Source organism: Stenotrophomonas sp. STEN038 (assembly GCF_056759895.1).
Map to the genome: position 1 here is coordinate 1 of NZ_JBRRDW010000010.1, position 55,892 is coordinate 55,892.

Annotated in this window: 58 protein-coding genes and 5 tRNA genes (1 of these 63 running past the window's edge); 5 read left to right on the plus strand and 58 right to left on the minus strand. The window is 62.1% G+C overall.

Annotated features, from left to right (window positions below; translation table 11 throughout):
* Positions 1-88 precede the first annotated feature (88 nt).
* From ACVOLS_RS05835 to ACVOLS_RS06075, 49 genes are all read right to left on the minus strand, one after another.
* Entirely contained in the window at positions 89-532 is a 444-nt protein-coding gene (locus tag ACVOLS_RS05835) for an REP-associated tyrosine transposase (RefSeq protein WP_481544861.1), read from the minus strand.
* A gap of 237 nt (positions 533-769) precedes the next feature.
* On the minus strand, positions 770-2,137 hold the full coding sequence (locus ACVOLS_RS05840) for a class II 3-deoxy-7-phosphoheptulonate synthase (protein WP_481544862.1): 1,368 nt from the start codon (positions 2,135-2,137) through the stop codon (positions 770-772).
* A 28-nt stretch (positions 2,138-2,165) separates the two neighbouring features.
* Complete coding sequence (locus ACVOLS_RS05845) at positions 2,166-2,681, minus strand: disulfide bond formation protein B (protein WP_481509904.1); 516 nt, start codon at positions 2,679-2,681, stop codon at positions 2,166-2,168.
* Between the two features lie 145 nt (positions 2,682-2,826).
* Entirely contained in the window at positions 2,827-3,213 is a 387-nt protein-coding gene (gene rplQ / locus ACVOLS_RS05850) for a 50S ribosomal protein L17 (protein WP_282270242.1), read from the minus strand.
* A 194-nt stretch (positions 3,214-3,407) separates the two neighbouring features.
* Positions 3,408-4,406, minus strand: a complete 999-nt coding sequence (locus tag ACVOLS_RS05855) for a DNA-directed RNA polymerase subunit alpha (RefSeq protein WP_062169013.1) — start codon at positions 4,404-4,406, stop codon at positions 3,408-3,410.
* A 54-nt stretch (positions 4,407-4,460) separates the two neighbouring features.
* Entirely contained in the window at positions 4,461-5,090 is a 630-nt protein-coding gene (gene rpsD / locus ACVOLS_RS05860) for a 30S ribosomal protein S4 (RefSeq protein WP_057629607.1), read from the minus strand.
* 14 nt (positions 5,091-5,104) lie between these two features.
* Positions 5,105-5,497 carry a 30S ribosomal protein S11 gene (gene rpsK / locus ACVOLS_RS05865; RefSeq protein WP_057629606.1) on the minus strand — a complete coding sequence of 131 codons (393 nt, stop codon included), beginning with the start codon at positions 5,495-5,497 and terminating at the stop codon, positions 5,105-5,107.
* 12 nt (positions 5,498-5,509) lie between these two features.
* On the minus strand, positions 5,510-5,866 hold the full coding sequence (gene rpsM, locus ACVOLS_RS05870; RefSeq protein ID WP_057633111.1) for a 30S ribosomal protein S13: 357 nt from the start codon (positions 5,864-5,866) through the stop codon (positions 5,510-5,512).
* Positions 5,867-6,213: 347 nt separating this feature from the next.
* Positions 6,214-7,569: a preprotein translocase subunit SecY gene (gene secY, locus ACVOLS_RS05875; RefSeq protein ID WP_481516749.1), complete on the minus strand. Its 1,356-nt coding sequence runs from the start codon at positions 7,567-7,569 to the stop codon at positions 6,214-6,216.
* Positions 7,570-7,576: 7 nt separating this feature from the next.
* Positions 7,577-8,020, minus strand: coding sequence for a 50S ribosomal protein L15 (rplO, locus tag ACVOLS_RS05880; protein ID WP_481544863.1), 444 nt, complete (start codon positions 8,018-8,020; stop codon positions 7,577-7,579).
* Between the two features lie 6 nt (positions 8,021-8,026).
* The gene (gene rpmD / locus ACVOLS_RS05885; RefSeq protein WP_062169020.1) at positions 8,027-8,218 is read right to left on the minus strand and encodes a 50S ribosomal protein L30; all 192 of its coding nucleotides are present in this window, start codon (positions 8,216-8,218) and stop codon (positions 8,027-8,029) included.
* Positions 8,211-8,753, minus strand: a complete 543-nt coding sequence (gene rpsE, locus ACVOLS_RS05890) for a 30S ribosomal protein S5 (RefSeq protein ID WP_282270259.1) — start codon at positions 8,751-8,753, stop codon at positions 8,211-8,213. Before rpsE ends, rpmD begins: the two co-directional genes overlap by 8 nt.
* 161 nt (positions 8,754-8,914) lie before the next feature.
* Entirely contained in the window at positions 8,915-9,268 is a 354-nt protein-coding gene (rplR, locus tag ACVOLS_RS05895; protein WP_062169024.1) for a 50S ribosomal protein L18, read from the minus strand.
* A 33-nt stretch (positions 9,269-9,301) separates the two neighbouring features.
* Positions 9,302-9,829: a 50S ribosomal protein L6 gene (gene rplF / locus ACVOLS_RS05900; protein ID WP_282270262.1), complete on the minus strand. Its 528-nt coding sequence runs from the start codon at positions 9,827-9,829 to the stop codon at positions 9,302-9,304.
* Between the two features lie 15 nt (positions 9,830-9,844).
* The gene (rpsH, locus tag ACVOLS_RS05905) at positions 9,845-10,243 is read right to left on the minus strand and encodes a 30S ribosomal protein S8 (RefSeq protein ID WP_296253885.1); all 399 of its coding nucleotides are present in this window, start codon (positions 10,241-10,243) and stop codon (positions 9,845-9,847) included.
* A 218-nt stretch (positions 10,244-10,461) separates the two neighbouring features.
* The gene (rpsN, locus tag ACVOLS_RS05910) at positions 10,462-10,767 is read right to left on the minus strand and encodes a 30S ribosomal protein S14 (protein ID WP_062169030.1); all 306 of its coding nucleotides are present in this window, start codon (positions 10,765-10,767) and stop codon (positions 10,462-10,464) included.
* Between the two features lie 18 nt (positions 10,768-10,785).
* Positions 10,786-11,328 carry a 50S ribosomal protein L5 gene (gene rplE / locus ACVOLS_RS05915; protein WP_062169033.1) on the minus strand — a complete coding sequence of 181 codons (543 nt, stop codon included), beginning with the start codon at positions 11,326-11,328 and terminating at the stop codon, positions 10,786-10,788.
* Positions 11,329-11,338: 10 nt separating this feature from the next.
* Positions 11,339-11,656, minus strand: a complete 318-nt coding sequence (rplX, locus tag ACVOLS_RS05920; protein ID WP_017355416.1) for a 50S ribosomal protein L24 — start codon at positions 11,654-11,656, stop codon at positions 11,339-11,341.
* A gap of 16 nt (positions 11,657-11,672) precedes the next feature.
* Positions 11,673-12,041, minus strand: coding sequence for a 50S ribosomal protein L14 (gene rplN / locus ACVOLS_RS05925; protein ID WP_019186153.1), 369 nt, complete (start codon positions 12,039-12,041; stop codon positions 11,673-11,675).
* Between the two features lie 13 nt (positions 12,042-12,054).
* Positions 12,055-12,324 (minus strand): 30S ribosomal protein S17, encoded by a 270-nt coding sequence (gene rpsQ / locus ACVOLS_RS05930; protein WP_282270268.1) that lies wholly within the window; start codon positions 12,322-12,324, stop codon positions 12,055-12,057.
* A gap of 11 nt (positions 12,325-12,335) precedes the next feature.
* Positions 12,336-12,521, minus strand: coding sequence for a 50S ribosomal protein L29 (gene rpmC, locus ACVOLS_RS05935; RefSeq protein ID WP_054657204.1), 186 nt, complete (start codon positions 12,519-12,521; stop codon positions 12,336-12,338).
* Entirely contained in the window at positions 12,521-12,934 is a 414-nt protein-coding gene (gene rplP, locus ACVOLS_RS05940) for a 50S ribosomal protein L16 (RefSeq protein WP_282270271.1), read from the minus strand. The genes rpmC and rplP overlap by 1 nt, the downstream gene beginning before the upstream one ends.
* Before the next feature lie 5 nt (positions 12,935-12,939).
* Positions 12,940-13,674 (minus strand): 30S ribosomal protein S3, encoded by a 735-nt coding sequence (gene rpsC / locus ACVOLS_RS05945; RefSeq protein WP_057629592.1) that lies wholly within the window; start codon positions 13,672-13,674, stop codon positions 12,940-12,942.
* Positions 13,675-13,692: 18 nt separating this feature from the next.
* Positions 13,693-14,028 carry a 50S ribosomal protein L22 gene (rplV, locus tag ACVOLS_RS05950; RefSeq protein ID WP_054657198.1) on the minus strand — a complete coding sequence of 112 codons (336 nt, stop codon included), beginning with the start codon at positions 14,026-14,028 and terminating at the stop codon, positions 13,693-13,695.
* Positions 14,029-14,040: 12 nt separating this feature from the next.
* Positions 14,041-14,310, minus strand: coding sequence for a 30S ribosomal protein S19 (gene rpsS / locus ACVOLS_RS05955; protein WP_057629591.1), 270 nt, complete (start codon positions 14,308-14,310; stop codon positions 14,041-14,043).
* 6 nt (positions 14,311-14,316) lie between these two features.
* Positions 14,317-15,144 carry a 50S ribosomal protein L2 gene (rplB, locus tag ACVOLS_RS05960; protein WP_057629590.1) on the minus strand — a complete coding sequence of 276 codons (828 nt, stop codon included), beginning with the start codon at positions 15,142-15,144 and terminating at the stop codon, positions 14,317-14,319.
* Between the two features lie 10 nt (positions 15,145-15,154).
* Positions 15,155-15,454, minus strand: coding sequence for a 50S ribosomal protein L23 (rplW, locus tag ACVOLS_RS05965; RefSeq protein ID WP_057629589.1), 300 nt, complete (start codon positions 15,452-15,454; stop codon positions 15,155-15,157).
* A complete protein-coding gene (gene rplD / locus ACVOLS_RS05970) occupies positions 15,451-16,056 on the minus strand; it encodes a 50S ribosomal protein L4 (protein WP_282270283.1) in 606 nt (201 codons plus the stop codon). Before rplD ends, rplW begins: the two co-directional genes overlap by 4 nt.
* Before the next feature lie 12 nt (positions 16,057-16,068).
* The gene (gene rplC, locus ACVOLS_RS05975) at positions 16,069-16,719 is read right to left on the minus strand and encodes a 50S ribosomal protein L3 (RefSeq protein ID WP_481544864.1); all 651 of its coding nucleotides are present in this window, start codon (positions 16,717-16,719) and stop codon (positions 16,069-16,071) included.
* 11 nt (positions 16,720-16,730) lie between these two features.
* A complete protein-coding gene (rpsJ, locus tag ACVOLS_RS05980) occupies positions 16,731-17,042 on the minus strand; it encodes a 30S ribosomal protein S10 (RefSeq protein WP_010341589.1) in 312 nt (103 codons plus the stop codon).
* Between the two features lie 1,112 nt (positions 17,043-18,154).
* Positions 18,155-19,345 (minus strand): elongation factor Tu, encoded by a 1,191-nt coding sequence (tuf, locus tag ACVOLS_RS05985; RefSeq protein ID WP_481544865.1) that lies wholly within the window; start codon positions 19,343-19,345, stop codon positions 18,155-18,157.
* Between the two features lie 50 nt (positions 19,346-19,395).
* Positions 19,396-21,537 carry an elongation factor G gene (gene fusA / locus ACVOLS_RS05990; RefSeq protein WP_481544866.1) on the minus strand — a complete coding sequence of 714 codons (2,142 nt, stop codon included), beginning with the start codon at positions 21,535-21,537 and terminating at the stop codon, positions 19,396-19,398.
* Between the two features lie 136 nt (positions 21,538-21,673).
* Complete coding sequence (gene rpsG, locus ACVOLS_RS05995; protein ID WP_057630019.1) at positions 21,674-22,141, minus strand: 30S ribosomal protein S7; 468 nt, start codon at positions 22,139-22,141, stop codon at positions 21,674-21,676.
* A 10-nt stretch (positions 22,142-22,151) separates the two neighbouring features.
* Entirely contained in the window at positions 22,152-22,526 is a 375-nt protein-coding gene (rpsL, locus tag ACVOLS_RS06000; protein ID WP_004145320.1) for a 30S ribosomal protein S12, read from the minus strand.
* A gap of 229 nt (positions 22,527-22,755) precedes the next feature.
* Entirely contained in the window at positions 22,756-26,979 is a 4,224-nt protein-coding gene (rpoC, locus tag ACVOLS_RS06005; RefSeq protein WP_481510397.1) for a DNA-directed RNA polymerase subunit beta', read from the minus strand.
* A gap of 89 nt (positions 26,980-27,068) precedes the next feature.
* A complete protein-coding gene (gene rpoB, locus ACVOLS_RS06010; RefSeq protein ID WP_481544867.1) occupies positions 27,069-31,259 on the minus strand; it encodes a DNA-directed RNA polymerase subunit beta in 4,191 nt (1,396 codons plus the stop codon).
* 313 nt (positions 31,260-31,572) lie between these two features.
* Positions 31,573-31,938: a 50S ribosomal protein L7/L12 gene (gene rplL / locus ACVOLS_RS06015; protein ID WP_303749025.1), complete on the minus strand. Its 366-nt coding sequence runs from the start codon at positions 31,936-31,938 to the stop codon at positions 31,573-31,575.
* Between the two features lie 63 nt (positions 31,939-32,001).
* Positions 32,002-32,538 carry a 50S ribosomal protein L10 gene (rplJ, locus tag ACVOLS_RS06020; RefSeq protein ID WP_296253869.1) on the minus strand — a complete coding sequence of 179 codons (537 nt, stop codon included), beginning with the start codon at positions 32,536-32,538 and terminating at the stop codon, positions 32,002-32,004.
* Between the two features lie 465 nt (positions 32,539-33,003).
* The gene (gene rplA / locus ACVOLS_RS06025) at positions 33,004-33,702 is read right to left on the minus strand and encodes a 50S ribosomal protein L1 (RefSeq protein WP_481544868.1); all 699 of its coding nucleotides are present in this window, start codon (positions 33,700-33,702) and stop codon (positions 33,004-33,006) included.
* A 4-nt stretch (positions 33,703-33,706) separates the two neighbouring features.
* Positions 33,707-34,135 (minus strand): 50S ribosomal protein L11, encoded by a 429-nt coding sequence (gene rplK / locus ACVOLS_RS06030; RefSeq protein ID WP_057630030.1) that lies wholly within the window; start codon positions 34,133-34,135, stop codon positions 33,707-33,709.
* 194 nt (positions 34,136-34,329) lie between these two features.
* On the minus strand, positions 34,330-34,890 hold the full coding sequence (gene nusG / locus ACVOLS_RS06035; protein WP_057630031.1) for a transcription termination/antitermination protein NusG: 561 nt from the start codon (positions 34,888-34,890) through the stop codon (positions 34,330-34,332).
* Positions 34,891-34,900: 10 nt separating this feature from the next.
* Positions 34,901-35,311, minus strand: coding sequence for a preprotein translocase subunit SecE (gene secE, locus ACVOLS_RS06040; protein ID WP_481544869.1), 411 nt, complete (start codon positions 35,309-35,311; stop codon positions 34,901-34,903).
* Between the two features lie 50 nt (positions 35,312-35,361).
* Positions 35,362-35,437, minus strand: a tRNA-Trp gene (locus ACVOLS_RS06045).
* 104 nt (positions 35,438-35,541) lie between these two features.
* Positions 35,542-36,732, minus strand: coding sequence for an elongation factor Tu (tuf, locus tag ACVOLS_RS06050; protein WP_481544865.1), 1,191 nt, complete (start codon positions 36,730-36,732; stop codon positions 35,542-35,544).
* Between the two features lie 49 nt (positions 36,733-36,781).
* A tRNA-Thr gene (locus tag ACVOLS_RS06055) sits at positions 36,782-36,857 on the minus strand.
* Positions 36,858-36,895: 38 nt separating this feature from the next.
* A tRNA-Gly gene (locus ACVOLS_RS06060) sits at positions 36,896-36,969 on the minus strand.
* A 28-nt stretch (positions 36,970-36,997) separates the two neighbouring features.
* Positions 36,998-37,083, minus strand: a tRNA-Tyr gene (locus ACVOLS_RS06065).
* Between the two features lie 137 nt (positions 37,084-37,220).
* Positions 37,221-38,240, minus strand: a complete 1,020-nt coding sequence (locus ACVOLS_RS06070; protein WP_481544870.1) for an isoaspartyl peptidase/L-asparaginase family protein — start codon at positions 38,238-38,240, stop codon at positions 37,221-37,223.
* Positions 38,241-38,422: 182 nt separating this feature from the next.
* Complete coding sequence (locus ACVOLS_RS06075; RefSeq protein ID WP_481544871.1) at positions 38,423-39,466, minus strand: cyanophycinase; 1,044 nt, start codon at positions 39,464-39,466, stop codon at positions 38,423-38,425.
* A 162-nt stretch (positions 39,467-39,628) separates the two neighbouring features.
* On the opposite strand from ACVOLS_RS06075, the gene ACVOLS_RS06080 reads away from it, so the two are divergent.
* Positions 39,629-42,424, plus strand: a complete 2,796-nt coding sequence (locus ACVOLS_RS06080; RefSeq protein ID WP_481544872.1) for a TonB-dependent receptor plug domain-containing protein — start codon at positions 39,629-39,631, stop codon at positions 42,422-42,424.
* Positions 42,425-43,074: 650 nt separating this feature from the next.
* Here the strand turns inward: ACVOLS_RS06080 and ychF are convergent.
* From ychF to ACVOLS_RS06120, 8 genes are all read right to left on the minus strand, one after another.
* A complete protein-coding gene (ychF, locus tag ACVOLS_RS06085) occupies positions 43,075-44,166 on the minus strand; it encodes a redox-regulated ATPase YchF (protein ID WP_296252459.1) in 1,092 nt (363 codons plus the stop codon).
* Positions 44,167-44,250: 84 nt separating this feature from the next.
* Positions 44,251-44,829, minus strand: coding sequence for an aminoacyl-tRNA hydrolase (pth, locus tag ACVOLS_RS06090; protein WP_481544873.1), 579 nt, complete (start codon positions 44,827-44,829; stop codon positions 44,251-44,253).
* A 53-nt stretch (positions 44,830-44,882) separates the two neighbouring features.
* Positions 44,883-45,485, minus strand: coding sequence for a 50S ribosomal protein L25/general stress protein Ctc (locus ACVOLS_RS06095; RefSeq protein WP_346498822.1), 603 nt, complete (start codon positions 45,483-45,485; stop codon positions 44,883-44,885).
* Positions 45,486-45,590: 105 nt separating this feature from the next.
* Complete coding sequence (locus ACVOLS_RS06100; RefSeq protein ID WP_282267136.1) at positions 45,591-46,550, minus strand: ribose-phosphate diphosphokinase; 960 nt, start codon at positions 46,548-46,550, stop codon at positions 45,591-45,593.
* 109 nt (positions 46,551-46,659) lie between these two features.
* A tRNA-Gln gene (locus tag ACVOLS_RS06105) sits at positions 46,660-46,736 on the minus strand.
* Between the two features lie 3 nt (positions 46,737-46,739).
* A complete protein-coding gene (gene ispE, locus ACVOLS_RS06110) occupies positions 46,740-47,618 on the minus strand; it encodes a 4-(cytidine 5'-diphospho)-2-C-methyl-D-erythritol kinase (protein ID WP_481544874.1) in 879 nt (292 codons plus the stop codon).
* Positions 47,615-48,274, minus strand: a complete 660-nt coding sequence (lolB, locus tag ACVOLS_RS06115) for a lipoprotein insertase outer membrane protein LolB (RefSeq protein ID WP_481544875.1) — start codon at positions 48,272-48,274, stop codon at positions 47,615-47,617. Before lolB ends, ispE begins: the two co-directional genes overlap by 4 nt.
* On the minus strand, positions 48,271-49,953 hold the full coding sequence (locus ACVOLS_RS06120; protein ID WP_481544876.1) for a tetratricopeptide repeat protein: 1,683 nt from the start codon (positions 49,951-49,953) through the stop codon (positions 48,271-48,273). The genes lolB and ACVOLS_RS06120 overlap by 4 nt, the downstream gene beginning before the upstream one ends.
* Before the next feature lie 67 nt (positions 49,954-50,020).
* Here ACVOLS_RS06120 and hemA point away from each other — a divergent pair, with 67 nt between their 5' ends.
* The 4 genes from hemA to ppk2 all read left to right on the plus strand — a co-directional run bounded on the left by hemA (position 50,021) and on the right by ppk2 (position 55,137).
* Positions 50,021-51,304 carry a glutamyl-tRNA reductase gene (gene hemA / locus ACVOLS_RS06125; RefSeq protein WP_481544877.1) on the plus strand — a complete coding sequence of 428 codons (1,284 nt, stop codon included), beginning with the start codon at positions 50,021-50,023 and terminating at the stop codon, positions 51,302-51,304.
* Positions 51,282-52,367 carry a peptide chain release factor 1 gene (gene prfA, locus ACVOLS_RS06130; protein WP_481544878.1) on the plus strand — a complete coding sequence of 362 codons (1,086 nt, stop codon included), beginning with the start codon at positions 51,282-51,284 and terminating at the stop codon, positions 52,365-52,367. Before hemA ends, prfA begins: the two co-directional genes overlap by 23 nt.
* Before the next feature lie 218 nt (positions 52,368-52,585).
* Positions 52,586-54,298 carry an O-linked N-acetylglucosamine transferase, SPINDLY family protein gene (locus ACVOLS_RS06135; RefSeq protein ID WP_481544879.1) on the plus strand — a complete coding sequence of 571 codons (1,713 nt, stop codon included), beginning with the start codon at positions 52,586-52,588 and terminating at the stop codon, positions 54,296-54,298.
* Between the two features lie 41 nt (positions 54,299-54,339).
* On the plus strand, positions 54,340-55,137 hold the full coding sequence (ppk2, locus tag ACVOLS_RS06140; protein ID WP_481544880.1) for a polyphosphate kinase 2: 798 nt from the start codon (positions 54,340-54,342) through the stop codon (positions 55,135-55,137).
* A 419-nt stretch (positions 55,138-55,556) separates the two neighbouring features.
* Here ppk2 and ACVOLS_RS06145 read toward each other — a convergent pair whose 3' ends face one another.
* Positions 55,557-55,892: the 3' portion of a TlpA family protein disulfide reductase gene (locus ACVOLS_RS06145; protein WP_481544881.1), read on the minus strand. 228 nt of this gene lie beyond the right edge of the window; 336 of the gene's 564 nt are visible here — the last part of the coding sequence; the start codon falls outside the window, past its right edge; its stop codon occupies positions 55,557-55,559.

Sequence of the window (55,892 nt, forward strand, 5' to 3'; positions counted from 1 at the left end):
CCCCCCGATTCCGGCCCGACCGCGGCTCGGTTTGGGCCTCACCCGGTACCCCTTCTCCCCGAGCTTGGCGGGCCACTACATCAGAACATCAGAGCTGCCAGCCCCATCGGCACCAAGCATATGGATAGTCCTGCGGCCGTTCGCATAGGCCTGCCCGCACCGGGTTGTGCAGCAGATAGTTGGCTACGCCACGCAGCGACTCATCGCGCCGGATTGCATGATCGTGATAGCCGGTCTGCCAGATGGAACCTGCACCACCAACAGACCTTGCTGACCGCGATTTCAAGCGCTGCATGCACCCACCCAGCGATCCGGATTGAAGCTGCAGCAGCCAATGCAGGTGATCGGGCATTACCACCCAGGCAAGGTTGTGACAAATGTCGGCGAGTTCGCAGTGTCGCAACGCCTCAATGACCTGCTCGGCGTTCTTGCGATTCGCAAACAGCGGCACACGCCCTGCGGTTACCGTGGTGATTGAATAGATGTTGCTGGGCAGCGAGAAACGCCCGTGGCGCAATTTTGGACTGGACATCGCTGCAGCCTGAGGCCGGCGACCAAGAACGTCCGTCAGTGAACCAAGGCCCCACTTGTAGTGCCGAGCCATGCTCGGCATGTGACCTTACCGGTAACGCCTCTGCCGAGCATGGCTCGGCACTACACCTGGGCTGCAGATTTACGGGGCAAGCCCCTGCCGAGCATGGCTCGGCACTAGAGGTTCGGCTTTACCGGTAATGCCTCTGCCGAGCATGGCTCGGCACTACAGGTGCTGTCAGCCTTGCTTGCGGACGATGGCCATGGCGATCTCCAGCGACTGCTCGTAGTTCAGGCGCGGGTCTACGCTGGAACGGTAGGCACGCTCCAGGTCGCGCTCCGTGAGCTCACGCGCGCCGCCGGTGCATTCGGTCACATCCTCGCCAGTCAACTCCAGGTGCACGCCTCCCAGGCGCGTTCCGGCCGCCGCGTGCAGGTCGAAGGACATCTCGACCTCGCTGCGGATATTGTCAAACCGCCGGGTCTTGTAGCCGTTGCTGGTGCTCTCGGTATTGCCGTGCATGGCGTCGCAGACCCACAGCACGCGGCGGCCATCACGCTTGATCGCATCCAGCAGCGGCGGCAGCTTGTCGGCGATCTGATTCGCGCCCATGCGATGGATGAAGCTCAGCCGGCCCGGTTCGTCATCCGGATTCAGCACGTCGATCAAACGCAGCAGCTGATCCGGCTGCACCGACGGCCCCACCTTTATCGCAATCGGGTTACGCACGCCGCGCAGGTATTCCACGTGCGCGCCATCCAGCGCCGCGGTGCGCATACCGATCCACGGGTAGTGCGTGCTCAGGTTGAACCAGCCGCTCTGGCGCGGCACCTGCCGGGTCAGCGCCTGCTCGTACGGCAGCAACAGGGCTTCATGCGAGGTGTAGAAGTCGACGCGGTTGAGGTTGTGCACCTGCGAGCCCGACAAGGTCTCCATGAAGCGCACGGCATCACCGATCGAGGCAACCATCTCCTGGTACTCCTCGGCCAGTGGCGAGCAGCGCATCCATGCCAGGTTCCAGTATTCGGGGTGATGCAGGTCGGCAAAGCCGCCATCGATCAGCGCACGCACGAAATTCATGGTCAGCGCCGAGCGCGAGTGCGCGGTGATCATCCGCTGCGGGTCGGGAACGCGCGCGGCCTCGGTGAACGCCGGCGCATTGATCACGTCGCCGCGGTAGCTGGGCAAGGTCACCCCGTCGCGGGTCTCGGTATCGGCCGAGCGCGGTTTGGCGTACTGGCCGGCAAAGCGGCCAACGCGGATCACCGGCATGCGCAGGCCGTGCACCATCACCAGGCTCATCTGCAGCAGCACCTTGAGCCGGTTGGAGATCGTCCCCGATTCGCAATCGACGAAATTCTCGGCGCAGTCACCGCCCTGCAGGAGGAAACGCTTGCCCTCCTGTGCCTCGGCCAGCTGCTGCTTGAGCGCGAAGATCTCCCACGAGGTCACCAGCGGCGGCAATTGCCGCAGCTCGCTCAACGCGGCCTCCAACGCCTGCGGATCGGGGTACGTCGGCATCTGCAGCGCGGGCTTGCCACGCCAGCTATCCGGCGCCCAGCTGCTGGCGGTGGCGACGGATGACGGGGAGGAAGAAGCGTTCATGCAGATACCAGTAGAAGAAGTGAAAGAGTCAGATCAAACGTTTTTTGCGTGTGCGCAGGCCGGCATACAACGCCCAACCCGCAAGCAGTACAAACCACACCAGGCTCCACATCGGCATGCTCAGGCCAAGGAAGGTCCAGTCGATGTTGCCGCAGTCACCGGTACCGGTCAGCACGGTGCGGAACACCTCGAACGGCCCCATGGTTTCAGCCAGGAAGCTCAGCGGCGGACCACAGCTGCTGCCCAGGTCCTTCGGCAACAACTGCACGTAGACGTGGCGGCCGGCGATGCCGATGCCCACCACGGCTGCCAGGAACGTCAGGACGCCATAGCCGGCACGACCGCCGCGACTGCTCGGCCCGTGCAATGCACCGAGCAGGAACAGCACGCCGACGGCGGCGAATGCGATGCGCTGGTAGATGCACAGCGGGCACGGTTCCAGTCCCATCTGGATCTGCATGTAGATCGCAAATGCGAGCAGGCCAGCACAGGTCAAAAAGCCCAGCAGGCACTGCGCGCGGAAACTCCAACGCAAAGGGTTCATCGCAACTTTCCGGGGTGAACAATGCAGCAAGAGTAACAGGCCGCCCGCGCGCGATCAGCAGTGATGGCAGCTGTAACCACATGAACGAAAAAGCCCGGCTTATGCCGGGCTTCTTCTGCATCCGTCGATGGACGGAAGCGTGCGATTACTCGCCGACTTCTTCCGCAACGGCGACCGGACGGTCAACCAGTTCAACGTAAGCCATCGGCGCGTTGTCGCCAGCGCGGAAGCCGCACTTCAGCAGGCGCAGGTAGCCGCCCGGACGGTTGGCGTAGCGCGGGCCCAGGACGGTGAACAGGACGCCTACGGCTTCCTTGTCACGCAGGCGGGCGAACGCCAGACGACGGTTGGCAACCGAATCAACCTTGGCCAGGGTGATCAGCGGCTCGGCAACGCGGCGCAGTTCCTTGGCCTTCGGCAGGGTGGTCTTGATCAGCTGGTGCTTGAACAGCGACGCAGCCATGTTCTTGAACATTGCTTCGCGGTGGGCGCTGGTGCGGTTGAACTTGCGGCCCGACTTCATATGACGCATGGGTTTATTCCTTGGTTAATGGTGAGACGTTGGACTTCGTTGTCGCCATCCTGGCGTTGAAAGTGGACTGCGGATGGTCCTGGTCGCCCGTCCTGGACGACCGGCATTGCGGCGTTGTTTAACCGTCAATGCGGGTACTGCTGAAACAATATTCCCCCGCATGGTCACCCATGCGGGGGAACAGGTATTGCTTATCAGCCGAGCATGCCGTGAGCGGCGACACCGGCCGGCGGCCAGTTCTCCAGCTTCATGCCGAGCGACAGACCGCGCTGGGCCAGCACTTCCTTGATCTCGGTCAGCGACTTCTTGCCGAGGTTCGGGGTCTTGAGCAGTTCAACTTCGGTCTTCTGGATCAGATCGCCGATGTAGTAGATGCTCTCAGCCTTGAGGCAGTTGGCCGAACGCACGGTCAGCTCCAGGTCGTCGATCGGGCGCAGCAGCACCGGATCCACGCCGTTGTTGGCCGGCTTGGCTGCACCGCGGTCGCGGTGGGTGAAATCACCGAACACCGACAGCTGATCGCTGAGGATGTCGGCCGCAGTGCGGACAGCTTCCTCGGCATCGATCGTGCCGTTGGTTTCGATATCAATGACCAGCTTGTCCAGGTCGGTACGCTGTTCGACGCGAGCGGCTTCCACCGCATAAGCGACGCGGCGGACCGGCGAGAACGAAGCGTCCAGCACCAGACGACCAATCGCACGCGATTCTTCGTCCGGACGACGACGTGCGGCAGCCGGCTGGTAGCCGAAGCCACGCTCGACCTTCAGACGCATGTTGATCGCAGTGTCCTTGGTCAGGTTGCAGATCACATGGTCGCCGTTGATCACTTCGACGTTGTGGTCAACCTTGATGTCGGCAGCGGTGACGACGCCCGGACCCTGCTTGGACAGGGAAACAGTGGCGCTGTCGCCGGTGTGCATACGGATCGCCACGTCCTTCAGGTTCAGCAGGACGTCAAGCACGTCTTCCTGCAGGCCTTCCAGAGTGGTGTACTCGTGCAACACGCCGTCGATCTCGACTTCGGTAATGGCGAAGCCCGGGATGGACGACAGCAGCACGCGACGCAGGGCGTTGCCCAGCGTATGCCCGTAACCACGCTCCAAAGGCTCGATCACGACCTTGGCGCGGGTCTCGGTAAGGCGTTCGATCTGCGGACCGCGAGGACGCAGAACCTGGTTTGCGGTAACCGTCATGTTGCGGGTTCTCCTGCGAACCTCCGGTGCAACCCGGAGGTTCTCCATTGTGAATTACTTCGAATACAACTCGACGATCAGCGCTTCGTTGATATCCGCAGGCAGGTCCGCACGATCCGGCACAGCCTTGAAGACGCCGCTGAACTTCTTCGAATCGACTTCGACCCACGACGGGCTGAGGTCGTGCTGTTCGGCAACGACCAGGGCTTCCTGGACGCGCAGCTGCTTGGCAGCCTTCTCGGACAGCGCAATCGCGTCGCCGGCCTTGATCTGGTACGAAGCCAGGTTGACCGACTTGCCGTTGACCGTGACACCGCGGTGCGAGACCAGCTGACGGGCAGCCGGACGGGTCACTGCGAAGCCCATGCGGTAGACGACGTTGTCCAGACGGGTTTCCAACAACTGCAGCAGGTTCTCGCCGGTGTTGCCCTTCTTGGTCGAGGCCTTCTTGTAGTAGTTGCGGAACTGACGCTCCAGCAGACCGTAGATACGCTTGACCTTCTGCTTTTCGCGCAGCTGGGTAGCGTAGTCGGACAGCTTGCCCTTACGGGCAGTGGCGCCGTGCTGGCCGGGCTTCTGCTCCAGCTTGCACTTGGAATCCAACGCGCGGGCCGGGCTCTTCAGGGAGAGGTCGGCGCCTTCGCGGCGGGCGAGCTTACAGGTAGGACCGATATAACGAGCCATTTCTTATCGCTCCTTTAGACGCGACGCTTCTTCGGCGGACGGCACCCGTTGTGCGGGATTGGCGTCACGTCGATGATGTTGGTGATCTTATAGCCGACGTTGTTCAACGAACGTACGGCCGACTCACGGCCCGGACCCGGACCCTTGATGCGGACTTCCAGCGACTTCAGGCCGTAATCCAGCGCAGCCTTGCCAGCCTTTTCGGCGGCAACCTGAGCGGCGAACGGAGTCGACTTACGCGAACCACGGAAGCCAGCGCCACCGGAGGTCGCCCAGGACAGTGCATTGCCCTGACGGTCGGTGATGGTCACGATGGTGTTGTTGAACGAAGCGTGGACGTGGGCAACGCCATCAGTGATGACGCGCTTGATCTTCTTCTTGGTTTTTGCAGCAGCGGGCTTAGCCATTTCTTAGGTCCCTTACTTCCTGATCGCCTTGCGCGGACCCTTACGGGTGCGGGCGTTGGTACGGGTACGCTGGCCACGCAGCGGCAGACCGCGACGATGACGCAGGCCGCGGTAGCAACCCAGGTCCATCAGACGCTTGATTGCGATACCGATTTCGCGGCGCAGATCGCCTTCGACAATGTACTTGCCGACTTCGAGACGCAGGCGCTCGATTTCCGGCTCCGACAAATCGCGGATCTTGGTGGTCGAAGCAACGCCTGCGACTTCGCAGACCTTCTTCGAACGGGTACGGCCGATGCCGTAAATGCTTTGCAACCCGACCCAGACATGCTTCTGGGCTGGCAGGTTGACGCCTGCAATACGCGCCATGACGCGGTTCTCCAGCTGAGTGATGGCCGAATACGCACCATGAGGCGCGCCAATCCGGCAGGATGGATCAAAAATGTGAACTAGCGATACTAACAAGGCTTCGGTTTGCTTGGAAGCCCGTGGAACATACAGTTCCACAAGCCCGGCGTGGGGAGTGTGCCCATGCTCCGGCGCCGGATGTGCCTGGCAAGGAGAGATATCTCCAAGCCGCCCGCGCTACTCCCGCGCGGAACAACCACATCACACCCCCACCCGAAACCGCTGCAGGGGCCGCCCTTCTGTTTGGAAAGCCGCCCCGGGAACCGGAGCGGGTTTCTCGCTATGAAGCGGAAAGTATAACCGGTGAATCAGCCGCGTGCAAAACCGCCGCGGTTGCCACCCTTCAGGTTGGCCTTCTTCAACAGGCTCTCGTACTGGTGCGACATCAGATGTGCCTGAACCTGTGCGATGAAATCCATCACCACCACCACCACGATCAGCAGCGAGGTGCCACCGAAGTAGAACGAGGCGTTGAGCTGGGTACGCATGATTTCCGGCAGCAGGCAGACGATCACCAGGTACAGCGAGCCAGCAGCCGTCAGACGGGTCAGCACGGCATCGATGTAATCGGCAGTGGCCTTGCCCGGACGGATGCCCGGTATCAGCGCACCCGACTTCTTCAGGTTGTCAGCGGTTTCCTGCGAGTTGAACACCAGCGCGGTGTAGAAGAACGCAAAACCAGTGATCAAACCAGCGAAGACGATCATGTGCAGCGGCTCGCCCGGACCCAGCGCGTTTGCCACCTTCTGCAGCCACGTGGCCGAGCTGGCCTGACCGGACCACATCGCCAGCGTTGCCGGGAAGGCAAGGATGCTGGATGCGAAGATCGCCGGGATCACGCCTGCCATGTTGAGCTTCAGCGGCAGGAACGAGGTCTGGTTCATATAGGCATTACGGCCACCCTGACGGCGGGCGTAATTGACCGTGATACGACGCTGACCGCGCTCCACGAACACCACGAAGTAGGTGAAAGCCAGCACCACCAGCACGATGATCAGCAACGAGATGAAGCTCATGTTGCCGTCACGGTAGGCTTCGACGGTGTGGATCACGGCAGCCGGCAAGCCAGCCACGATGCCTGCGAAGATGATCAGCGACACACCGTTGCCGATGCCGCGCTCGGTGACCTGCTCACCCACCCACATCAGGAAGATGGTGCCTGCGGTGAGCGCGATGATCGCGGTCAACACGAAGCCCATACCCGGCGCATACACCACCGGTGCACCGCCCGGCGACACCTGGTTCTGCAGTGCCAAGGCAATACTGCCGCCCTGTACTACCGCCAGGAGCACCGCGCCAATGCGCGAATACTGAGTGATCTTGCGACGACCGGACTCACCTTCCTTCTGCATGGCCTTCAGGGCCGGGAAGATGTGGACCGCCAGCTGCATCACGATGGATGCCGAGATATACGGCATCACATTCAACGCGAAGATACTGAAACGGTGCAGGGCGCCGCCCGAGAACATGTTGAACATGTCCACGATGCCGCCGCCCTGCGCCTGCATCAGCGCAAGCATGGCCTCGGGATTGACGCCCGGCACCGGCACATAACAGCCGATGCGATAGACGAGCAATGCCCCAAGTACGAACAGGAGGCGCTGGCGAAGTTCAGTGAACTTGCCTGCCCCTGCCGCGAGGTTACCGATGCCAGCTTGCGCCATGTTCCAGTTACTCCTGTACGCTGCCGCCGGCAGCTTCGATCGCGGCCTTGGCGCCGGCAGTAGCAGTAATACCCTTCAGGGTGAATGCCTTGCTCAGCTCGCCCTTGAAGACGACCTTGGCCTTCTTCGCGGTCGACGGGATCAGCTTGGCTGCACGCAGTGCGGCCAGGTCGATTTCACCAGCTTCCAGACGATCAAGGTGGTAGGACAGCACTTCTGCAGTGTCCTTGGCCTTGTGCGAGAAGAAGCCGATCTTCGGCAGACGACGCTGCATCGGGGTCTGGCCGCCTTCGAAGCCAGCCTTGATCTTGCCGCCGCCCTTACGAGCAAACGAACCCTTGTGGCCGCGGCCGCAGGTCTTGCCCAGGCCGGAGCCGATGCCGCGACCGACGCGGGTACGCTCGGTACGGGCGCCCGGTGCCGGGCTCAGTTCATTGAGACGCATAGTCATGGTCGATTACTCCTCAACCTGGACGAGGTACTGAACCTTGTTGATCAGACCGCGAACCTGCGGGCTGTCTTTCAGTTCACGCACATCATTGAGCTTGTTCAGGCCCAGGGCACGCACCGACAGGCGGTGACGCGACTGGGTGCCACGCAGGCCACGCACCAGGCGCACCTTTACAGTCTTGACGGTTTCATTAGCCATGGTTCAGATCCTCCAACTTCTTGCCGCGCTTGGCAGCAATACGGGCCGGGGACTGCGCACCGGCCAGACCCTTCAGGGTGGCACGGACCAAGTTGATCGGGTTGCGCGAACCGGTTGCCTTGGCCAGGACGTTCTTCACGCCAACGGCTTCCAGCACGGCGCGCATGGCACCGCCGGCGATGACGCCAGTACCTTCCGAAGCCGGCTGCATGAACACGCGAGCTGCGCCGTGACCATCCTTGATGGTGTGCCACAACGTGCCGTTGTTCAGGTCAACACTGACCTGGTTCTTGCGGGCCTGCTCCATCGACTTCTGGATGGCGACCGGCACTTCGCGCGCCTTGCCATAACCGAAGCCAACCTTGCCTTCGCCATCACCGACCACGGTCAGTGCGGTGAAGGTGAACTGGCGGCCACCCTTGACGGTCTTGCTGACGCGGTTGACCGCGACCAGCTTTTCGATCATGCCGTCGTCGATTTTCTCTTCGCGGTTACGGTCGCGATCGCGACCCCGCTGCTGACGCTCTTCTGCCATTTCGATTCCTTGATTGATTGGGTATGTACGGCTCGATGCCGCTTATGGTTGTGTAGTGACGCAATGAATCGCCAGACGCTGCAGAAGAACGAAAGACGCCCGGTACAAACCCGTACCGGCAGGCAGGCGGAAAGGGGCCAACGGCCCCTTTCCTGTATTGCTTAGAACTGCAGACCGCCTTCGCGGGCAGCATCAGCAAGTGCCTTGATGCGGCCGTGGTAGCGGTAGCCCGAGCGGTCGAAAGCGACCTTCTCGATACCAGCAGCCTTGGCGCGCTCGGCAATCAGCTTGCCGACCTTGGTGGCAGCGTCGATGTTCTTGCCGCTCTTCAGGCCTTCCTTGACTTCGGCCTGTGCGGTGTTGGCAGCAGCCAGCACCTTGGAGCCGTCGGCGGTGAAGACCTGTGCGTACAGGTGCTGACCGGTGCGCAGCACCGACAGACGTGCCACGCCCAGGGTACGGATGTGCGAACGGGTCGACTTGGCGCGACGCAGACGGGCGATGTTCTTGTTCATGTTCTTTATCCTCGAAAGCTGAAAACCTAAGAATTAGGCCTTCTTGGCTTCCTTGCGAATGATGACTTCACCGGCGTACTTCACACCCTTGCCCTTATAGGGCTCCGGCGGACGGTAACCACGGATCTTGGCGGCGACTTCACCGACAACCTGCTTGTCCACGCCCTGCACGACGATTTCCGTCTGCGTCGGGGTCGACAGGGTGATGCCTTCCGGCGCCACGAACACGACAGGGTGGGAGAAGCCCAGCGACAGGTTCAGGTCCTTGCCCTGCATGGCAGCGCGGTAACCCACGCCGACCAGCTCAAGCTTGCGCTCGAAGCCTTCGGACACGCCCTGCACCATGTTGGCCAGGATCGCACGCACGGTGCCGGCCAGCGCGTCGAAGGAGATGTCCTTCGGACTCAGCGTGGCAACGCCGTTGTCGAGAGTGATTTCTACGCCAGCGGTCTTGTTCAGCGACAGGGTGCCCTTCGGGCCCTTCACGCTCACAACTTCCGGCTGGATGGTCAGTTCAACGCCCTTGGGCAGGTTGATCGGCTTCTTGGCTACGCGGGACATAGTGGACTCCTTCCCTTAGGCCACGAAGCACAGGACTTCGCCGCCGACGCCCAACTGGCGCGCCTGCGCATCAGTCATGATGCCCTTGGAGGTGGAAATGATGGCGACGCCCAGGCCGTTCAGGACCTTCGGCAGTTCAGACTTGCCACGGTACTGGCGCAGACCCGAACGCGAGAAGCGCTTCAGGGTCGCGATGACCGGCTTGCCTTCGAAGTACTTCAGGACGATTTCGAGCTCGGCCTTGTTGTTTTCGATGTTGTTGACGCGCAGGTCGGCGATGTAACCCTCGTCCTTCAGGACCTGGGCAATAGCCACCTTGACCTTGGACGACGGGGCTTTCACCGTCTGCTTGCCAACCGCGGCCGCATTTTTGATGCGGACCAGCAGGTCGGCGATGGGATCAGTCATGCTCATGTAGATACCTTTGAGTGCACCGATATCCGCTTTCGCGAAAATCTCGTGTTTTCCTGGGATGGGCCAGGGCCCTTGACGCACCTGCCGCCATTTCGGGCAGGCAAGGAGCGGGATTATACGACAAAAAGCCCGACTTGCGTCGGACTTTCTGTTTTGCCTTCAGATTGACCCGAAAGCCCTGCTGGGCGGGCCTTTCGGTCCGCCCAGCGGGTTGTTGCTTACCAGCTTGCCTTGCGCAGGCCCGGCACGTCACCACGCATGGTGGCTTCGCGCAGCTTGTTGCGGCCGAGGCCGAACTTGCTGTACACGCCACGCGGACGACCCGACAGCTCGCAACGGTTGCGATGGCGGCTCGGCGACGAATCGCGCGGCAGCTTCGACAACTTGATCACGGCTTCAGCCTTCTCTTCGTAGCTCGCGTCCACCGAGGACACGATCTTCTTCAGAGCTGCACGCTTGTCGGCGTACTTCAGAGCCAGCTTCTTCCGCTTGATGTCGCGGTTGACCATTGAGGTCTTTGCCATTTCTGTATCCTCGACGAATCAGTTACGGAACGGGAACTTGAACGCTGCGAGCAGCGCCTTCGCTTCCGCGTCGGTCTTGGCGGTGGTGGTGATGGCGATATCCATACCGCGGATCGCGTCGACGGCGTCGAAGTCGATTTCCGGGAAGATGATCTGTTCCTTCACACCCATGTTGTAGTTGCCACGACCGTCGAACGAACGACCCGACACGCCGCGGAAGTCACGCACGCGCGGCAGCGAGATGTTGATCAGGCGATCCAGGAACTCAAACATGGTGTCACGACGCAGCGTGACCTTGCAGCCGATCGGCCAACCGTCACGGATCTTGAACGAAGCCACCGAAACGCGCGACTTGGTGACCACCGGCTTCTGGCCGGTGATCTTGGTCATGTCGGCAACGGCGTTCTCAAGAACCTTCTTGTTGGTCGCAGCTTCGCCCACACCCATGTTCAGGGTGACCTTGACCAGGCGCGGCACTTCCATCGGATTGGTGTAACCGAACTGCTTGGTCAGCGCCGGTACCACTTCTTCCTTGTAAAACTTTTCGAGACGTGAATTCATCGGTCAGTCCTTAGGCGTCCAGCGCCTCACCGCTGGAGCGGAACACACGCAGTTTGCGTCCATCCTCCAGCACCTTGAAGCCAACGCGCTCGCCCTTGCCCGAAGCCGGGTTCAGCACATTCACGTTGGAGATATGGATCGACGCTTCACGCTCGACCACGCCGCCGGCAACACCTGCCTGCGGGTTCGGCTTGGTGTGGCGCTTGACGATGTTCACGTTGGCGACGATCACACGATCGCCGTCGACGCGGACGACTTCGCCCTGCTTACCCTTGTCCTTGCCGGTGTTGACGACGACCTGGTCGCCCTTCTTGATACGGTTAGCCATGATTATCTCCTGGCGCTCACAGAACTTCGGGAGCGAGCGAGACGATCTTCATGAACTTCTCGGAACGAAGTTCACGGGTCACCGGTCCGAAGATGCGGGTGCCGATCGGCTCTTGCTTGTTGTTGAGCAGGACCGCAGCGTTGCCGTCGAAACGGATCAGCGAGCCATCGGCGCGACGCACACCCTTGCGGGTACGCACCACGACGGCGTCATACACTTCACCCTTCTTGACTTTGCCGCGCGGGATTGCGTCCTTCACGGTGACCTTGATGATGTCGCCGATGTGGGCATAACGGCGCTTGGAACCACCAAGCACCTTGATGCACATCAGTTCCTTGGCACCGGAATTGTCCGCAGCATCAAGGTAGCTCTGCATCTGGATCATGAGTCAGATCTCCTTATTCAGCCGCACGCGTGATGACTTCCACCACACGCCAGTTCTTGGTCTTGGACATCGGAGCAATCTCGGTCACGCGAACGACATCACCTTCCTTGCAGGCGTTGTCGGCGTCGTGTGCGTGCAGCTTGGACGAGCGCTTGATGTACTTGCCGTACAACGGGTGCTTGACCTGGCGCTCCACCAACACGGTGACCGTCTTGTCCATCTTGTTGCTGACGACACGGCCTTCGACCGTGCGCAGCGTCTTCTTTTCAGTATTTTCGCTCATAGCAGCCATCCTTACTTCGTGCTGCCGATCAGGTGCTTGACGCGAGCAATCTCGCGACGCACCCGGCGGGTTTCGTGGGTCTTCGGCAGCTGGCCGGTGACCTGCTGCATACGGAGCGAGAACTGCTCCTTACGCAGGTCGGTCAGGTGGGCCTTGAGTTCGTCAGCCGACTTCTCGCGGAGTTGTTTGATGTCCATCAGCGCACCGTCCGGGTTACGAAAGTGGTGGTCACCGAGAGCTTGGCAGCGGCCAGGCGGAACGCCTCGCGTGCCACTTCCTCGGTCACACCCTCGACTTCATAAATCATGCGGCCCGGCTGGATCTGAGCGACCCAGTATTCCACGCCACCCTTACCAGCACCCATTCGGACTTCGATGGGCTTCTTGGTGATCGGCTTGTCGGGGAACACACGGATCCACATCTTGCCACCGCGCTTGACGTAGCGGCTGATCGAGCGGCGAGCCGCTTCGATCTGGCGCGCGGTCAGCTGACCGTGGGCAGTAGCCTTCAGGCCGAACTCGCCGAAGCTGACGGCGTTGGCGCTCCAGCTCAGGCCGTCATTGCGGCCCTTGAACATCTTGCGGTATTTGGTTCGCTTGGGTTGCAACATTGCCGTTACCTCGCTTCACGAGCCGGGCGCGACGGACGGTCACCGCGGTCGCCGCGATCGTTACGATCGTTGCGCGGGCTGTCGTCCTGCTTTTCCTGGCCAACCTGGGAGAAATCAAAGACTTCACCCTTGTAGATCCAAACCTTGATGCCGATGATGCCGTAGGTGGTGCTGGCTTCAGCGAAACCGTAGTCGATATCCGCACGCAGGGTGTGCAACGGCACGCGGCCTTCGCGGTACCACTCCGAACGGGCGATTTCAGCGCCGTTCAAGCGGCCGCCGACGTTGACCTTGATGCCCAGGGCACCCAGGCGCATCGCGTTGCCGACCGAGCGCTTCATTGCACGGCGGAACATGATGCGGCGCTCCAGCTGCTGCGCGATCGACTCGGCAACCAGCTGTGCGTCCAACTCCGGCTTGCGCACTTCGGTGACGTTGATGTGCGCCGGGACGCCCATCATTTCGCTCACTTCCTTACGCAGCTTTTCGATGTCCTCACCACGCTTGCCGATCACCACGCCCGGACGGGCGGTGTGGATCGTCACGCGAGCCGTCTTTGCCGGACGCTCGATGAGGATCTTGGAGATACCGGCCTGAGCAAGCTTCTTGCGCAGCATCTCGCGAACTTTCAGGTCGGCTGCCAGGTAACCAGCAAACTCGGCCTTGTTGGCGTACCACTTGGAGTTCCAGTCCTTGGAAATACCGAGGCGGATACCAACCGGATGAACTTTATGACCCATGGTCTTTATCCTTTCCGCTTACTTGCCGGCGCCCACAACCACAGTGATGTGGCTGGTGCGCTTGAGGATGCGGGTACCGCGGCCTTTCGCCCGCGCCATGAAACGCTTCAGGGTCGGACCTTCATCTACCATGATGGTCTTGACCTTCAGCTCGTCGACGTCAGCGCCCTGGTTGTTTTCGGCATTTGCGATAGCCGACTCCACCACCTTCTTGATCAGGTGGGCAGCCTTCTTATCCGAAAACTTCAGCAGGTTGACCGCACGCTCGGCCGGCAGACCGCGCACCTGGTCAGCGACCAGGCGGGCTTTCTGCGCAGAGATGCGCGCGGAGCGCAGGATTGCTTTCGCTTCCATTGTCATCTCTCCTTACTTGCCCGACTTCTTGTCGCCACCGTGACCCTTGAAGGTCCGGGTGACGGCAAATTCGCCGAGCTTGTGGCCGACCATGTTCTCGTTGACGAGCACAGGAACGTGGTTCTTGCCGTTATGAACGGCGATGGTGACGCCTACCATTTCCGGCAGGATCATCGAACGGCGCGACCAGGTTTTGATCGGCTTCTTGCTGCCCGCAGCGGCCTCCACCTTCTTGACGAGGTGGTGATCGACGAACGGGCCCTTCTTGAGTGAACGTGCCATGGTCGATTAGCCCCTACGATCGCGGACGATGAACTGCTGAGTGCGCTTGTTATGGCGCGTCTTGTAACCCTTGGTCGGAACGCCCCACGGGGTGACCGGATGCGGATTACCCTGGCCGGCCTTGGCTTCACCACCACCGTGCGGGTGATCCACCGGGTTCATGGCCGCACCGCGGACGGTCGGCTTGACACCGCGCCAGCGCTTGGCACCAGCCTTGCCCAGCTTTTCCAGGTTGTGCTCATCGTTACCGACTTCACCGATGGTGGCGCGGCATTCGACCGGCACCTTACGCATTTCACCCGAGCGCAGGCGCAGGGTGGCGTAGATACCTTCACGAGCGACCAGCTGCACGCCTGCACCAGCGGCACGAGCGATCTGAGCGCCCTTGCCCGGCTTCAGCTCGATCCCGTGGACGGTGGTACCGACCGGGATGTTGCGCAGCGGCAGGGTGTTGCCGGTCTTGATCGGGGCGTGAGCGCCCGAGATGACCTGGTCACCAGCCTTCAGGCCCTTCGGGGCGATGATGTAGCGACGCTCGCCGTCGACGTAGCACAGCAGGGCGATATGGGCAGTGCGGTTCGGATCGTATTCGATACGTTCCACGCGTGCCGGAATGCCTTCCTTGTTGCGCTTGAAGTCGATCAGACGGTAGTGCTGCTTGTGACCACCACCCACGTGACGGGTGGTGATGCGGCCGTGGTGGTTACGACCGCCGGACTTGCTCTGCGGCTCCAGCAACGCAGCATGCGGCGCGCCTTTGTGCAGATCAGGAGTGACCACGCGCACGGCCGAACGACGGCCGGGAGAAGTGGGTTTGAATTTCATCAATGGCATGGGATGTACCTCAGGCCTTGGCCGTTACATCGATGGACTGGCCATCGGCGAGACGCACATACGCCTTGCGCCAATCGCCGCGGCGGCCTGCACGGTTACGGAAGGACTTGTTCTTGCCCTTCACGTTCAGCACGTTGACCGACTCGACCTTGACGTCGAACAGCTGCTCAACCGCGGCCTTTACATCGGCCTTGGTGGCTTCGTTCGAAACTTCGAAGACGTATTGGTTGGAGATTTCCTGCAGGCGCGCGGTCTTTTCAGAGACTCGCGGTGCACGCAGCACGCTGAAGATTTTTTCGTTGGCGCTCATGCCAGCCACTCCTCGACCTTCTTGACCGCGTCAGCGGTGATGACGACCGTGTCGGCACCGACCAGCGAAACCGGGTCCAGGCCCTGCACGTCACGCACCTGCACATACGGCAGGTTGCGAGCGGACAGGTACAGGTGCTCGGAAGCTTCTTCGGTGACGATCAGCGGACGCTTGCCCACTTCCAGGCCAGCCAGCTTGGTGGTCAGGGCCTTGGTGCTGGTCGCTTCGACATCGAACGACTCAACGATGGTCAGGCGACCCTGGCGGTTCAGCTCGGACAGGATGGCGCACATGGCGGCGCGATACTGCTTGCGATTGACCTTCTGTTCGAAGCTACGCGGCTTGGCCGCGAAGGTGACACCACCGCCGACGAAGATCGGAGCGGTCAGGGCACCGTGACGAGCGCCACCACCCTTCTGCTTCTTCGACTTCTTGGTGGTACCAGCCACTTCAGAACGCGTCTTCTGTGCCTTGGTGCCCGAACGTGCGGCGTTGCGGTAGGCAACGACGACCTGGTGAACCAGATCTTCGCTGAAATCGCGACCGAACACGGCTTCGGAGACCGAGACCTTGTTGTTGCTACCCGTGATAACGAGTTCCATCGTCATCTCTCCTTATGCCTTGCTAGCCGGACGCACGATCACGTCACCACCGGCTGCGCCAGGCACGGCGCCGCGGATGGCAATCAGACCACGCTCGACATCGACCTTGACCACTTCCAGGTTCTGCGTGCTCTGCTGCACCGAACCCATGTGGCCGGACATCTTCTTGCCCGGGAAAACGCGACCCGGGGTCTGGCGCTGGCCCAAGGAACCCGGCGCGCGATGCGACAGCGAGTTACCGTGGGTTGCATCGCCCATACGGAAGTTGTAGCGCTTGATGGTGCCCTGGAAGCCCTTACCCTTGGTGACGCCCTGGACGTCAACCGTCTGGCCGACTTCAAAGATGTCTGCCTTGATTTCGCCACCGACGGCGAAATCGCCGATCTGTGCGTCTTCAACGCGGAATTCCCACAGGCCGCGGCCGGCTTCAACCTTCGCCTTGGCGAGGTGACCAGCTTCCGGCTTGTTGACCAGTGCAGCGCGACGCGCGCCGACAGTCACCTGCACGGCGCTGTAGCCGTCGGTTTCGACGGTCTTGATCTGCGCGATGCGGTTCGGGGTGGCTTCAATCAGGGTCACTGGGATGGACTGGCCATCTTCAGCGAAAACGCGGCTCATGCCAGCCTTGCGGCCCACGAAGCCCAACGAATATTTCTTCGTCATGGTCGTAGTCCTCAGGTCAGCTTGATCTGAACGTCGACGCCGGCAGCCAGTTCGAGCTTCATCAGCGCGTCCACGGTCTTGTCGTTGGGGTCGACGATATCGAGCACGCGCTTATGCGTGCGGGTCTCGTACTGGTCACGCGCGTCTTTGTCGACGTGCGGGGAGACGAGGATGGTGTAACGCTCGATCTTGGTGGGCAGAGGGATCGGGCCACGCACTTGCGCGCCGGTCCGCTTTGCCGTTTCAACGATCTCGCTGGCCGAACGGTCGATCAAACGATGATCAAACGCCTTCAACCGAATTCGGATCTTTTGGTCCGCCATGACGGTATTCCTATGGGTCTAAAGAGCGACAGGTTCGGCCCCTATGTGTGCCGAACCCCATGAAAACGACGTTTAGCGCCGAAGCACTGCCCGTCGCGCGAATCCTTTCATAACAGCAGGGCGACCCGGTTTCCCGGCCCGCCCCAGACTTGTTCAAACGCACAAAAAACACCCCGTTGAACGGAGTGCCTCCCATGCGACCTGTCCTTGTCTGGCGAATACGAGGCGCGTCCTGCTCCTCTTTTCGCTGGTTGCGGAATTCTCGTAAACGAGCCCTTCCGCGAGTGGTCGTGCATTCTGTCAGTATTCTTTTCCTATTGCAACTCACCCCTCTGCCGAGGTATGGGGTGCTTCAGCTGACAGCTGGTTTTACGGGGTTTCCCGCGCATAAGCGGGTTTTGGCCTTGGCAACTGCGCAGCTGATCTGCGCGGATGCGGATATCCCGGCCAACTGCGGGATGAATGGCCAGATGGCGGCCGCGACAGCGGGAAGGCATGGAAACTCGCGTAACGCTACTGCGCTGGCGCCCTACCCCGGCCCAGGCCCAGCACTTGTGCTGGCCGGAGCCAGGCAAACCCCGAACAGGCCTGAATGTGAATACGCCTGCCCCACCACTCTCGCTGGGAGCGGCATTATCCACGCGGGCGCAGCGGAAGTACAAATCCATCCCGGCTGCAGCCTCCACCTATTCAGATTTTCCGAGCTTTCCGCGAAAAGTCGCCCTCACCCCACCCCCTCTCCCGTAAACGGGAGAGGGGCTCGCAATGCGTCGACTGCCAATGCACTACGAGCGCACGCAATCCTAGCCCCTCTCCCGCACGCGGGAGAGGGGTTGGGGTGAGGGGAAGCTTTTGACTTTTTGCTTTTGACCCCCGACTTCCAGCTTCTGGCTTTTTAGCCAATTGAAGCCTCGATCCGTCAAAGCTCGTGACCCATGAAGCTTTTACCGCCGAAACCTCCCAGCCTCTGAAGCGTCAGCCACAAGCGTCAAACAGAAACGCCGCACGAAGCCCCAACTACGGCCCCACCCCGCCCACAAAACAAACAAAAAAAGGGCGGCCCGGAGGCCGCCCTTCTTCAACACCTTGCTTCGCGAGGAAGCGCGGCGCTATTAGGCAACGATCTTTGCGACCACGCCGGCGCCGACGGTACGGCCACCTTCGCGGATTGCGAAGCGCAGACCTTCGTCCATTGCCACCGGGTTGATCAGGGTGACAACCATCTTCACGTTGTCGCCCGGCATCACCATCTCGACGCCTTCCGGCAGCTCAACCGCACCGGTGATGTCGGTGGTACGGAAGTAGAACTGCGGACGGTAACCCTTGAAGAACGGGGTGTGACGGCCGCCTTCGTCCTTCGACAGAACGTAGACTTCGGCTTCGAACTGGGTGTGCGGCTTGATCGAACCCGGCTTGGCCAGAACCTGGCCACGCTCGACGTCGTCACGCTTGGTGCCGCGCAGCAGCAGACCGGCGTTGTCACCTGCCTGACCCTGGTCCAGCAGCTTGCGGAACATTTCCACGCCGGTGACGGTGGTCTTCTGGACCGGACGGATACCGACGATTTCGATTTCTTCGCCGACCTTGATCACGCCGCGCTCGATACGACCGGTCACCACGGTGCCGCGGCCCGAGATCGAGAACACGTCTTCCACCGGCATCAGGAACGGCTTGTCGACGTCACGCTCCGGGGTCGGGATCCAGCTATCCAGTGCATCGACCAGCTTCAGGATGGCCGGCACGCCGATGTCGCTCTGGTCGCCTTCCAGCGCCATACGAGCCGAACCGTGCACGATCGGGGTGTCGTCGCCCGGGAAGTCGTACTTGCTCAGCAGCTCGCGGACTTCCATTTCGACCAGTTCCAGCAGCTCGGCATCGTCAACCATGTCGGCCTTGTTCAGGAACACGACGATGTACGGCACGCCGACCTGACGCGACAGCAGGATGTGCTCGCGGGTCTGCGGCATCGGGCCGTCAGCAGCCGAACAGACCAGGATCGCGCCGTCCATCTGGGCAGCACCGGTGATCATGTTCTTGACGTAGTCAGCATGGCCCGGGCAATCCACGTGGGCATAGTGACGCGAAGCGGATTCGTACTCGACGTGTGCGGTCGAGATCGTGATACCACGTGCCTTTTCTTCCGGTGCGGCATCGATCGAGGAGTAATCCTTGAACTCGCCGCCGAAGCGCTCTGCACCGATCTTGGTCAGTGCTGCGGTCAGGGTGGTCTTGCCATGATCGACGTGGCCGATGGTGCCGACGTTGACGTGCGGCTTGGTGCGCTCGAACTTACTCTTGGACATTGTTGTTCCTTAATTAGCTAAGACTTGGAAGGAGAGGCTGAGTCTGAGACTCAGCCCTTCTTGATGACGGTTTCGGCGATGTTGTTCGGCGCCGGCTCGTAATGGTCGAATTCCATCGTGAAGGTTGCGCGACCCTGGGTCTGCGAACGCAGCGCGGTGGCGTAACCGAACATTTCGCCCAGCGGGATCATCGCATTGATGATGCTGGCCGAGCCGTCACCGGTGGTGCCCGAACCCTGCAGAACGCCACGACGACGGCTTACGTCGCCCATCACGTCACCCTGATAGTCTTCCGGGGTCACGATCTCGACCTTCATGATCGGCTCCAGCAGAACCGGCTTGGCCTTGGCGAAGCCCTGCTTGAAGGCCATCGACGAGGCGAGCTTGAACGCCATTTCCGAGGAGTCAACGTCATGGTACGAGCCGAACACCAGCTTGACCTTGACGTCCACCACCGGGAAGCCAGCCAGCGGACCGCTGGTGATGGTTTCGCGCAGGCCCTTTTCCACGGAAGGAATGAATTCCTTCGGGATCACGCCGCCGGTGATGTCGTTGATGAACAGGAAGTCATCCTTGATCGCCGCAGACAGCTTCGGATCGGCACGGTCCTCAGCGGTGATCGGCGACAGCTCGATCACGACGTGACCGTACTGACCCTTACCACCGGACTGCTTGGCGTGCTTGTAATCCGACTTGACGTCGGCCATCTGGATGGTTTCGCGGTAGGCAACCTGCGGCTTGCCGACGTTGGCTTCAACGTTGAACTCGCGCTTGAGGCGGTCAACGATGATGTCCAGGTGCAGCTCGCCCATGCCGGAGATGATGGTCTGGCCGGATTCTTCGTCGGTCTTGACGCGGAACGACGGATCTTCCTGTGCCAGACGGCCCAGTGCCAGACCCATCTTTTCCTGGTCCGACTTGGTCTTCGGCTCGACGGCCATCGAGATCACCGGCTCCGGGAACACCATGCGCTCAAGCACGATCGGTGCTTCGAGCGAGCACAGCGTGTCACCGGTGGTGGTGTCCTTCAGACCCACGGCAGCAGCGATGTCACCAGCCAGAACTTCCTTGATTTCCTCGCGGTTGTTCGAGTGCATCTGCAGGATGCGGCCGATGCGCTCCTTCTTGTTCTTCACCGAGTTCAGCACGGTGTCGCCACCGTTCAGGGTGCCCGAGTAGACACGGAAGAAGGTCAGCGCGCCAACGAACGGATCGGTGATGATCTTGAACGCCAGCGACGAGAACGGAGCCTTGTCGTCCGACTTGCGGGTCATCTCGATGGTGTCGTCGTCGACGTCGGTGCCCTTCACGTCAGGCACGTCAACCGGCGACGGCAGCAGCTGGATCACGCCGTCCAGCATGGCCTGCACGCCCTTGTTCTTGAACGCCGAACCGCAGAACATCGGCACGATTTCAACGGCCAGCGTACGGGTACGCAGCGCGTTGATGATCTCGGCCTCGTCCAGCTCTTCGCCGCCCAGGTACTTTTCCATCAGCTCTTCGCTGGCTTCAGCCGCGGTCTCGATCATGAAGGTGCGGGCTTCTTCAGCCGCCGCCTGCAGATCAGCCGGGATTTCGCCGTACTCGAACTTCATGCCCTGCGAAGCCTCATCCCAATGGATGGCCTTCATCTTCAGCAGATCGACCACGCCCTTGAAGCCTTCTTCGGCACCGATCGGCAGCTGCATCGGCACGGCGACAGCGCCGAGCTTGGCCTTCAGCTGGTCACGAACCTTCAGGAAGTTGGCACCGGTACGGTCCATCTTGTTGACGAACGCGATGCGCGGGACCTGGTACTTGTTGGCCTGGCGCCACACGGTCTCGGACTGCGGCTGCACGCCACCAACGGCGCACAGCACGAACACCGCGCCGTCGAGCACGCGCAGGGAGCGCTCGACTTCGATGGTGAAGTCAACGTGCCCGGGGGTGTCGATGATGTTGAAACGGTGCTCCGGCAGGGACTTGTCCATGCCCTTCCAGAACGCGGTGGTAGCAGCGGACTGGATCGTGATGCCACGTTCCTGCTCCTGCTCCATCCAGTCCATGGTGGCGGCGCCGTCATGCACTTCACCGAGCTTGTGGCTCTTGCCGGTGTAGAACAGGATGCGCTCGGACGTGGTGGTCTTGCCGGCATCGATGTGGGCCATGATGCCGAAGTTACGGTAACGCTCGATAGGAGTGGTGCGGGCCACGGGAGCCTCTCAATTTCTTGGAATTCGGATGGCCGAACGCCGCCTTGCGGCGGCCTTCGGATTTAAGCAGCGCTCAAAGCGCTACAGGCAGCACCAACATGGGTGCCAGGGGCCCTGTTTCCAAGGCCCCCACAACTCACCAGCGGTAGTGAGCGAAGGCCTTGTTCGCTTCCGCCATACGGTGGGTTTCTTCGCGCTTCTTGATGGCGCCGCCACGGTTTTCCGAAGCGTCCAGCAGTTCAGCAGCCAGCTTGCGCGGCATGGTGTTCTCGCCGCGCTTACGCGCCGAGTCGATCAGCCAACGCATGGCCAGGGCCATCTTGCGCGAAGCGCGCACTTCGACCGGCACCTGATAGGTGGCACCACCGACGCGACGCGACTTCACTTCCACGCCCGGCGCAACGTTGTCCAGTGCCTTCTGCACCAGCTCGATTGCGTTCGGGTTCTTTTCGCTGATCACGTCCATGGCGCCATAGACGATCTTTTCAGCAACGGACTTCTTGCCGCTCAACATGACCATGTTGATGAAGCGGGCAATGGTTTCGCTCTTGTGCTTCGGATCCGGCAGAACCGAACGCTGGGGAGTATTACCTTTACGTGACATGTCTTATTCCTCAGGCCTTCGGACGCTTTGCGCCGTACTTGGAACGCGCCTGACGACGCTTGGCAACGCCGGCGGCATCGAGCGAGCCACGGACGGTGTGGTAACGCACACCCGGCAGATCCTTGACGCGACCGCCGCGGATCAGGACCACGGAGTGCTCCTGCAGGTTGTGGCCTTCACCACCGATGTAGGAAATCACTTCTTCCTGGTTGGTCAGGCGAACCTTTGCAACCTTGCGCAGAGCCGAGTTCGGCTTCTTCGGAGTGGTGGTGTACACGCGCGTGCAGACGCCACGGCGCTGCGGGCACTTGTCGAGCGCCGGCGAGGCACTCTTGTAGGTGGTAGCTTGACGCGGCTTGCGTACCAGCTGGTTGATCGTCGCCATCAGTAGGTTCTTCTGATTGGGGCCGCCAAAAAACGGCCAGGATGCGGAAATTGTAAAGCAGGCCAAAATTTTGGCCTGCTGAGACAGACGATTGTAGCAACTTGTCAAGAGCCCAGTCAAACAAGCCCATGCCAAGCCAGCCCTGATCCAGAGCCGTTACAGGGGTATCTCCGTATTCCCCGTTCAGGTCGAACTGCCGGTCCGCGAACGGACCGGCCGATCAAACTACTTACTCTTCACCAGTCGCCGGTTCAGCTTCCGGTGCCACGACCGCCGGTTCAGCGACCACGGCCGGACCGGCCAGGGTTGCGATTTCCGAATCGGTCAGACCCGACGCGTTACGACGGCGCTGGGCGTGGTACGCAAGGCCGGTACCCGCCGGAATCAGGCGGCCGACGATCACGTTTTCCTTCAGACCGCGCAGACCATCGGAGGTACCGCGCACGGCAGCCTCGGTCAGCACGCGGGTGGTTTCCTGGAACGAAGCCGCCGAGATGAACGACTCGGTGGCCAGCGATGCCTTGGTGATACCCAGCAGCACCGGCTCGAAACGTGCCGGCAGCTCGTTACGGGCGATCAGCTTGGCGTTCTCCTCGATCACGCGCTGGCGCTCGGCCTGCTCGCCATTGAGGAACTTGCTGCTGCCCTGGTCAACGATTTCCACCTTGCGCAGCATCTGACGCGAGATCACTTCAATGTGCTTGTCGTTGATCTTCACGCCCTGCAGGCGGTAAACGTCCTGGATTTCCTTGACCAGGTAACGGGCCAGTTCTTCCACGCCCTTCAGGCGCAGGATGTCCTGCGGGCTCGGCTCGCCGTCCACCACGGTTTCACCGCGGGTCACGTGCTCACCTTCGAACACGATGATCTGACGGTACTTCGGAATCAGCTCTTCGTGCTCCGAACCATCGGTGTCCTTGATGATCAGGCGCTGCTTGCCCTTGGTGTCCTTGCCGAAGCTGATGATACCCGAACGCTCGGCCAGGATCGCCGGGTCCTTCGGCTTGCGGGCTTCGAACAAGTCGGCAACGCGCGGCAGACCACCGGTGATGTCGCGGGTCTTCGAGGCTTCCTGCGGGATCTTGGCAACCACGTCGCCCACGCCTACCGGCGCGCCATCCTGCAGGTTGACGATCGAGCGCGGCGGCAGCAGGTACTGTGCCGGCAGGTCGGTGCCCGGGATGGTCAGGTCATTGCCCTTGCCATCGACGATGCGGACCAGCGGACGCAGATCCTTGGCCTGCGAGCCACGACGCTTCGGATCGGTGATTTCGCGCGAGGCCAGACCGGTCAATTCGTCGGTCTTCTCGATCACGGTCACGCCATCGATGAAGTCGATGAAGCGCACGAAACCAGCCACTTCCGACACGATCGGGTGGTTATGCGGATCCCAGTTGGCCACGGTCTGGCCAGCCTTGATTTCCGCACCGTCCTTGACGCCAATGCTGGCACCGTAGGGCAGCTTGTAACGCTCACGCTCACGACCATGCGGGTCGAGCACGGAGATTTCACCCGAGCGCGAGACCGCAACCAGCGAACCGCTGGTCTGCTCGACGTGCTTCAGGTTGGAGAACTTCACCGAACCGGTGGTCTTGACGGTGATGTTGTCGACCGCAGCCGCACGCGATGCCGCACCACCGATGTGGAACGTACGCATGGTCAGCTGGGTACCCGGCTCACCGATCGACTGTGCGGCGATGACGCCGACCGCTTCACCGATGTTGACGATGTGGCCACGGGCCAGATCGCGGCCGTAGCACAGGCTGCAGACACCGAAGGACGAGGCGCAGGTGATGGTCGAGCGGACCTTGATGGTCTGCACGCCGGCTTCTTCCAGCTTGTTCACCCACTGCTCGTCGAGCACGGTGTTGCGGGTCACGATCGGATCTTCGTCGTTGCCCGGCAGGAACACGTCCTCGGCCACGACGCGACCCAGCACGCGGTCCTTCAACGGCTCAACCACGTCGCCGCCTTCCACGATCGGAATCATGGTCAGGCCTTCGGAGGTACCGCAATCGACCTCGGTGATCACCACGTCCTGCGCCACGTCGACCAGACGACGGGTCAGGTAACCCGAGTTCGCCGTCTTCAACGCGGTATCGGCCAGACCCTTACGGGCACCGTGGGTGGAGTTGAAGTACTCCTGCACGTTCAGGCCTTCACGGAAGTTCGCCTTGATGGGCGTCTCGATGATCGAGCCGTCCGGACGCGCCATCAGGCCACGCATACCGGCCAGCTGACGGATCTGCGCCTGGCTACCACGCGCACCGGAGTCGGCCATGATGTACAGCGAGTTCATCGACTTCTGGTCGACCATCTCACCGTCGCTGCCCACGACCTTCTCGGTACCGATGGTTTCCATCATCGCCTTGGCGATGCGCTCATTGGTGCGCGACCAGATGTCGACCACCTTGTTGTAGCGCTCGCCAGCGGTGACCAGACCGGACTGGTACTGCTCCTGGATTTCCAGCACTTCGGCTTCGGCTTCGCCGAGGATGCCCTTCTTCTCGTCCGGGATCAGCATGTCGTCGATGCCGATCGAGACGCCAGCGCGGGTTGCGTAGGCATAGCCGGTGTACATCAGCTTGTCGGCGAACACCACGGTGTCCTTCAGACCCAGCAGACGGTAGCTCTGGTTGATCAGGCGCGAGATGTTCTTCTTGGTCATCTCGGTGTTGCACAGCTCGAACGGCAGGCCTTCCGGCATGATCTCGCTCAGCAGCGCACGGCCGACGGTGGTGTCGACGATCGAGGTCTTCTTGACCTTGTTGCCGTCTTCGTCACGCTCGACCTGCACGATGCGCACCTTGACGCGGGCGTGCAGCTCAACCAGACGGTTGTCGTAGGCACGCTTCACTTCGTCGGTGTTCGCGAACACCATGCCCTCGCCCTGCTTGTTCACCAGCGAGCGCGCCATGTAGTACAGGCCCAACACGACGTCCTGCGACGGCACGATGATCGGCTCGCCGTTGGCCGGCGACAGGATGTTGTTGGTGGACATCATCAGCGCACGCGCTTCCAGCTGGGCTTCCAGCGAGAGCGGCACGTGGACGGCCATCTGGTCACCGTCGAAGTCGGCGTTGAATGCGGTACAGACCAGCGGATGCAGCTGGATGGCCTTGCCTTCGATCAACAGCGGTTCGAACGCCTGGATGCCCAGACGGTGCAGGGTCGGCGCACGGTTCAGCAGCACCGGATGTTCGCGGATGACTTCTTCCAGGACGTCCCAGACTTCGCCTTCTTCGCGCTCGACCAGCTTCTTGGCAGCCTTGATGGTGGTGGCCAGGCCACGACGCTGCAGCTTGGCGAACACGAACGGCTTGAACAGCTCAAGCGCCATCTTCTTCGGCAGGCCGCACTGGTGCAGCTTCAGGTACGGACCCACGGTGATCACCGAACGGCCCGAATAATCGACGCGCTTGCCCAGCAGGTTCTGACGGAAACGACCCTGCTTGCCCTTGATCATGTCGGCCAGCGACTTGAGCGGGCGCTTGTTGGTGCCGGTGATGGCACGGCCGCGACGGCCGTTGTCCAACAGGGCGTCAACCGACTCCTGCAGCATGCGCTTTTCGTTGCGCACGATGATGTCCGGAGCGTTCAGCTCCAGCAGGCGGCGCAGGCGGTTGTTACGGTTGATGACGCGGCGGTACAGATCGTTCAGATCCGAGGTCGCGAAGCGGCCACCGTCCAGCGGCACCAGCGGACGCAGGTCCGGCGGCAGCACCGGCAGCACGGTCATCACCATCCACTCCGGGCGGTTGCCCGACTCGAGGAAGGCTTCGACCAGCTTGATGCGCTTGGTCAGACGCTTGAGCTTGGTTTCCGAACCGGTCGAGGCGATTTCCTCGCGCAGGCGGACCATTTCGGCCTGCAGGTCGATGGTGCGCAGCAGTTCGTAGACGGCCTCGGCGCCCATGGCGGCGTCGAAGTCGTCGCCGTGTTCCTGGCGGGCCTGCAGGTACTGTTCTTCGGTCAGCAGCTGGCGGCGCTCCAGGGCGGTCAGGCCCGGCTCGGTCACCACGTAGGCTTCGAAGTACAGCACGCGCTCGATGTCACGCAGGGTCATGTCCAGCATCAGGCCGATGCGCGACGGCAGCGACTTGAGGAACCAGATGTGCGCGACCGGCGATGCCAGGTCGATGTGGCCCATGCGCTCGCGGCGCACCTTGGCCAGGGTGACTTCGGTGCCGCACTTTTCGCAGACGACGCCGCGGTGCTTCATGCGCTTGTACTTGCCGCACAGGCACTCGTAGTCCTTGACCGGTCCGAAGATGGCGGCGCAGAACAGGCCGTCACGTTCCGGCTTGAAGGTACGGTAGTTGATGGTTTCCGGCTTCTTCACTTCGCCGAAGGACCACGAACGGATCAGGTCCGGCGAGGCCAGCGCGATCTTGATCGCGTCGAAGTCCAGCGTCTGGCGCTGCTGGTTGAAGAGGTTGAGCAGGTCTTTCATGGTGTTCTCCGAAAGGAGGAAATCTGTGTCGATGGGCTGTCAGTCAGTGCTGGCGGCGCTGCTGCATCACTGCAGCAGCGCCTGCGCAATCAACCGCCTTCCAGTTCCATGTTGATGGCCAGCGAGCGGATTTCCTTCACCAAAACGTTGAAGGATTCCGGCATGCCCGCAACCATCTCGTGCTCACCGTCGACGATGTTCTTGTACATCTGGTTACGGCCCTGTACGTCATCGGACTTCACCGTCAGCATTTCCTGCAGGGTGTAGGCCGCGCCGTAGGCTTCCAGTGCCCAGACTTCCATTTCACCGAAGCGCTGACCACCGAACTGCGCCTTGCCGCCCAGCGGCTGCTGGGTAACGAGCGAGTACGGACCGGTCGAACGGGCATGCATCTTGTCGTCGACCAAATGGTTCAACTTCAGGTAATGCATGTAGCCAACCGTGGTCTTGCGGTCGAAGGCTTCGCCGGTGCGGCCGTCATACAGCTGCATCTGCGTCTTGCTGGCGTTGAAGCCCAGGCGAGCGGTTTCCGGTGCTTCATCCGGGTAGGCCAGATTCAGCATCTCGCGGATTTCCTCTTCCGCCGCGCCGTCGAACACCGGGGTTGCCATCGGCACGCCGTCGGTCAGGTTCTTGGCCAGGTTCAGCAGCTCTTCGTCGCTGAACTGGGACAGGTCCACGCGCTGCTCGGACACGGCCGAGTCATGGTTGTAGATCTTGCCCAGGAACTCACGCAGTTCGCTGACCGCACGCTGCTGTTCCAGCATGCCCTGGATGCGCTTGCCCAGACCCTTTGCGGCCCAACCAAGGTGCACTTCCAGAATCTGGCCGATGTTCATACGCGACGGCACGCCCAGCGGGTTCAAGCAGATGTCCACGGTGTTGCCGTCAGCCATGTACGGCATGTCTTCGACCGGCACCACGTTGGAGACCACACCCTTGTTACCGTGGCGGCCTGCCATCTTGTCACCCGGCTGGATGCGACGCTTCACGGCAAGGAACACCTTGACCATCTTCAGCACGCCCGGTGCCAGGTCGTCGCCCTGGGTGATCTTGCCGCGCTTGTCGGCGAAGCGACGCTCGAATTCCTTCTCGTGTGCCTGGATCTGCATCTGGGCACGCTCGATGGCGTCGGACGCATCGTCGTCCTTCATGCGCAGGGTGAACCAGTCGGACTTCTTCAGGCCGTCCAGCAGCGCATCGGAAACAACGTCACCCTTCTTCAGGTTGGCGCCGCCGTTGGCGACCTTGCCCACGATCTGCGAACGCAGACGTGCGTAGATGGCGCCTTCCAGGATGCGGAACTGGTCGTCGAAGTCTTTCTTGACGCGCTTGATCTCGTTCTCTTCGATCTGGCGTGCGCGCTTGTCCTTCTCGATGCCGTCGCGGGTGAAGACCTGCACGTCGATGACGGTGCCGTCCATGCCCGGCGGAACGCGCAGCGAGCTGTCCTTAACGTCGGAAGCCTTCTCGCCGAAGATCGCGCGCAGCAGCTTCTCTTCCGGGGTCAGCTGGCTCTCGCCCTTCGGCGTGACCTTGCCAACCATGATGTCGCCGGCGCGCACTTCCGCACCGATGTACACCACGCCGGATTCGTCCAGACGGTTCAGCGCCTGCTCGGACACGTTCGGGATGTCGGCGGAAATTTCCTCCGGCCCCAACTTGGTGTCACGCGCAACGCAGGTCAGCTCTTCGATGTGGATCGTGGTGTAACGATCCTCTTCCACCACACGCTCGGACAGCAGGATGGAGTCTTCGAAGTTGTAGCCGTTCCACGGCATGAAGGCGATCAGCATGTTCTGACCCAGCGCCAGTTCACCGATATCGGTGGACGGGCCATCGGCCAGCACGTCGCCGCGCGCGATCACGTCACCCACGTTCACCAGCGGACGCTGGTTGATACAGGTGTTCTGGTTCGAACGGGTGTACTTGATCAGGTTGTAGATATCCACGCCGGCATCTGCCGGATCGGTGATCTCGTTCTCGTTGGCCTTGACCACGATGCGGCCGGCGTCGATCTGCACGATCTCGCCACCACGCAGTGCGTTCACGGTCACACCGGAGTCACGCGCCACGGCGCGTTCGATACCGGTACCCACCAGCGGCTTCTGCGCACGCAGGGTCGGCACGGCCTGGCGCTGCATGTTGGCGCCCATCAGTGCGCGGTTTGCGTCATCGTGCTCCAGGAACGGAACCAGTGCCGCAGCGACCGACACGGTCTGCATCGGCGAGACGTCCATGAAGTGGACTTCTGCCGGCGGCTTGAGCAGCGACTCACCCTGGAAGCGGCACGGTACAAACTGCTCGGTGAGCATGTTCTTGGCATCGGTCAGGGCGTTGGCCTGGGCGATGACGTACTCGTTTTCTTCGATGGCCGACAGGAACTCGATCTCGTCGGAGACCTTGCCGTCATGCACCTTGCGGTACGGGGTTTCCAGGAAGCCGTACTTGTTGGTGCGTGCGAACACGGCCAACGAGTTGATCAGGCCAATGTTCGGGCCTTCCGGCGTTTCGATGGTGCAGACACGGCCGTAATGGGTCGGGTGCACGTCGCGGACTTCGAAGCCGGCGCGTTCGCGGGTCAGGCCGCCCGGGCCCAGCGCCGAGACGCGACGCTTGTGCGTCACTTCCGACAGCGGGTTGTTCTGATCCATGAACTGCGACAGCTGCGAGGAGCCGAAGAATTCCTTGATCGCGGCAGCAACCGGCTTGGCATTGATCAGTTCCTGCGGGGTCAAGCCTTCCGACTCGGCCATCGACAGGCGCTCCTTGACCGCGCGCTCGACGCGGACCAGGCCCACGCGGAACACGTTCTCGGCCATTTCACCGACCGAACGCACGCGACGGTTGCCCAGGTGATCGATGTCATCGACCACGCCGCGACCGTTGCGGATCTCGGTCAGCACCTTGATCACGTCAAGGATGTCGGAGCCTTCGCCGTGTGCGGCGACCAGGCGCTTGGATTCCTCGTCGTTGCGCTCGCCGAAGTACTTGCGGTCATACAGCACCGACTCACCGGTGACTTCCTTGCGGCCGACACGACGGTTGAACTTCATGCGGCCAACCGTGGACAGGTCGTAGCGCTCGAAGGTGAAGAACAGGTTGTGGAACAGGTTCTGCGCGGCGTCCTTGGTCGGCGGCTCGCCCGGACGCATCATGCGATAGATTTCGACCAGCGCTTCGAGCTGGGTCTTGGTGCCATCGATGCGCAGGGTGTTGGACAGGTACGGGCCACGATCCAGATCGTTCACCCACAGCGTGCCCACTGCATCAACGCCCGCCTTGCGGAAGTTCTGCAGCTGCTCGTCGCTGATTTCGTCGTTGGCCTGGGCCAGCAGTTCACCGGTGTTGGCATCAACCACGTCGTGCGACAGGATGCGGCCGACGATGTAATCGTCCGGCACGGCCAACGCAGCAATGCCCGAGGCCTGCAGCTGCTTGATGTGGCGCGCGGTGATGCGCTTGCCAGCTTCCACGATGACCTTGTCGCCGTCAGCCAGGTCGAAGTTCAGCGTTTCGCCACGCAGACGCTCCGGCACCAGCTCCAGCTGCACGCCTTCGTCCGGGTTGATGTGGAAGGTGTTGACCTCGAAGAACTCGGCCAGCATCTCTTCGTTGTTGTAGCCCAGCGCACGCAGCAGCACCGACACCGGCAACTTGCGGCGACGGTCGATACGGGTGAACAGTGCGTCCTTCGGGTCGAACTCGAAGTCCAGCCAGGAACCGCGGTACGGAATGATGCGGGCGCTGTACAGCAGCTTGCCCGAGCTGTGGGTCTTGCCACGGTCGTGGTCGAAGAACACGCCCGGCGAACGGTGCAGCTGCGACACGATGACGCGCTCGGTACCGTTGACGATGAAGGTGCCGTTGTCGGTCATCAACGGGATTTCGCCCAGATAGACCTCCTGCTCCTTCACATACTTGATCGCCTTGGTGGACGATTCGCGGTCGTAGATGACCAGACGCACAGTGACGCGCAGCGGCGCGCCGTAGCTCATGCCGCGCTGGCGGCACTCGCGCTCGTCAAACACCGGGTCGCCCAGCTTGTAGCCGACGTATTCCAGGGCAGCATTGCCGCTGTAGCTGGAAATCGGGAACACCGACTTCAGCGCAGCATGCAGGCCGTGGTCGGAGCGCTTGGCCGGGTCGATGTTTTCCTGCAGGAATTCGCGGTACGAATCAACCTGGATCGCGAGCAGGAACGGCACCTCGAGGATCGAGCGCTGCTTGCCGAAATCTTTGCGGATGCGCTTTTTTTCGGTGTACGAATAGGACGTCATGAGGTCTTCCACCTTGTTGTGCGAGCCGTGCGTCCACGACCCGTAAGGAAATCTTGAAATTGTCAGTTGGAAGTCGCTGGTATTGCCGGCACCAGCACGCCTTCTATTGCTACTTCCAACTGCCAACTCGCTTGTATCGGCTGCGGGTCACCCCATCGTCTGGAGCGCAGCGCCTGACACCTGCCACGTTGGTCTTTCTATTGCCTGCCAGGCACGCCCGGCATTACAACGGTTTGAAACGACCAAAGGCCGGGGGCTTTACGCCCCCAGCCTTGGCTGCATCGCCGTGAATCGATGACGATGCAAGAACTGATTACTTCAGCTCGACGGTCGCGCCGGCGGCTTCCAGTTCCTTCTTGAACTTGTCGGCGTCTTCCTTCGAAGCGCCTTCCTTCACGACGCCGCCGGCTTCAGCCAGGTCCTTCGCTTCCTTCAGGCCCAGGCCGGTGATGGCGCGGACGGCCTTAATCACTTCGACCTTCTTCGCGCCGGCATCCTTCAGGATGACGTTGAATTCGGTCTGCTCTTCAACGACAGCAGCCGGGCCAGCAGCAGCAACTGCAACCGGGGCAGCAGCCGACACGCCGAACTTCTCTTCGATGGCCTTGACCAGCTCCATCACTTCCATCAGGGACTTTTCGGCGATCGCGTCGACGATCTGATCATTGGTAAGGGACATTTTGATTACCTTTTGAAAATTTTCTGGATTGAGGTTCCTTGCGGAACCACGTGGACGTCGAACTTAGACGGCTTCAGCTTCAGCGGCCGGCGCTGCAGCTTCCGCTGCGCCACCTTCCTGCTTCTCACCGATAGCCTTGACGGCGCGGGCGAACATGGTGACCGGCTCGGTCAGGACGCGGGCCAACATGGCCAGGGCCTGATCACGGGTCGGCAACGATGCCAGCACGTCGACGTGGCTGGCCGGGAAAACTTCCCCGCCGATTGCCACGACTTTCGCCTTCAGCTTGTCGTTACCCTTGGCTGCATCCTTGATCAGGCGACCGGCTGCGCCGGGCTCCTCAAGCGAAAACGCATACAGCAGCGGACCAACCATCTGGTCTTTTGCAACTGCGAAATCGGTGCCTTCAACGGCGCGCGAGGCCAGCGTGTTCTTGACAACCTTCAAGAAAACACCGGTTTCGCGGGCCTGCTTACGCATCGCGGTCATCTGAGCGACCGTGGTGCCAGCGTATTCGGCTGCGATCAAGGAGTGGGCCTTGGCGGCGACGTCTGCCAGCTCGGCGACTACTTCTTGCTTCTGGGACAGATTGAGAGCCATTGCACTCCTCCGTTTAAGCGGGAATCGGTGATCCGGGATCAGCGCAAGCGGGTTTCCACGCCTGTAAATCTCGAACTTCCAATCTCCACTTCAAACATATTCCGCTTACGGCTCCTAGCCGTGTGCGGTCCTGGGCGGCATCCGTCCTGGACGCCGGGAACATCGGGTGATGTTCCGGTGGTGGCCGTTCTAGAGCTGGAGTGTGCAGACCTGGGCGAACCCAGACATACGTGAACCAGAAAAATCCAGAAGGGCGGCACCATCTACGCAGGGTGATCCGAGAACGAATCGATTAAGCGATCTCGCTGTGCCGGCGGCGACTCCTTGCCAAATCGAGCTTCCGTGCCCGTCGCCGGTATGCGCTGACCGCGCCTGCGGTCTTTGACGGCTCCACGCAGGTCACCCTGCGCGACGCCTTCAAAATGACGGCCCCGGCACCAGAGGTACCGAGGCCGCTTCAAACAATTACTTCAGGCTCAGCGAGGACTGGTCAACAGTCACGCCCGGGCCCATCGTCGAGCTGACCGACACCTTCTGCAGGTACAGGCCCTTCGAGGTGGCCGGCTTGGCCTTGATCAGGTCAACCAGCAGTGCCTGCAGGTTCGACTGCAGCGCGCCGTTTTCGAAGCTGGCCTTGCCGATGGTGCAGTGGATGATGCCGGCCTTGTCGGTGCGGTAACGCACCTGACCCGACTTGGCATTCTTGACGGCTTCGCCCGGGTTGGCCGAAACGGTGCCGACCTTCGGGTTCGGCATCAAGCCACGCGGGCCCAGCAGGGTGCCCAGCTTACCGACAACGCGCATCGCGTCCGGGGTAGCAATGACGACGTCATAGTTCAGATCGCCGGCCTGCATCTTCTCAGCCAGGTCGTCCATGCCGACGGCTTCAGCGCCAGCGGCCAGGGCTTCGTCAGCCTTGGCACCGGCCGGAGCGAACACGGCAACGCGGACCGACTTGCCGGTACCGGCGGGCAGCACGGTGGAACCGCGCACCTGCTGGTCGGACTTCTTGGCATCCACGCCCAGACGCACGGCCACGTCGATCGACTCGACGAACTTGGCCTTGGTGGCGGTCTTCAGGATGTTGATTGCGTCCTCGAAGGCGTATGCCTTGCCCGGGACGATAGCGGCCTTGATGGCCTTCTCACGCTTGGTCTGTGCCATCAGATTAACCCTCTACCACCAGGCCCATGGAACGGGCAGAACCCGCGATCGTACGTACGGCGGCGTCAAGGCTTGCAGCCGTCAGATCCGGCTCCTTCGCCTTGCAGATTTCTTCCAGCTGCGCGCGCGTTACCTTGCCCACCTTGTCGGTGTTCGGCTTCTTCGAGCCCGAAGAAATGCCAGCGGCCTTCTTCAGCAGCGTGGTCGCCGGGGTGCTCTTGGTGATGAAGGTGAACGTACGGTCCGAATAGGCCGTGATGATCACCGGCACCGGCAGACCCGGTTCCAGCTTCTGCGTGGCAGCGTTGAACGCCTTGCAGAATTCCATGATGTTCAGGCCACGCTGACCCAGCGCAGGACCGACCGGCGGCGAGGGATTGGCCTGACCGGCCTTTACCTGCAGCTTGATATAACCGACAACTTTCTTTGCCATTAGAGTGCTCTCCGGGTGCTAGCGCCTTGCGACAACAGGCTCCCCATCGGACCGGGAATCACGCGTCCCGGCATCGCGTTGTGAAATCGCACCAAAGGCCACCTCGCGGCAGCCCTTGATTTGCTCCCGCATTGGGGAGCCGAAAATTGTAGCAGCTTTTTGCGATGCCACCTGAACAGGTGGCGTGCAACGCCTTAGATCGCCTTCTCGACCTGGCCGAACTCAAGCTCGACCGGGGTGGCGCGACCAAAGATCAGCACCGAGACGCGCAGACGGCTCTTTTCGTAATTGACTTCTTCGACAACGCCGTTGAAATCGTTGAACGGGCCTTCGGTGACACGGACCATCTGGCCCGGCTCGAACAGCACCTTCGGACGCGGCTTCTCGACACCCTCCTGAACGCGATTCAGGATGGCAGCGGCTTCGCTGTCCTGGATCGGCAGAGGACGGTCGGCAGTGCCACCAATGAAACCCATGACCTTCGGGGTTTCCTTGACCAGATGCCAGCTTTCGTTGTCGATGCGCGGGATACCGGCTTCTTCGTGGGTTTCGATCTGGACCAGCACGTAACCGGGGAAGAACTTGCGTTCGGAGCGGCGCTTCTGGCCTGCGCGCATTTCCACCACTTCTTCCGTGGGGACCAGCACATCACCGAAAAGCTCCTGCATCTCGTCACGCGCGATGCGATCACGCAATGCCTGCGCAACCGACTTCTCAAAACCTGAATAGGCGTGAACGACGTACCAACGCTTCACAGATATCTCCTTAACGACCCAGGAACCACTGGGTCAGCTTCTGGATCACAAAGTCAAAGCCACCCAGCAGCAGGCTCAGCACGATCACCACCACGACCACCACCCACGTCATGCGGATAGCCTCCTGGCGGGTCGGCCACACAACCTTGCGCAGCTCGAAACGGGATTCAGAAAGGAATTCGATTGTCTGACGGCCCTTCGTGGTCAGCATGAATACTGCACCACCGGCCACCAGACCCAAAACCACTGCCAGCGCACGCCACTGGCCGGCCCATGCACCCAGCTGGGCAGTACGCGGCTGATCGGCAAACCAGAACCAGACAAACAAACCAGCCAGCACCAACAGCGCAGCGCCGACGTACTTGACGATATCGCCACCAGAAGACGCGGCGGGCTTGGAATGTTCGATCTTGCTGTTCATCCGACTCTTGTAGCTGGTGCGACCAAGGTCACTGGATAGAGAGTTGCAAATGGCACGCCAGGAGGGACTCGAACCCCCAACCTGCGGTTTTGGAGACCGCTGCTCTGCCAATTGAGCTACTGGCGTAAAACTTGACTATTACACGTCACCTTAGACGGCGAAGGCGGACCGAGGTACCCGGCCCGCCATCCGCGCCGCCAACAGCAGTCACTGCTGGCGCTACAGGCTTATTAAGCGACGATCTTGGCGACCACGCCGGCGCCGACGGTACGGCCACCTTCGCGGATTGCGAAGCGCAGACCTTCGTCCATTGCCACCGGGTTGATCAGGGTGACAACCATCTTCACGTTGTCGCCCGGCATCACCATCTCGACGCCTTCCGGCAGCTCAACCGCACCGGTGATGTCGGTGGTACGGAAGTAGAACTGCGGACGGTAACCCTTGAAGAACGGGGTGTGACGGCCGCCTTCGTCCTTCGACAGAACGTAGACTTCGGCTTCGAACTGGGTGTGCGGCTTGATCGAACCCGGCTTGGCCAGAACCTGGCCACGCTCGACGTCGTCACGCTTGGTGCCGCGCAGCAGCAGACCGGCGTTGTCACCTGCCTGACCCTGGTCCAGCAGCTTGCGGAACATTTCCACGCCGGTGACGGTGGTCTTCTGGACCGGACGGATACCGACGATTTCGATTTCTTCGCCGACCTTGATCACGCCGCGCTCGATACGACCGGTCACCACGGTGCCGCGGCCCGAGATCGAGAACACGTCTTCCACCGGCATCAGGAACGGCTTGTCGACGTCACGCTCCGGGGTCGGGATCCAGCTATCCAGTGCATCGACCAGCTTCAGGATGGCCGGCACGCCGATGTCGCTCTGGTCGCCTTCCAGCGCCATACGAGCCGAACCGTGCACGATCGGGGTGTCGTCGCCCGGGAAGTCGTACTTGCTCAGCAGCTCGCGGACTTCCATTTCGACCAGTTCCAGCAGCTCGGCATCGTCAACCATGTCGGCCTTGTTCAGGAACACGACGATGTACGGCACGCCGACCTGACGCGACAGCAGGATGTGCTCGCGGGTCTGCGGCATCGGACCGTCAGCAGCCGAACAGACCAGGATCGCGCCGTCCATCTGGGCAGCACCGGTGATCATGTTCTTGACGTAGTCAGCATGGCCCGGGCAATCCACGTGGGCGTAGTGACGCGAAGCAGATTCGTACTCAACGTGCGCGGTCGAGATCGTGATACCACGAGCCTTCTCTTCCGGTGCGGCGTCGATCGAGGAGTAATCCTTGAACTCGCCACCGAAGCGCTCTGCACCGATCTTGGTCAGCGCGGCAGTCAGCGTGGTCTTGCCATGATCGACGTGGCCGATGGTGCCGACGTTGACGTGCGGCTTGGTACGCTCGAACTTGCTCTTGGACATGGCTGCTTCTTCTCGGTAACAGGGTTAGTTGTGCACTATCTGCGAAAGATGGTGCTCACGAAAGGAATCGAACCTTCGACCTCCTCCTTACCAAGGAGGTGCTCTACCGACTGAGCTACGTGAGCGAGTTGTCTATTATGCCGTGTTTTTTCGTTTCGTTCAATGGAGCGGGAGACGGGAATCGAACCCGCACCATTAGCTTGGAAGGCTAAGGTTCTACCGTTGAACTACTCCCGCACCGGGAAAACACGTCACAACATAAAACTGGTGGAGGGAGGTGGATTCGAACCACCGAAGGCGTAAGCCAGCAGATTTACAGTCTGCCCCCGTTGGCCGCTTGGGTATCCCTCCATTCCACTCCCTTGTCGAGGACCGCGGCCTTGCCGGTCAGGGGTGGGTGAGCTCGCTATTTTGGTGATCAGCGCCGATGCTGTCAACAGAAATCTTCACATTCGGTGAAATTTCTTTTTCGGCATCGGCGGCGCCGATCACTCGCCGGGCATCTTAATCTTTTCGTCCGCAAAAATCGCCACGTGCGGCACACCATCTGCGCCAATCCAACCGCGATACATGCCTTCCGTATTGAACGGCATCGCAGCCTTGCCATCAGCAGACAACACGATGCCGCCGCCATCACCACCGAGCTCCGGGATGCGCTTGACGATCACTTCATCACCGGCCTGCATCGGTGTTTCCTTCAAGTACTTCATGCGTGCACATATCTCATGCGCCACCGACAGACGGATGTAGTACTCGCCCCAGCCCGTGCCTGAAACCGCGCACTGATCATTGGCATAGGTACCAGCACCGATGATCGGCGAATCACCAACACGTCCATAGCGTTTATTGGTCATTCCACCCGTGGACGTGCCCGCGGCAAGCTTGCCCTGGTTGTCCAGCGCAACCGCACCAACGGTGCCGAAATGCTTGGCGGTTTCCAGATCGGCATGCGCCTGCCCTGCCACCTCTTCCTTCAATGCACGCTGCAACTGCTCCCAGCGCTTCTCGGTACGGAAGTAGGACGGATCCACCAGTTCGATCTTCTGCTCGGCGGCAAACATCTCCGCGCCCTGCCCCACCATCATCACATGTGGCGAATGCTCCATCACCGCGCGCGACAACAGGATCGGGTTCTTGACGGTATGCACGCCGGCGACGGCACCGGCGCGCAGCGTGGCGCCATCCATCAACGAGGCATCCAACTCATTCTTGCCGTCATGGGTGAACACCGCGCCCCGGCCCGCGTTGAAAGTCGGATCGTTTTCCAGCACGGTAATCGCGGCGGTCACCGCATCCAGTGCGGGCTTGCCCGCGACCAATGCCTGATGACCCTGGCGCAGCGCTTCGGTCAATGCCGCGCGGGCGGCACGCTCTTCTGCAGCACTGAAATCCTTGCGCTCCACCCCTGCCCCGCCGTGGATGACCAGCAAGGGAGAGACCTCGGCTGCCGTGGCAGCTCCCGAGGACAGCGACGCCAGGCCCAGCAGTACTGCAGAAGTCAGCTTCATGTTTCTTCACTCCCGAATGGAAGCCCGATTCTAGGCAGGTGCCAGCCACTCTGAACAGTATCCAAAGCAGCAGGTGGTCCCTCCCCGGTTCCAGCCGGAGCCGCGCCACCACCACCGCCCCGCAGCATCGGCGCCAACGAAAAAAGGGGCCGAAGCCCCTTTGATCGGTTGCTCTCACGTACTCAGTTGGGATGCAGCTCCAGCTCGCCATCAACGACACTGGCCATCGCGGTGAAGGCGGCATTGTCGACCTTGAAGCCATCCAGATGCAGGCGACTACCCGCGCCCACGCCCGTGACCGGAACCGAACTGAATTCCAACGGCTCACCATTGCTGAGGCGATCAGCCGTGCGACGCGGCATCACCAGCCATGCATAGCCATCGACCAGCGAGTACACCCGGCCACGCCCATCGGCCTCCACACACAGCGCGGTGTCCTCATCCACGCCGATGCCGACGATGTCGTCCTGGCCCTTGTCCTGGGCAGCGCGGGCGACGAACACGATCAGCCGCCCCAAACGGTCGCGCTTGGCAAAATGCGTATCGGTCACGACGTTGGAGAGGTAGGGCATGGTCAGGAAATCCCGATCCATGGTTACCTCGCTGCCCATCGGGTCGCTCAACGCAGTCGGCGAATTGACACTGCCGCCATCCAGCGCGCCATAGGAATAGCCACCAAGGATGGCCAAGCCCGCACTGGTGCCACCAATCGGCTTGCCCGCGCGGACATGTTCATTGAGCAGCTTGTTGAGCTCGGTGCCCTTCCAGAAGCGGATGTAGCGCGACTGGTCACCACCAGCGATGAAAATCGCATCTGCGCCACGCACCACGCGTAGCACGGCCGGATCATCGGCCGCCTTGCGGCTGTCGAACACCAGCGTCTGCACCGCGGTGACGCCGCCGATGTCGTAGTACAGCTCCTTCTGCATGTTGTCGTCGCCGGAGGCGCGCAGGATCACCACGCGGCCGTGCCCCGCCCGCTCAACCCACCAGTGGAAGGCTTCCGGCACCCAATCACCGCCACCCATCAACATCATCGCCGCCTCGGTCTTGCCCGGGCGCGGCGCATCCAGATCACCCACTTCGTAGTAGCGGTAGCCGGCAGCACTGATGCCGCGCGAATCCTCGGCGTGGACCACGCCCCCCGCAGCAATAGCCGCGATAGCCAGGACCACTCGCCCCAGCCAGGAACTCTTACGTTTCATAGCGCCCTCTACCCGATCCATGTAATCGCTTACAGCTGTAATGCCAGACTTTCTGGCAGTGGTCAAGCGTGTAAAAAAGGTGTTAGATGCAGTGACCCCATTCACATTACAGACAGGGTTGACCGGCATTCCCCTACATGCCGACAGGACAAATCCGGACACTTTTCATCAGAGAGCTGATTCATGCGTAAGCACGCAATGGTGTGTTCAATCCAACTGGCCCTGCTGTCGATGGCCGCCCCCGCCCTGGCGCAGACCGCCACCCAGGGCCAACCGCAACAACTCGACACGGTGCAGGTCACCGGCTCGCGCATCCCGCGCGCCCAGGTAGAAGGCCCGGCACCGGTCACCGTGGTGACGGCTGAGCAGATCAAATCCGCCGGCTTCACCTCGGTGCCGGACGTACTGCGCTCGCTCAGCCAGAACAGCGGCAGCACGCAGGGACAGCAGAACACCACTGGCGCCCAGTCCACGCCTGGCGCACAGGCAGTCGATCTGCGCGGCCTTGGGCCCAACCACACCCTTGTACTGGTCAATGGCCGACGCATCGCCGACTTCCCGCTGCCGCTCAATGGCCGCAGCAACTTCACCGATGTCGGCAACATCCCGCTGGGCATGATCGACCGGATTGAAGTGCTTACCGGCAGCGCCTCGGCGGTGTACGGCTCGGACGCCATGGCCGGCGTCATCAACTTCATCCTCAAGAAGTCCACCGATGGCACCACCTTCGACTACCGCTTTGGCGACACCAGCCGGGGCGGTGGCTCATCGCAAAATTTGACGATCACCACCGGCTTTGAGCAGGACAAGTTCAGCGGCATCGTCGGCGTTGAACTGATCAACAAGCGCCCCCTGTGGGGCACCGACCGCAGCGTGCAGGATTCGACGCTGGATTCGCCTGCTGCAGAACGCCAGCTGCCGCGCCTCATCGCGCAGCTGCAGAACTGGGACGACGACGAAAACATCGCCCCGGCCGACAATTGCGCGGCGATGGCCGGCCTCAACGGCGGCACCACCGTCCTCGCCGAGAACGACTACGGCCCGTATTGCGGCAGCGAACGCGCCATTGCCTATCGCACCATCCAGAATGAGCGCAAAGGCTTCAATGCCTATGGTTCGTTCGAGTACCGCTTCAATGATGCGCTGTCGTGGTTTGCCGATGTCCAGCTTGGCCAGCAGAAGGTCAAGCTGCTGACCGGCACCAACGGCAATGATGTCGCCAGCGACCATATGGGCTGGGAGTTCCACGACCCGAACTCGACCAACAACTACCGCAACAAGATCTTCTACAACGCCACGACTGGAAACAAAGAGAACTGGGCACGCCAGTTCAGCCCAGAGGAAGTGGGCGGCCTTAGAAACCGCATGAACACCACCACCCAGAAGACGTTTGCGGTAACTACCGGCCTCAAGGGCATGTTCGCCGAGGAATGGAATTGGGAAGCCGCCTACAACCACTCACAGTACAAGGCTGACGTAAAAATGCCGCGCATCAAGGCAGCCGCGGCCAATCGTCTGTTCCTGGGCGAACTGCAGGGCTACGACGATGATGGCTACGCGATCTACGCCCCGGATCCGGCGCGGCTGTTCACGCCGCTGACCCAGGCCGAATTTGCCTCGATCGCTGCAATGTCCACGTTCCGCCCGGAAGCCAAGAACGACAACCTCAGCTTCACGGTCGACAACTCATCGCTGTTCTCGATGCCCGCTGGCGATGTCGGCTTTGCAGGCGCTGTGGAATACGGCAAGCAGTCCTATGAGATCAACCCCGATCCACTGGCATTGACCGAAGACGCCTATTACGGCCCGCGCTACGGCGATGGCCATGGCGACCGAGACCACTGGAGTGCGGCCGGCGAATTGCGCGTGCCGTTGGCGTCGACCCTGCAGGCAAGCGTGGCCGGGCGCTATGACCGTTACAGCTTCGGCAACAAGAACCCGGGCAAGTTCACCTACAGCGCCGGCTTGGAGTGGCGTCCGCTGGACACCTTGTTGCTGCGCAGTTCCTACGGCACCGGTTTCCGTGCACCGGACATGCACTACCTGTTTGCCGGGAACGACTACTACCGCACCCGCGCCGCCACCGATTACCTGGCCTGCCGTTCGGACAACACCGGAGCAACAGACGGCGAATGCTACGCCGGCGACCTTGGCGACTACGACGTCAGCACGTTCGACGTCTACAGCGGCAACATGAACCTGGATGAGGAAACCAGCAAATCGTTCTCGGCTGGTTTCGTGTGGTCACCCGTGGCCAACTTCGATCTGGCGGTGGATTACTACAAGATCCAGATCGAGAACCAGGTGCAGACGCAGGACCGCGAGCTGCTTCGCATCACCGAAGCCAACTGCCGCCTGGGCAGCACCGACAGTGGCGCGGCCGTCGACATCAACTCGCCCACCTGCGTGGATGCCTTGGCACGCGTGATCCGCGACGGTGATGGCACCATCACCAGCGTTCGCTTCGGACCGATCAACATCGCCAACGAGGAAACCTCGGGCATCGACGTGGCCGCCAACTACCGTCTGCAGACCGCGAACGCAGGCGATTTCAGCTTCACCGGCCAGTACAACTGGACGCATCGCCACACCCGCCAGCAGTTCCCCGGCGACCCGAAGGAAGACATGCTCGATGTCAGCTTCAGCGCCACCACGCTGCCGCGGGTGAAGTCGAACCTGGGCGTGAGCTGGGACAAGGGTGCCTGGGGCGCCAGCCTGTTCGGCAACTACCTGGGCAAGGTCGCCAACTACGACAACGACGCATGGACCAAAGCAACCTGGCGCTTCAACGCCGGCGCCCGCTACGACATCACTGATCACCTGCGGGTGTCGCTGTCGGTCAACAACCTGTTCGACAAGATGCCGCCGAAGGACCCGACCTGGTCGAATTACCCGTACTACGACACTTCGTGGTTCGACAGCATGGGCCGCAGCTACTACCTGCAGCTCACCTGGAAGTTGGGCGGCAAGGCGCTGTAAGGCCTGGCCCCATGCATTGCCAACAAGGCCCGCCATCGGCGGGCCTTGTTGTTTGTGCGTCCCTTGGTGCTACCACTGACCGACATTCCGGAGGCTACGGGCTTTTTCTCCACAGCCACTGTGTGCAATGGATGGAGAAGACTGTGGACAACTGCGTGCAGGCCTTGCGCTGCAATGCTTTCAGAATGGCGGTGAAATTTTAGCCAATGCACCACAACGAAGGCATGCGGCTTTTTTTTGGTAGGAGCGGCGTAAGCCGCGAAGCACATGCACCATCAGGTTGCGTAGATGCCCTGAGCTTCAGCTATGCAAGCTCCGCGGCTTATGCCGCTCCTACAAAGCAGCTGCCACGCCCATCTTGTGGGAGCGGCGTGAGCCGCGAAGCTCGTACATCATCAGGTTGCGTAGTTGCTCGATGCTTCAGCTATGCCAGCTTCGCGGCGTATGCCGCTCCCACAAGCAAGCGCCGGGCATTGGTATTTCTCCACAACCGCTGTGCGCAATGAATGGAGAAGGCTGTGGACAACTGTGCGCAGGCCTTGCGCCGCAACGGTTTCGAAAACATGGCGAATTATTGGCCACACATCAAACCCTACATACAACAAGGCCCCGCAATGCGGGGCCTTGTTGCTGCAGCAACGTCGCTGGGATCAGACGTTGAAGCGGAAATGCAGCACGTCGCCTTCCTTGACGATGTAGTCCTTGCCTTCCAGGCGCAGGCGGCCGGCTTCCTTGGCGCCCTGCTCACCCTTGAGGTTGATGAAGTCCTCGTAGCTGATGGTTTCGGCGCGGATGAAGCCACGCTCGAAGTCGGTATGGATCACGCCTGCTGCCTGCGGCGCGGTCGAACCGGCACGCAACTGCCATGCGCGGACTTCCTTCACACCTGCGGTGAAGTAGGTCTGCAGGCCGAGCAGCTTGTAGCCGGCACGGATCACGCGGTTCAGGCCCGGCTCTTCCAGACCGAGGTCCTTGAGGAACTCGTCGCGGTCGGCGTCATCCAGCTGCGCCATTTCTTCTTCGATGGCCGCACACACCGGCACCACTTCGGCGCCTTCGGCCGCGGCGCGTGCGCGCACCACGTCCAGCAGCGGATTGTTCTCGAAACCGTCTTCAGCGACGTTGGCGATGTACATCAGCGGCTTCAGCGTGATCAGGAACATGTCACGGATCAGCGCCTTCTCATCGGCATCAAGGCCGGCGGCACGCGCCGACTTGCCCTGATCCAGTGCCGAAGCCAGCTTTTCCAGCACCGGCTTGCGGGCCAGCGCTTCCTTGTCGTTGGCCTTGGCCGCGCGGGTGGCGCGATCCAATGCCTTCAGCACCGATTCCAGGTCGGCCAGCGCCAGCTCGGTATCGATGGTTTCGATATCAGCGATCGGGTCGACCTTGTTGGCCACGTGGATGACGTTGCCGTCTTCGAAGCAACGCACGACGTGGGCGATGGCGTCGGTCTCGCGGATGTGGGCGAGGAACTTGTTGCCCAGGCCTTCACCCTTGGAGGCACCAGCGACCAGACCGGCGATGTCGACGAACTCCATCGTGGTCGGGATCACCCGCTCCGGCTTGACGATTGCCGCCAGCGCATCAAGGCGCGGATCCGGCACCGGCACCACGCCGGTATTCGGCTCGATCGTGCAGAACGGGAAGTTGGCCGCAGCGATACCCGCCTTGGTCAGCGCATTGAACAGGGTCGACTTGCCGACATTGGGCAGACCGACGATGCCGCATTTGATACCCATGCTTGAACTCCCGTGAATGGAAAATCGGGAATGGAGAAGCGGAAGGGCCTGTTGCCGTTCCATTCCCCATTCCCCATTTTTCGCTCACTTGGTGGTGTGCAACCGCTTCATTGCTTCGCTGAAATCGCCAGCTACCGCCAACGGCATCACGTCGATGGCCGCATCGATGGCCTGCGCCATCAGCACCGCGTCGTCCGGCGACGGACGGCCCAGCACCCAACCCACAACGCGGTCCTTGTGACCGGGATGGCCGATGCCAAGACGCAGACGGTGGAACTTGCCATGACCGAGCAGACGGATGGTGTCACGCAGGCCATTCTGGCCACCATGACCGCCGTCAAACTTGAGCCGGGCCACGCCGGGCGGCATGTCCAGTTCGTCGTGTGCAAGCAGGGTTTCTTCCGGCTCGATCTTCCAGAACCGCTGCGCGGCGGTGACCGATTTACCGGCGAGATTCATGTAGGTCGCCGGCTTCAACAGCCATACCGGCTGCCCAGCGATCTCGACCTTGGCGACTTCGCCAAACAATTTGCTTTCCAGCGCCCAGCGCGCACCCTGCCGCTCTGCCAGGGCCTCAACGAAATGAAACCCAGCGTTGTGCCGGGTTCGGGCGTGTTCGGGTCCGGGGTTGCCGAGACCAACGATCAATCGCAAGCCAGTCATCTGTCAGATACACCTGCTGCGCCCGCTCCGGAGAGCGGGCGCAACATAGCCGATTACTCGGCTGCTGCTTCTTCTGCAGCGGCGGTCTTGGCGATGACAACTGCGTCGTCATGGCCCTTGCCCAGCTTCAGTGCCGGAATTTCCACGCCAGCCGGCAGCTTCAGGCCCGACAGGTAGATGATGTCGCCAGCCTTCAGCTCGCCCAGGTCGACTTCGATCGACTCCGGCAGGTCCTTCGGCAAGCAGGCAATCGCCACTTCCTTCAGTTCGTGGGTGACCAGCACGTCGGCAGCCTTGCCAGCCGGCGAGGTGTCTTCGTTGATGAAGGTCAGCGGCACCGAAGCGTGCAGCACTTCATTTTCGTTCACGCGCTGGAAATCCAGGTGCATGACCAGCTGCTTGTACGGGTGACGCTGCATGTCACGCAGCAGCACCTTGTGGATGGTGCCGTCGAGGTTCAGGTCGATGATCGAGGAGTAGAACCAATCGTTGAACTGGGCCAGCCAGATCTCGTTGTGGTTGAACTCGACCTTCACCGGCTCCTTGTTACCGCCGTAAACGATACCCGGGACCACACCGGCATGACGCAGGCGGCGGCTCGCACCCTGACCTTGCACGTCACGACGGGCGACTTTGATTTCGTGGGACTTTGCCATGTTGACTACTCTAGGTTGTTGCACCGCCTCGCGGCGCTGCGTAAAGACTCTTCCGCGACCAGAAGAGCCTGTTGTGATCCCCGGAGAAACCGGGGACCGGATCCATCAATCCACGTACATCGAGCTGACCGACTCACCGAAGGCGATGCGACGCATCGTCTCGGCCAGCATTTCGGCCACGCTGATCTGGCGGATCTTGGGACAGACGCGGGCCACTTCGGAAAGCGGAATCGTGTCGGTCACCACCAGCTCATCGAGCTGGGAGTTGTTCAAATTGTCCACCGCCGGGCCCGAGAGCACGGCGTGGGTGCAGTACGCGGCGACCTTCAGTGCACCGCGCGCCTTGAGGGCAGCAGCGGCAGCACACAGGGTGCCGGCGGTGTCGACGATGTCGTCGACCATCACGCAGGTCTTGCCTTCAACGTCACCGATGATGTTCATCACGGTGGCAACGTTGGCACGCGGGCGGCGCTTGTCGATGATGGCCAGGTCGGCATCATCCAGGCGCTTTGCCACGGCGCGGGCGCGTACCACGCCACCTACGTCCGGGCTGACCACGATCAGGTTGTCGGTGCCGTAGACGCGCCAGATGTCGGCCAGCAACAGCGGCGACGCATAGACGTTATCGACCGGCATGTCGAAGAAACCCTGGATCTGATCGGCGTGCAGGTCGACCGTGAGGATCTGGTCGGTGTGCACGGCCGAGAACATCTTTGCAGCAACCTTTGCGGTGATCGGCACGCGCGAGGAGCGCATGCGGCGATCCTGGCGGGCGTAACCGAAGTACGGCACCACCGCGGTGACGGACGCGGCGCTCGCACGCTTGAGCGCGTCGATGATCACCAGCAGTTCCATCAGGTTCTCGGCGCTCGGAGCACCGGTCGGCTGAACGACGAAAACGTCCTGCTTGCGCACGTTTTCCTGGATCTCGACCTGTACTTCACCGTCGGAGAACTTGGAAACCAGCGCCTTGCCCGGCCTTACCCCGAGTTCCTTGCAGATGCTCTGTGCAAGAGGTTTGTTGGCATTGCCGGAAAAGACCAGCAGGTTCGGGGAATCTTGCATGACAGCTCTCTCGGGCGGGGGCGAGTAGCAAAATGGAAACGTGAGTACTGCAGTGATGGCGCAGGTGTGGCAGGCGCACATCCATTGCGCTTACAGCGTTGGGAGTGTGTGGCAGGGGCGGTAGGATTCGAACCTACGAATGCCAGGATCAAAACCTGGTGCCTTGGGCCTCTTGGCGACGCCCCTGCATCAAACAATTCCCGTCGTTTCCAGCGCATCGAGCAGTGGCGAGCGATCAACACCCGCAGCCACCCAAGCTCGCAGTTGCGACGGCAACTCCGCCAAAGCCTGCTCTGCAGCAGCGCGTGTGGCGAACTCGACGAAACAACCGCTTCCCGACCCCGTGAGTCGTGCCCGACCAATACCTGACAAGGCCTGGAACGTCGCCTCGATGGCGGGTTCCTGGCGCCGTAGTACCGGCTCGAACGCATTTCCGAGGACGGTCCCGGAAGCGAAGTCCGCTATTTTCACGGGCTTGGCATCCCGCGTCAAATGCTGTGAACGGAAAAGTTCAGCCGTGGGCACATGAACCCCCGGATCCACCAGCAAATACCATGCTTCCGGCAATTCAATCGGGGTCAGCAATTCGCCCACGCCCTCGGCCCAGGCGCTGCGCCCGCGCACAAATACCGGTACATCGGCGCCCAGACGCACGCCAAGCGCTGCCAGCGCATCCTCGTCCAGGCCGGTGCCCCATAGCGCGTTCAGCGCCACCAGCACGGTTGCCGCATCGGAGGAGCCGCCACCAAAGCCGCCGCCGGCCGGAATCCGCTTATCGACCCGGATATCGACACCTTGATCGCAATTGGTGGCATTTTTCAGCGCGATAGCCGCACGAACCACCAGGTCATCGGCCTCGGCAACGCCTGCCACGGACGGGCCATCGCGGCGCACCTGACCGTCTTCACGCAGACGCAGGCCGATACGATCGCCCCAATCCAGCAGCCGGAATACGGTCTGCAGCACGTGGTAACCGTCAGCGCGACGGCCGGTGATATGCAGGAACAGATTCAGCTTGGCCGGAGCCGGCCAGTACGACCAGCCCGCAGCATCGTCAACGGTGCTCATGCTGCGTCCGTACCCCATTCATCCACAATCAGACGAACCTTGGCATCGCCATTGACCGCCTCGATCCGGCGCGGCAGCGACGGACGCCCCGCCTCGGCCGGGTACCAATCCAGGTAATCCACCTGCCAGCCCTGCTGGCGCAGCACCCGCGGCCGACCTTCGGCGTCGAAACCGAGGTGCTCCGGGCTGGCGCCGGCGCTGGGCAGACCACGCACCCACTCCGCCAGCTGGGCGACCGGGATTTCCCAACCAGTGGCCTGCAACAGCAGCTGGCCGGCGTCATCGGCCGTGCGCGGGCCGCCTTCCAGCCCTTCCAGACGCACCGCCTGCCCGGGCTCACCACCACTGAGCTGCCAGCTCTGGCGGGTAACCGGCGCGGCCAGGCTGACCTGGTAGGCCGGCCCTTGCTGCAGCCAGTCGATCCGGCCATTGCCGCCGTTGCGCCCCTTGCTGATCGCCACCCGCCCCTGGAACGACCAGTTCAGTTGCGCCTGCAAGGCCGCCTGCCGTTGCTGCTCCGCCGCCTGTGCCTGCGCGGACACCTGCGCCACTTCCGCCGCTACCGGCGCCGCCTGACGCTTGGGCACCGAACCGCAGGCCGCGAGCGCACCTACCACCAGCAGCGCCAACGGCGCCCGCCACATCATTACGTTCATACACCCAACTTTTCGATCGCACGCTGCAGCGCGCGGTTGTCCGGATCCAGCTTGCGGGCCTCGTCGAAGTAGCGCCGGGCTTCATCTTTCTGTCCCAGCACCCACAGCACTTCGCCTACGTGCGCAGCGATCTCCGGGTCCTTGTTCAAGGTCCAGGCGCGGCGCAGATGCACCAGTGCCTCGTCGTTGCGGCCCAGGCGATACAACACCCAACCGTAGCTGTCGACGATGGCGGCATTGTCCGGCTCGGCCACGCGCGCACGGTCAATCAGCTCCAATGCCTCCTGGTAGCGCTGGGTGCGGTCCGCCAGGGTGTAGCCCAGCGCATTCAGTGCAGCCACGTTCTCGGGCTCGGCAACCAGTACCTTGCGCAGGTCAGCCTCGGCGCGCGGCACATTGTCATTGCGCTCCCAGGCCAGCGCGCGGGCGTACAGCAAGGCACTGTCATCCGGGAACGCGGCCAGGCCACGCGCCAGCACGTCGAACTCAGCCTTGGTTTCACCATCACGCAGCTGCAGCTCGGATTCGAGCAGATAGGCGTCGCGGCGCACATCGTCGTCCAGCGAGGCATCGGCCTGCACCGCCTGCACTTCCTTGGCAGCCCGCGTCTTGTCACCCATCAGGTGCAGCGCATTGACCGCACGCAGCTGCGCCTCACCGCGATGCTCGCCACCGGGCACGCCGTGATACCAATCCACGGCCTCCTGGTAGCGCTTCAGGTATTCGGCGATCTTGCCCAGCAGCAGGCGCTGGTCCGGATCGGGCTTGCTGGCCTTGGCCGCGATGTCCTGGTACAGCGCCAACAGCCCGGCATCGTCCTTCTGTTTGGCCAGCAGCGAGGCTCGCATACCCCAGCTCTGCAGGTTCTGCTCACCTACCGACAGCACATGCTCGGCGGCCGCGGTTTCACCCAGCGTGTCGTAGGCGATAGCCAGCGCACCGCGCAGCTCGTCGTCCTTCTCGGCCTTGGGCTCGATGCCCTTGAGCAGGGCCAGCGCCTCGTCCTTCCTGCCGGCCTGGTTGAGCTGGGAAGCATGCAGCAGCGCCACCCGCGGCTCATCCGGGAAGCGCCGGACCACCTCGCCCACCATCCGCCGCGACAGTTCCGGGCTCTCCATGCGCAGGGCCAGCCGACCAAATTCCTGCCAGGCCTCCAGGTCATTTGGGATCGCATTGGCATCCACCAGCATGCCCAGTACCTGTGCCGGCACCGCCGGGTCACGGCCACCGGTAGCCAGCGCCAGCAGCGCATAGCGCCAGGCGCGCGGTTCAGGTGAACGCAACACCGCCAACAATTCCTTGCGGGCCAGCTTGGCATCGCCATTGCGCATGGCCAGCGCGCCGCGGGTGCCACGCACCGCTACCGAGCCGGGGTCGCGCTGCGCCCACAGGGCCAGCGCCTGTTCGGCACGGTCGGCGTCATCGGCCAGCATGGCGATGCGGGTGGCGCGTTCAGCCAGGCCTACGTCGCCCTTGGCCTCCTGGGCGGCCTGCAGGTACCAGCGGGCGGCATCGGGCAACTTGCCAGCCTGCAGCGAGAATTCACCGGCCAGCACCGGGGTCAGCGGCAGGCCTTCAGCCGCCAACGGCGCCCGAATCGGCGCAGCCGGGGCCGCCAGCACCGGAAAAACCGGCAGGGAAAGCAACAGAACGGTGCATATGCGATTGAATACGGGCATCTGACGCAACCGGGCCGTAAAATGGCGGCCTTCAACAGCCAGCAGCTTATCGCAAGCAACTGAACAGATGACCCTGTGGGTGCTCGGACTGAATCACCAGACTGCGCCGGTAGAACTGCGCGAACGCGCTGCCTTTGGCGGAGACGCCTTGCCGCGCGCGATGGATTCATTGCGGCAGACCCCGCAACTGGCCGAGGCGGTATTGCTGTCCACCTGCAACCGCACCGAGTTGTATGCCGTTGCCGAGGACAGCAAGGCCCTGAGCCATTGGCTGGAACACCATGCAGGCAGCCTGCAGGGCTATCTCTACCAGCACAGCGACGGTGAAGCCGTACGCCACCTGTTCCGGGTCGCCACCGGCCTGGACTCGATGGTGCTGGGCGAGCCGCAGATCCTGGGCCAGGTAAAAGATGCCTGGGCATTGGCCCACGACAGCGGCGCAATCGGGCAACAATTGGACCGGTTGTTCCAGCAGACCTTCTCCGTGGCCAAGCGTGCCCGCACCGACACCCGCGTCGGCGCCAACCCAATCTCGGTGGCCTCCACCGCGGTGCGGCTGGCGCAGGACTCGTTTGCGCGCATGGACGAATCCACCGTGCTGCTGGTCGGTGCTGGCGAAACCATGGAGCTGGTCGCCAAGCATCTGAGCGATGCCAAGGTGAAGCGCCTGCTCATCGCCAATCGCACCCTGGCCAATGCCCAGGACTTGGCCAGCCGGCACGGCGGCGTGGCGCTGCCCTTGACCGAGCTGGAGCGCCATCTGGGCGAAGCCGACGTGGTGTTCTCGGCCACCGCCGCGCGCGAGCCGGTGATCCTGCACCGCCAGGTCGCCAACGCGCTGCGCCTGCGCCGACACAAGCCGATGCTGCTGTTCGACCTGGCCGTACCGCGCGATATCGACGCCGAGGTGGGCACGCTGGCCGACGCCTATCTGTACACCGTGGATGACCTGGAACGGGCGGTGGAAGAGAACCGCCGCGGCCGCCGCGAAGCCGCCGCCGAGGCCGAATCCATCATCGACCTGCAGGTCACCCGCTACTTGGAAAACCTGCGCGCCGCTCGCCTGCAGGCGCCGATCCGGCAGCTACGCGCATTCGGCGAGGCCACCCGCGCCGAGCTGCTGGCCAAGGCCCGGCAGCAGCTGGCACATGGCAAACTGCCCGACGAAGTACTGGAGCAGCTGGCGCACGGCCTGACCAACCGCCTGCTGCACCCACCCACCGCCGCCCTGCGCCAAGCCGCGCAGGATGGCGATACCGATCTCACCCGCGCCGCCGAGCGCCTGTTCCCGGCCACCCCCGGGTATCACCACCCTGTTGCGAGGAATGATGACGCCGACCCTGCGCCGTAAGCTGCTGGCACTGGCCGAGCGCCGAGAAGAACTGGAACGCCTGCTTTCCGACCCCGACGTGGTCGCCGACAACGAGCGCTTCCGCAATTTTTCCCGTGAGTTCTCGCAACTGGAACCCATCGCCACCGCGCTGGCCAACGAAGCCCGTGCGCTCGATGATCTGGCCTCGGCCGAAGCCATGCGCGCCGATCCGGAGCTGCGCGAGCTGGCCGAGGAAGAAATCAGCGCGGCGCAGGCCCGCCTGCAGGCACTGGACGAGGAACTGGCACTGCTGCTGGTACCGCGCGACCCGCGCGACGAAGGCAATCTGTTCCTGGAAGTACGCGCTGGCACCGGCGGTGACGAAGCTGCAATTTTTGCCGGCGACCTGTTCCGAATGTACGCCCGCTATGCCGAGCGCCAGGGCTGGAAGGTGGAAATCGAATCCGACAATCCCGGCGAGCATGGCGGCTACAAGGAAATCGTGGCACGCGTGGTTGGCCGCGGCGCCTATTCCAAGCTGAAGTTCGAATCCGGCACCCACCGCGTGCAGCGCGTGCCAGCCACCGAATCGCAGGGCCGCATCCATACCTCGGCAGCGACGGTGGCGATCATCCCCGAAGCCGACGATGTCGAAGACGTGGTGATCAACCCTGCCGACCTGCGCGTGGACACCTACCGCTCCTCCGGTGCCGGCGGCCAGCACGTCAACAAGACCGAGTCGGCGATCCGCATCACCCACGTCCCCACCGGCGTGGTGGTGGAGTGCCAGACCGAGCGCAGCCAGCACGCCAACCGCGACAAGGCAATGAAACGCCTGAAGGCGCAGTTGCTGGATGCCGAGCGCAGCAAGCAGGCCGCAGCACAGGCTGAATCGCGCCGCCTGCAGGTAGGCAGTGGCGACCGCAGCCAGCGCATCCGCACTTACAGCTTCCCGCAGGGCCGCATCACCGATCACCGCGTCGAAGGCCTCACCCTGTACGACCTGCCCAACATCATCGAAGGCGGCCTGGACGACCTGATCGCGCGCCTGCAGCACGAGCATCAGGTGGATGAGCTGGCGCGATTGGCTGAAGGGACGTAACGCCACCCATCCCTTGCGCGTAGCGCAGGCATTGCTCCCTCCCTTATGCGCAGCATAGGGGAGGGCTGGGGAGGGGTAGCTTTGGCTTTGGCTTTGGCTTTGGCTTTGGCAGCTGCCCCTGGACTTGGCCATAGTCGCCAGCCCAGAGCAAAATCAAAAACCACCCCTCCCCGACCCTCCCCTGCGCTACGCGCAAGGGAGGGAGCAAAGTCAGCACAATGACCAACGCTCTCAACGAACGCGACCAGCTCCGCCATGCCGTCACCCGCCAACCCGGTGACTTCATCGCCTGGGTGATGCTGGCCGACGCAGAACTTGGCGCGGGCGATATACGTGCGGGCGAAGCAGCTGCATCGCGAGCACTGCAACTTCGCCCCGAGCACCCCGAGGCCCTCGCCCGCCTCGGCCGCGCCCGCTGGATGCAGGGCAAGCACGACGACGCAGCGGCACTGTTGCAGCGCGCCTGCCAGCTCGCTCCCCAGCATCCGGGCATGGCCTTGTGGCTGGGTCACGTACTGGAAGATGCCAATCAGCCCGAAGCCGCCGCCGACGCCTATCGACGCGCACATGCCCTGGCACCGTACGAAGCCTATATGGCCGCGCAGCGCCTGAACTGGCAGCGGCGGCTCTGCGACTGGCGCGATATCGATGCGCTCTCGCAGCAGGTGCGGCGCGCGGTCGCACAAGGCAATCCCGCCGTGGAGCCCTTCGCCTTTCTCAGCGAAGACGCCAGCGCCGCCGAACAACTGGCCTGTGCCCGGCAACGCGCCAGTGTGCTGGCACAAGCCATTCCGCGCCTGCCTGCAACGCAGCTGCGTGCACACGGCGCGCTCCGCGTCGGCTTCCTTTCCAACGGTTTCGGCGCACACCCGACCGGCCTGCTGACGGTCGCCCTGTTCGAGCAGCTGCGCGCGCAGCCGCAATTGCAGGTGCACCTGTTCGCGCTCAACCGCGACGATGGCAGCAGCATCCGCCAACGCCTGCAGGCCGCTGCCGAACAACTGCACGACGTCAGCGGCCAAGCACATGCGGCGATTGCGCAGCGCATCCGCGCGGCTGGCATCGACCTGCTGTTCGATCTGCGCGGCTGGGGTGGCGGTGGCACACCCGAAGTACTGGCCATGCGCCCTGCTCCGCTGCAGTTGAACTGGCTGGCCTACCCCGGCACCTCTGGTGCGCCGTGGATCGACTACGTCGTCGCCGATGCGTTCGTGCTGCCGCCCGTCCTTGAATCAGGCTTCAGCGAAAAAGTGCTGCGCCTGCCGCGCGCCTTCCAGCCCTCGGACAACACACGCCTCGTTCAATCACCGCCCTCGCGCAATGACTGTGGCCTGCCGGAAACCGGCGTGGTGTTCTGCTGCTTCAACAATAGTTACAAGCTCAACCCACGCAGCGTCGAGCGCCTGTTGCAGGTGCTGCTTGGCGTGCCCGGCAGCGTGCTGTGGTTGTTGTCGGGGCCAGGCAAGGCTGACCAGCGCCTGCTGGAAGTCGCCCGCCAACGCGGCGTGGATGCAGCACGACTGGTGTTCATGCGCAAACTACCGCATCCGCAGTATCTGGCCCGCTACCGGCATGCCGATATGTTCCTGGACACACATCCGTACAACGCCCACACCACCGCCTCCGACGCGCTATGGGCTGGTTGCCCGGTGTTGACCTCGCCGGGAAACACGTTTGCCGCGCGGGTCGCGGGCAGTCTCAACCATCACCTCGGCATGGATGACATGAATGTCGCCGATGACCAGGCCTTCGTCGCCAAGGCAATCGCCTTGGGTAATGATGCCGAGGCCCTGCAGGCCTCGCGCCAAAGGCTGGCCGAGGCGCGCGAGCGCAGCAGCCTGTTCGACATGGCCGGCTTCGCCAACGACCTCGCCCAACTGCTGCAACAGCTGGCCAGCAAGCATGGCTGGCACGGCGCAGACATTGGCTGACATGCGATTGGGTTAGGCTCGGCACTCCACAAGGAGTGACCATGGGCAAGCTCAAGCGCAAGGCGTACGAACAGTTGCTGGAACCGATGCAGCTGGAATTGGCCAACATGGCACGCTGGGCCCAGCACTGCGGCCAGCGCGTGCTGGTGCTGTTCGAAGGCCGCGACACCGCCGGCAAGGGCGGCGTCATCCAGGACATCGCCAAGCACGTCAACCCGCGCCAGTGCCGGGTGGTCGCCTTGCCAAAGCCCAGCGAGCGCGAAGACAGCCAGTGGTATTTCCAGCGCCATGTCGCGCACCTGCCCGCCGCAGGCGAGATCGTGCTGATGGACCGCAGCTGGTACAACCGCGCCGGCGTGGAGAAGGTGATGGGCTACTGCACCGATGCGCAGTACAAGGCCTTTCTCAAGCAGACGCCGGCGTTCGAGAAGCTGCTGGTCGACGATGGCATCCTGCTGTTCAAATACTGGCTGTGCGTGGACCAGGAGCAGCAGGAAAAGCGCTTTGCCGAGCGCCGCGACGATCCACTCAAGGGTTGGAAGCTGTCACCGATCGATCTGAAATCGCGGCAGGAATACAACGCCTACACGCAGGCCCGCGAAGCCATGCTGGAGGCCACGCACACCGCACAGGCACCGTGGACGCTGGTGGACTTCAATGACCAGAAGCGCGGCCGCCTGACCCTGATACGCGACCTGCTGGATCGCCTGCCGGATACCCACATCGGCGAACCGGTGGTCGAACTACCGCCGCTGCCAGGCAAGCCGAAGAAAGAAAAGTACGGGGTGGTGAAGCCGATTGCGCCGTTTGCCGTGGACGAAGAAGCAGTCAAGCCATAACGCGCCTCCGGCTCCCTGTAGTGCCGAGCCATGCTCGGCAGGAGCTTTCCCGGCAATGCCCCAAATTGCTGCCCTCACCCCAACCCCTCTCCCGTGAACGGGAGAGGGGCTTGTAGTGCCGAGCCATGCTCGGCAGGGGCATTCCCAGCCATGCCGCAGGAGTTGTAAGTGCGGCGTAAGCCGCGAAGCTGACATTGCGCGGAGAGCTGAAAAGCTCCCCCTCCCCAACCCTCCCCTTCGCTACGCGAAAGGGAGGGAGTAGCAGCGGCACCGCGGCCATCTGACAGATGCCGAGAACAGCCCCCTCCCTTTCGCGCAGCGAAGGGAGGGTTGGGGAGGGGTGCTCTTGGCTCTAGAGCTTTTCGCTCCCACCTCGAAGCTCCACCCCAAACAACCACCATCACCTCAACCAAGCATCCTCAAACCGCCTTACCACCAGCAGCCACAATCGCCTGCTCGATCTCCTGCGCATTCACCGGCCCCAGGAACTGCCTGGCCACCTTGCCGTCGGGCCCGATCAGGTAGGTCATCGGCAAGCCACGCGGCGTCGCGAAATCCTTGGGTGGGCTGAAGGTGTCGATGATGGCGATCGGATAGGCCACCGGATGCTCCTTCAAGAACGCCTGCATCTCGTCCAGCTCGATATCCTCATACGCCAGGCCAACCACTTCCACATTGCCGCGCATGGCGTGCAACGCCGACAGCTCCGGCATCTCCTGCAGGCAGGGCGCACACCAGGTGGCCCAGAAGTTCAC

What these genes read in the sequence shown, in the direction of transcription:
- rplW (WP_057629589.1), bottom strand. Translation starts at nt 15,454, where the DNA reads ATGAGCGCCAACGAAAAAATCTTCAGCGTGCTGCGTGCACCGCGAGTC.
- ACVOLS_RS06100 (WP_282267136.1), bottom strand. Translation starts at nt 46,550, where the DNA reads ATGCAAGATTCCCCGAACCTGCTGGTCTTTTCCGGCAATGCCAACAAA.
- rplK (WP_057630030.1), bottom strand. Translation starts at nt 34,135, where the DNA reads ATGGCAAAGAAAGTTGTCGGTTATATCAAGCTGCAGGTAAAGGCCGGT.
- ACVOLS_RS06070 (WP_481544870.1), bottom strand. Translation starts at nt 38,240, where the DNA reads ATGAAGCTGACTTCTGCAGTACTGCTGGGCCTGGCGTCGCTGTCCTCG.
- rplC (WP_481544864.1), bottom strand. Translation starts at nt 16,719, where the DNA reads ATGACGAAGAAATATTCGTTGGGCTTCGTGGGCCGCAAGGCTGGCATG.
- ppk2 (WP_481544880.1), top strand. Translation starts at nt 54,340, where the DNA reads ATGGGCAAGCTCAAGCGCAAGGCGTACGAACAGTTGCTGGAACCGATG.
- lolB (WP_481544875.1), bottom strand. Translation starts at nt 48,274, where the DNA reads ATGAACGTAATGATGTGGCGGGCGCCGTTGGCGCTGCTGGTGGTAGGT.
- rplF (WP_282270262.1), bottom strand. Translation starts at nt 9,829, where the DNA reads ATGTCCCGCGTAGCCAAGAAGCCGATCAACCTGCCCAAGGGCGTTGAA.
- rplD (WP_282270283.1), bottom strand. Translation starts at nt 16,056, where the DNA reads ATGGAACTCGTTATCACGGGTAGCAACAACAAGGTCTCGGTCTCCGAA.
- prfA (WP_481544878.1), top strand. Translation starts at nt 51,282, where the DNA reads ATGACGCCGACCCTGCGCCGTAAGCTGCTGGCACTGGCCGAGCGCCGA.
- rplB (WP_057629590.1), bottom strand. Translation starts at nt 15,144, where the DNA reads ATGCCATTGATGAAATTCAAACCCACTTCTCCCGGCCGTCGTTCGGCC.
- rpsS (WP_057629591.1), bottom strand. Translation starts at nt 14,310, where the DNA reads ATGGCACGTTCACTCAAGAAGGGCCCGTTCGTCGATCACCACCTCGTC.
- ACVOLS_RS05855 (WP_062169013.1), bottom strand. Translation starts at nt 4,406, where the DNA reads ATGACGGTTACCGCAAACCAGGTTCTGCGTCCTCGCGGTCCGCAGATC.
- rpsE (WP_282270259.1), bottom strand. Translation starts at nt 8,753, where the DNA reads ATGGCAGAAGAGCGTCAGCAGCGGGGTCGCGATCGCGACCGTAACCGC.
- tuf (WP_481544865.1), bottom strand. Translation starts at nt 19,345, where the DNA reads ATGTCCAAGAGTAAGTTCGAGCGCACCAAGCCGCACGTCAACGTCGGC.
- rpmC (WP_054657204.1), bottom strand. Translation starts at nt 12,521, where the DNA reads ATGGACATCAAACAACTCCGCGAGAAGTCGGCTGACGAACTCAAGGCC.
- ACVOLS_RS06095 (WP_346498822.1), bottom strand. Translation starts at nt 45,485, where the DNA reads ATGGCAAAGTCCCACGAAATCAAAGTCGCCCGTCGTGACGTGCAAGGT.
- ACVOLS_RS05835 (WP_481544861.1), bottom strand. Translation starts at nt 532, where the DNA reads ATGTCCAGTCCAAAATTGCGCCACGGGCGTTTCTCGCTGCCCAGCAAC.
- rpsK (WP_057629606.1), bottom strand. Translation starts at nt 5,497, where the DNA reads ATGGCTAAGCCCGCTGCTGCAAAAACCAAGAAGAAGATCAAGCGCGTC.
- rpsN (WP_062169030.1), bottom strand. Translation starts at nt 10,767, where the DNA reads ATGGCAAAGACCTCAATGGTCAACCGCGACATCAAGCGGAAGAAGCTG.
- rpsQ (WP_282270268.1), bottom strand. Translation starts at nt 12,324, where the DNA reads ATGAGCGAAAATACTGAAAAGAAGACGCTGCGCACGGTCGAAGGCCGT.
- rplX (WP_017355416.1), bottom strand. Translation starts at nt 11,656, where the DNA reads ATGGCTAACCGTATCAAGAAGGGCGACCAGGTCGTCGTCAACACCGGC.
- rpsG (WP_057630019.1), bottom strand. Translation starts at nt 22,141, where the DNA reads ATGTCACGTAAAGGTAATACTCCCCAGCGTTCGGTTCTGCCGGATCCG.
- ACVOLS_RS06120 (WP_481544876.1), bottom strand. Translation starts at nt 49,953, where the DNA reads ATGCCCGTATTCAATCGCATATGCACCGTTCTGTTGCTTTCCCTGCCG.
- rpoB (WP_481544867.1), bottom strand. Translation starts at nt 31,259, where the DNA reads ATGACGTCCTATTCGTACACCGAAAAAAAGCGCATCCGCAAAGATTTC.
- ACVOLS_RS05845 (WP_481509904.1), bottom strand. Translation starts at nt 2,681, where the DNA reads ATGAACCCTTTGCGTTGGAGTTTCCGCGCGCAGTGCCTGCTGGGCTTT.
- ACVOLS_RS05840 (WP_481544862.1), bottom strand. Translation starts at nt 2,137, where the DNA reads ATGAACGCTTCTTCCTCCCCGTCATCCGTCGCCACCGCCAGCAGCTGG.
- secY (WP_481516749.1), bottom strand. Translation starts at nt 7,569, where the DNA reads ATGGCGCAAGCTGGCATCGGTAACCTCGCGGCAGGGGCAGGCAAGTTC.
- rplV (WP_054657198.1), bottom strand. Translation starts at nt 14,028, where the DNA reads ATGGAAGCGAAAGCAATCCTGCGCTCCGCGCGCATCTCTGCGCAGAAA.
- ychF (WP_296252459.1), bottom strand. Translation starts at nt 44,166, where the DNA reads ATGGGTATCAAATGCGGCATCGTCGGTCTGCCCAATGTCGGCAAGTCG.
- rplJ (WP_296253869.1), bottom strand. Translation starts at nt 32,538, where the DNA reads ATGGCTCTCAATCTGTCCCAGAAGCAAGAAGTAGTCGCCGAGCTGGCA.
- tuf (WP_481544865.1), bottom strand. Translation starts at nt 36,732, where the DNA reads ATGTCCAAGAGCAAGTTCGAGCGTACCAAGCCGCACGTCAACGTCGGC.
- rplQ (WP_282270242.1), bottom strand. Translation starts at nt 3,213, where the DNA reads ATGCGTCATATGAAGTCGGGCCGCAAGTTCAACCGCACCAGCGCCCAC.
- rpoC (WP_481510397.1), bottom strand. Translation starts at nt 26,979, where the DNA reads ATGAAAGACCTGCTCAACCTCTTCAACCAGCAGCGCCAGACGCTGGAC.
- rplR (WP_062169024.1), bottom strand. Translation starts at nt 9,268, where the DNA reads ATGAACAAGAACATCGCCCGTCTGCGTCGCGCCAAGTCGACCCGTTCG.
- rplA (WP_481544868.1), bottom strand. Translation starts at nt 33,702, where the DNA reads ATGGCACAGACCAAGCGTGAGAAGGCCATCAAGGCCGCTATCGTCCCG.
- rpsL (WP_004145320.1), bottom strand. Translation starts at nt 22,526, where the DNA reads ATGGCGACGATCAACCAGCTGGTACGCAAGCCGCGTCAAGCTACCACC.
- rpsM (WP_057633111.1), bottom strand. Translation starts at nt 5,866, where the DNA reads ATGGCGCGTATTGCAGGCGTCAACCTGCCAGCCCAGAAGCATGTCTGG.
- rpsC (WP_057629592.1), bottom strand. Translation starts at nt 13,674, where the DNA reads ATGGGTCATAAAGTTCATCCGGTTGGTATCCGCCTCGGTATTTCCAAG.
- ispE (WP_481544874.1), bottom strand. Translation starts at nt 47,618, where the DNA reads ATGAGCACCGTTGACGATGCTGCGGGCTGGTCGTACTGGCCGGCTCCG.
- rpsD (WP_057629607.1), bottom strand. Translation starts at nt 5,090, where the DNA reads ATGGCTCGTTATATCGGTCCTACCTGTAAGCTCGCCCGCCGCGAAGGC.
- hemA (WP_481544877.1), top strand. Translation starts at nt 50,021, where the DNA reads ATGACCCTGTGGGTGCTCGGACTGAATCACCAGACTGCGCCGGTAGAA.
- rpmD (WP_062169020.1), bottom strand. Translation starts at nt 8,218, where the DNA reads ATGGCTAATGAAACCGTCAAGACTGTAAAGGTGCGCCTGGTGCGTGGC.
- secE (WP_481544869.1), bottom strand. Translation starts at nt 35,311, where the DNA reads ATGAACAGCAAGATCGAACATTCCAAGCCCGCCGCGTCTTCTGGTGGC.
- pth (WP_481544873.1), bottom strand. Translation starts at nt 44,829, where the DNA reads ATGACTGGCTTGCGATTGATCGTTGGTCTCGGCAACCCCGGACCCGAA.
- rplL (WP_303749025.1), bottom strand. Translation starts at nt 31,938, where the DNA reads ATGTCCCTTACCAATGATCAGATCGTCGACGCGATCGCCGAAAAGTCC.
- rplO (WP_481544863.1), bottom strand. Translation starts at nt 8,020, where the DNA reads ATGACTATGCGTCTCAATGAACTGAGCCCGGCACCGGGCGCCCGTACC.
- ACVOLS_RS06080 (WP_481544872.1), top strand. Translation starts at nt 39,629, where the DNA reads ATGCGTAAGCACGCAATGGTGTGTTCAATCCAACTGGCCCTGCTGTCG.
- rpsJ (WP_010341589.1), bottom strand. Translation starts at nt 17,042, where the DNA reads ATGGCGGACCAAAAGATCCGAATTCGGTTGAAGGCGTTTGATCATCGT.
- rplE (WP_062169033.1), bottom strand. Translation starts at nt 11,328, where the DNA reads ATGAATTCACGTCTCGAAAAGTTTTACAAGGAAGAAGTGGTACCGGCG.
- rplP (WP_282270271.1), bottom strand. Translation starts at nt 12,934, where the DNA reads ATGTTGCAACCCAAGCGAACCAAATACCGCAAGATGTTCAAGGGCCGC.
- ACVOLS_RS06075 (WP_481544871.1), bottom strand. Translation starts at nt 39,466, where the DNA reads ATGGATCGGGTAGAGGGCGCTATGAAACGTAAGAGTTCCTGGCTGGGG.
- rpsH (WP_296253885.1), bottom strand. Translation starts at nt 10,243, where the DNA reads ATGAGCATGACTGATCCCATCGCCGACCTGCTGGTCCGCATCAAAAAT.
- rplN (WP_019186153.1), bottom strand. Translation starts at nt 12,041, where the DNA reads ATGATCCAGATGCAGAGCTACCTTGATGCTGCGGACAATTCCGGTGCC.
- ACVOLS_RS06135 (WP_481544879.1), top strand. Translation starts at nt 52,586, where the DNA reads ATGACCAACGCTCTCAACGAACGCGACCAGCTCCGCCATGCCGTCACC.